Below are 55,988 nucleotides of genomic sequence, written 5' to 3'. Positions count from 1 at the left end.
TCGATGTGGCCGTACATGGAATGGTAGAGCACGAGAATCTTTGCCATCGGTGTGGTTCCTCTGTCGGGATAAGTCAGCTTGCGGATGCCGGGTTTTGAAAACCGCCCGGCGTCGGTCGTTCCCCTCGCGCGAGCGGCTCAGCCGGCGTCGACCAGCACGATCTCGCTATCTTCCAGCGCCTCGACCAGCAGCTGCGCCTCGTCACGTATCGCCAGCCCGTCACCGGCCGCCGCAGTGACGCCGTTGACCCGGACGCGCCCGCTGGCCGGCACCAGGTACACCTTGCGGCCGCTCTCTATGGAATAGCTGGCGCTCTGCCCGGCCGCCAGCGTGGCGGCCGCCAGCCGCGCATCGGCGCGAATCGGCAAGGCGTCATCATCGCCCGGCAGACCGCTGGCAAGGGTGACGAAGGCACCGGCACGCTCACCAGCCGGAAAGGGCCGTGTTCCCCACGACGGCGGCAGGCCCGAACGCTCCGGAAAGATCCAGATCTGGAACAGACGAGTTTCTTCGTCCTCCAGATTGAACTCGCTGTGCACGATGCCCGTGCCGGCGCTCATGACCTGCACGTCCCCGGCGACGGTGCGGCCGCGGTTGCCGAGGCTGTCTTCGTGCGTGATCGCGCCCTGGCGAACATAGGTGATGATCTCCATGTCGCGATGCGGGTGCGGCGGGAAGCCTGCCTGCGGCGCGATGCTGTCATCGTTCCAGACGCGCAGCTTGCCCCAGCGCTGGCGCGCCGGGTCGTGGTAGTCCGCGAAGGAGAAGTGATGGCGGGTATCCAGCCAACCGTGGTTGGCGGCGCCGAGGTCGGCGCGGGGACGGTGTTCGATCATGCTGCCCTCCAGTGGCGGACCGTACGGGTCGATCCGCGATGGAGGCATGATCTATCAGTCAGACAAAGCTTTGTTCGCGATTATCAGCACAAACACATCAAATCGATCGATAGGTATTCCGCTCAGCGCTTGGCGGGAATCTGCTTCACGGCCGCCAGCCAGCTATCGTCCAAGGCGCTCTGCTCGACATCCAGCCCCAGCGCCTGCATGGCCTCACGGTGTGCGTCGATCTCGCGGACCATGTCGCTGAGCGCGGTCAGGTTGCCGTCGAGCTGATGCATCTGCGTCACGCCCAGATGATAGAAACGCAGCAGCTTCATCGCCTGCTCGTCATTCGCCGCCACCCCTGCCTTGACGTGGTGCATGACGTTGGTGACGCTCATCAAGCTGCGCTTGAGGCGCCAGCCATAGACCGCAGCCGCCATCCACGCCTGTGCCCAGAACACCCGGCGCACCAGCAGCACGGTCAGCACCAAACCCAGGGCCACGCCGATGACGTTCCAGCGCAGGTTGTCGCCACCCGGTTCACCGAACAACAGCACGGCCAGCGCCGCCAGCAGCATCGCCAGCGCGGCAAAGGTGGCGGTGACGATCAGCGTGCTGCGCCTCGTCTGCTGCCGATAACGCTCGGCACTCATCGGCTGGATTTCGAAGACGACCATCGGCTGGATTCCTTGCGCGGGTTCTGGCGGCGCGCATTATGCGCCACAAGCGCCGCCCCGGGGGATGCCGGCGGAGCGGCGAGTGGCCGCGGTCAGATTTCGATGCTGCCCTGCAGATACAACACCGCAGCGCCAGCAACGTGCACCCGCGCGTCATCCACGCGGCAGTAGAGCTGCCCGCTGCGGGCCGAGGCCTGCAGCGCGATCAGCGAGCGCTTGCCCAGGCGTTCGGCCCAGTACGGCGCCAGGCCGGCATGAATGGAGCCGGTCACCGGATCTTCATCCCCGCCATTGGCCGGCCAGAAATAGCGTGAGGCGAAGTCGTGCCGGTCCCCGGGGGCGGTCACCACCAGATCGAGCGGCGCGAAAGCCTTGAGCGCCTGCAGGTCCGGTTTAAGGCTGCGCACCTGACTTTCATTGGCGTAGACGGCGAACCACGCCTGGGCATTGCGCAGGATCCGCTCGGGCACGACGTCGAGCGCCTCGAGCAACGCCTGCGGCGGCTGTGCGATCGCTTCGGGCGCGCGGTTCGGAAAGCTCATTTCCAAGAGGCCGTCGCTGCGACGAGTGACCTGGATATCGCCCACCGCGGCGGCGCGGAAGGTCAGTGGCGCCACGGCCAGCGCCTGCTCGAGGATGACGAACGCGCTTGCCAGCGTCGCGTGGCCACAGAAGTCGATCTCGGTCAGCGGCGAGAACCAGCGGATATGAAACGCGCCATCCGCCTCGCGCACGAAGAATGCGGTTTCGGACAGGTTGTTCTCCGCAGCGATCGCCTGCATGCACTCGTCGGCCAGCCAGCGCTCCAGCGGTACCACGGCGGCCGGATTGCCTTTGAAGCGTTCAGTGGTAAAGGCATCGACCTGAAAAATCGGCAGTCTCATCTCGTCCTCACATGCCACGGCGGGCCGGGATGTCCGCCTGCATGACGCACCATAGGGCGCGCGATCGTCGCCGGCAAACCCTCATTCGACCCATCGCGGGTAGAGGCCGGCGGCGGCCTGCAGGCGAAGCCCGGAGCGGCCGCCCGCCTCATCCGCTGGCGTGTCCCGGCCGAGCGTGTCGCCGGAAAAGAAAAAGCGGCGGCCATCCGCGACGGTGAGGAACAACCCGAGTGCGCCGTGCTCAGCCAGCGGCACCAGCACCACCGAGCCGTCGCCAAACAGGTCGGCGCTCATGGCGTAGCCATCGAAGGGGCCGTCGTCGAATGCCAGCACTGTCCAGTTCACCGCGTGGCGAAACTGACTGGGCAACACTGCGGGCGGCGTCGCGCGGCCCAGATAGTCGAGGCTGGCTCGGCTGGCCAGCACGGGAAGCTCCGGGAAGTCCGCCAGCCCGGAGGCCTGATCCCAGCGCGGGGATGACAACAGGATGCGCTCCACGGCGATACCGGCACGTTCGAGCTGGTCGCGAACCGGCCACACCCTTGCGTAGCGCCTGGGCCTCCAGGGCAACTCTGCCGCCATTTGCGCATCGACCTGCCGCCCGAGGCCGGTACCGAACAAGAGCCGCGCATCCGCGTGCTCGATCAATACGACCACATGGCTGACCGTCTCGGGCTCGGCCCAGCCACTGCGGTTCAAGCGGAACTCACCCGTTCCCGTGCTACGGGCGGTCTCGATCAGGCTGAAGCGCAACGGATCGGCACTGGCCTGCCCCAGCACCGCCATCAGCAGAACGAGCCAGAGCAGTTGGCCTGGCATCTGTCCGCACCCTCTTCGCCCGGCGGCCCGCGGCCCGGCCTGTTGGTCATCGCGCCCGGCGCCGGGCCAGGTGCTGTGTTGGCGGTTCATCGCGCTGCCCTCGAAGAAACTGTGAACCGATAATAGACAGACCTGTCTGTATATCGCAATATCCAGTTTCGCATGCTGCGTCCGTTGGAGCGGATCCGGGCGCCGCGCATAATGGCGCGCATAAGGAGACATCCATGGCCACGAACAAACGCGAACAACTGCTGGGGACGGCCGAGCAGCTGTTCTACCGCGAGGGTTATCACGCCACGGGCATCGACCGGATCCTGAGCGAGTCCGGGGTGGCGAAGATGACGCTGTACAAGCACTTCAAGTCCAAGGACGAACTCATTCTTGCCGTCCTGCAGGAACGGCACCGCGTCATACTCGAGCGCCTGCACCAGCGTGCCGCGGCGTTGCCGCCACGCGAAGCGCTGCTGGCGCTGTTCGACGGCCTGCACGCCATGATCGAACGCGAGTCGTTCTGCGGCTGCCTGTTTCTCAATGCCGCCTCGGAGTACCACGAGCACGACCACCCGATCCATCGCTGCGCAGCGGCCTACAAGGCGGAGCTGCAGAGCTACCTGCACGACCTGTTGGAACGGATGCACGCCGCACAGCCGCGCTCGCTGGCGCGCCAACTGCAATACCTGCTCGAGGGCGCACTGACCATGGCGCACATGGAGGGCCCCGGCGATCAGGCGCGCGAGGCCAAGGTTGCCGCCGAGCAGCTATTGGCTGCAGCCGGCCTCTGACCCGCCGCGCGGCGGCGGGGTCTAGCGCCCGGCCGGGCTAGCGCTCCCCTTCGCGAACCCTGAACCAGGCCGCATAGAGCGCCGGCAGGAACAGCAGCGTGAGCGCCGTGGCCACCACCAGCCCGCCCATGATCGCCACCGCCATGGGGCCGAAGAAGATGCTGCGCGACAGCGGGATCATCGCCAGCACCGAGGCCAGCGCTGTCAGCACGATGGGCCGGAAGCGCCGCACGGTGGCATCGATGATGGCGTTGAAGCGGTCATGCCCGGCGCCGATGTCCTGCTCGATCTGATCGACCAGAATCACCGAGTTGCGCATGATCATGCCCGACAGCGCGATAGTGCCGAGCATGGCGACAAAACCGAATGGCTGGCGGAACACCAGCAGGAACAGCGTCACGCCGATCAGCCCGAGCGGGGCGGTGAGAAACACCATGGTCGAGCGCGAGAAGCTTCTGAGCTGCACCATCAGCAAGGTCATCACCACGATGGCGAACAGCGGCAGGCCGGCGTTTACCGATTTCTGTCCGCGCTGCGAGTCCTCGACGGTGCCTCCGATCTCCAGCAGGTAGCCACTGGGCAGCTCGGCACGGATGTCGTCGAGCGTCGGTGAAATCTGCGCGACCAGCGTCGCCGGCTGCTGCTCGTCGTAGATATCGGCGCGCACGGTGACCGTCGGCAACCGGCTGCGGTGCCAGATCACGCCCTCCTCGAATCCGTACTCTAATGTCGCCACCTGCGACAGCGCCACGCTGCGGCCGCTTTGCGTGGGAATCGCCAGGCTCGGCAGCAGCGACAGATCGCTGCGCTCCTGGTCGGTCCCGCGCAAGAGGATCTCGATCAGCTCGTTGTCCTCGCGGAACTGGCTGACGCTGCTGCCGACAAAGGTGCGCCGCAGGAAAGCCGAGAGCTCGGCCGTGCTCACGCCCAGGGCGCGGGCGCGGTCCTGATCGACGTTCAGCCAGACCACCTTGCTCGGCTCCTGCCAGTCCAGATGCACGTTGACCACGTGCGGGTTCTGCCGGACCCGCGCGGCCACCTTGCGCGCCAGCGCACGGACCACATCGATGTGCTCACCGGTGACCCGAAACTGCACCGGATAGCCCACTGGCGGGCCATTCTCCAGCCGCGTGACGCGACCGCGCAGGTTGCTGAAATCCTCGCGCAAGCGTTCGATCAGCCAGCTGCGCAGCGCTTCGCGCGACTCGACGCTGTCGGTGAGCACGACGAACTGGGCGAAACTCGTTGCTGGCAACTGCTGGTCCAGCGGCAGGTAGAAGCGCGGCGAGCCGGTACCGACGTAGGCCACGTAGTTGTCGATGCCGACGCGGTCCTTCAGCAACGCTTCGAGACGCTGCACCTCGGCCTCGGTGGCCTTGAGCGAGGCGCCCTCGGTTAGCTTCAGGTCGACCATCAGCTCCAGGCGCCCCGAGGCCGGGAAGAACTGCTGCGGCACCAGCCGGAACAGACCGATCGAAGCGACGAAGGCCACCAGCGTCAGCGCAATCACTGTCTTGCGGCGGCGCACGCAAGCGGCCACGATGCCTCGCACGCGGCGGTAGAAGGGCGTGGCGTAAGGGTCGTGCAGATCCTCGCCCTCTCCGTGCTTGCGCGCTGCCTTGGCCGCCATGTCCGGCAGCAGGCGTTCACCGAGCAACGGAACGAACATCACCGCGGCGACCCAGGACGCGACGAGTGCGATGGTCACCACCTGGAAGATCGAACGGGTGTACTCGCCGGTGCTGGAATTGGCCGTGGCGATCGGCAGGAAGCCAGCCGCCGTGATCAGCGTACCGGTCAGCATCGGAAAAGCCGTACTGGTCCAGGCGTAGCTGGCCGCCTTCAGCCGATCGAAGCCCTGCTCCATCTTTATCGCCATCATTTCCACCGCGATGATGGCGTCGTCGACCAGCAGGCCGAGCGCGAGCACCAGTGCACCGAGCGAAATCTTGTGCAGGCCGATGCCGAAGTAGTGCATCGCCGTGAAGGTCATCGCCAGTACCAGCGGAATCGACAGGGCAACCACCAGGCCGGTGCGCAGGCCGAGGGAGAAGAAGCTCACCAGCAGCACGATGGCGAGCGCCTCGACCAGCACCTTGACGAACTCGCCGACACTGGTCTTCACCGCCGCCGGCTGGTCCGACACCTTGTCCAGCTGCATGCCGGCGGGCAGCTCCTGCTGCAACCGGGCGAACTCCGCCTGCAGCGCCTCGCCGAGCATGAGGATGTCACCACCGCTCTTCATCGAAACCGCGATACCGAGCGCTGGCTCGCCCATGAAGCGCATGCGCGGCGCCGGCGGATCGTTGAACCCGCGATGTACCTCGGCCACGTCGCCGATGCGGAACGTGCGCCCGCCGACACGGATCGGAAAATCGCGGATCTGCTCGACCGTCTCGAAACTGCCGGTCACGCGCAGCTGCACGCGGTCGCTGATGGTTTCGACGAAGCCCGTGGCGCTCACCGCGTTCTGCGCTTCCAGCGCCTGGCGCACTGCATCCAGCGGCACGCCCAAGGTGGCGAGCTTGACGTTGGAAAGCTCGATCCAGATTTTCTCGTCCTGCAGGCCGATCAGCTCGACCTTGCCGACGTTGGCGACCCGCTGCAGCTGCAACTGGATGCGGTCGGCGTAATCCTTGAGCACCGCGTAATCGAAGCCCGGCCCGGTCAGCGCATAGATATTGCCGAATGTGGTGCCGAACTCGTCATTGAAGAACGGACCGATGACGCCCGGCGGCAAGGTATGCCGGATGTCACCGATCTTCTTGCGAATCTGGTACCACAGCTCCGGAATGTCCTTCGAGCGCATCGAGTCGCGCGCCATGAAGGTCACGTTCGACTCGCCAGGCCGCGAGAACGAGACGATGCGCTCGTACTCGCCGGTCTCCATCAGCTTCTTCTCGATCCGTTCGGTGACCTGCCGCGAGACTTCCTCGGCGGTGGCCCCTGGCCATTGCGTCTGGATCACCATGGCCTTGAAGGTGAACGGCGGGTCCTCGCTCTGGCCGAGCCGGCTGTAGGACAGCGCACCGACGACCGCAACCAGCAGCATCAGATAGACGACCAGTTGGCGGTGCTGCAGCGCCCAGGCGGAAAGGTTGAAGCGCATCGCGACTTACTCCTGGCGGCCTGGCTCGACGGGGCGGTTGTTACGGTCGACCGGGCGAACCTCCTGCCCTTCCTCGAGCAGCTGTACGCCAGCCAGCACGACCCAGTCATCCGCGCCGAGACCTTCGAGGACCGGCACCAGGCGCTCGCCGAACGGCCCGGTGCGTACCGGCGCCCGAGCCACGCGGTTGTCGGCGGTCAAACGCCAGACGAACGCCTGCCCCCTTTCCGCACTCACGGCCGAAAGCGGCACCGCCAGCGGCACCGCTTCGTCGCGCACGATAGTCACCCGGGCGCTCTGACCCAGCTCGGCCGGCACATCGGCCTGATCGAAGGCCACGCGGGCCGAATAGGTACGCGAACCGGGATCGGCGGCCGGCGACAACTCGCGGATATGGCCGGCAAAGCGCTGCCCCGGTAAAGACCAGAGTTCGACTTCGACGGCCTGGCCGATGCGGTAGCGCTCGAGTGTCTGCTCCGGCACGCTGATCGCCACTTCCCGTTCGCCATCTGCCGCCAGCACGAACGCGGCCTGCCCGGCCGCCACGACCTGCCCGACTTCGATGCTGCGGCGGGCGATGACGCCGTCATTGCTGGCACGCAACACCGCGTAGTCGACCTGATTGCTGGCCACGTCGTACTCGGCGCGGGCCTGTTTGAGCCGCGCCGTGGCGGCGCGATAGGCATTGTCGGCACTGTCGAACTGCGACTGGCTGACCAGTTGGCGCGCCTGCAGCGCCTTGTAGCGATCGTATTCGGCCTTGGCCACCCGCAGGTTCGCTTCGGCGGCCGATAGCTGGGCGCGCACCCCCTCGAGTTGCAGGCGCACGTCCTGCGGATCCAGGCGTGCCAACGGCTGGTCCTTGCGGACCCGATCGCCGGCCTCGACCAGACGCTCGACCACCTTGCCGCCGATGCGGAACGCCAGCTCCGGTTCGTAGCGCGCGTGTACCTCGCCGGGATAGTGCTCACTGGCCTCCGCGGCCGGCTGCGGCTGGACGACCATCACCGGGCGCGGCGGCTGTTCGACCGGCTCGCCATTGCCGCAAGCGGAAAGACCAAGAGATAAGGCAACAGCGGAAGCTAAGGTGAGGAAGGAATGGCGCACGGTGGGTTCTCGCTCTGTCGCACGGGCGGCGGGAATACTTATACTGGCCGGTATAGTAAAAATGCCGTACCAGCCAGTCCAGTATTAATAGCAACCATGATCGAGCGCCATTCCCCCGCTACCGGCCCCGGCCGGCCGAAGGACCTCGCCAAGCGCGAGGCCATTCTCAACGCTGCACGCCTGCTTTTTCTCGGCAATGGCTACGAGGGCAGCAGCATGGAGGCGATTGCCAGCGAGGCCGGCGTTTCCAAGCTGACGCTGTACAGCCATTTCAAGGACAAGGAGGCGCTGTTCTGCGCCGCAGTTAAATCGACCTGCGAAACCCGGCTGCCACGGCGGCTGTTCGGTTTCGACGCGCAGCGCCCGATCGCCGAACAGTTACTGGAGATCGGCCTGGCCTTTCAGGCGCTGGTGAACAGCCCCGAATCGATCGGCCTGCATCGCGTGATGGTCGCCCTGGCCACGCAGAACCCGGCGCTGGTCCGGCTGTTTTATGAGGCGGGCCCACAGCAGCTGATCGACGATCTCGAGCAGCTGTTTGGCCAGGCGCATGCCCGCGGCCTGCTGCATGCGCCCGACGCGCTGCGCACCGCCGAGCATTTCTGCTCACTGATCAAGGGCGGCCTGCACTTCCGCCTGTTGATCGGTCAGGACGTCGAGCCGGACGCGACCGAGGCACAGGCTCAGGTTGCCGACGCCGTGGCGTTCTTCCTGCGTGCGACGCGGCCGGCTGCCGGCGCCTGAGCGGCCATCAGCTACCCAGCTTCTTTTTCGGGTAGATGTCGTAGCGGCTGGACTTGCCTTCGAGGCTGTAGCCTGGCTTCGCCCCCTCGATGATCGGCGCCTTGCGCGGGCGCTTGACCACCACGCGATGGCTGGCGAGCGCCAGGGCCGCCGCGAGCAGCGCGGGTGCGTCCAGGTCATCGCCGACGAAGGGGCGGAACAGGCGCATCTCCTTTTTCACCAGAGCGCTCTTGTCGCGATGGGGAAACATCGGATCGAGGTAGACCACCTGGGGTGGTTCGCTCTGCCAGTCAGCCATCCGCTCGATGGCGTTGCCTTCGAGCAACTCCATGCGCGCGACGATCGCCCCCACCTCGGCATCGACAGCGGCACGCCGAAGGCCATCGGCCAGCAGCGCCGCGATGATCGGCTGACGCTCGATCAGCGTCACCGAGCAGCCCAGAGTCGCAAGCACAAAAGCATCACGACCAAGACCGGCGGTGGCATCGAGCACGCTTGGCCGTATGCCCTGCTGGATGCCCACGGCCTTGGCGATCATCTGCCCGCTGCCGCCGCCGAACTGGCGCCGATGCGCAGCCGCGCCCTCGAGGAAATCCACACGCACCGGCCCGGGCGCCTGCTCACCGAGCAGCTGCAGCTGCAGCCCGTCCGCTCCGACCTGCAGGGCAAACTCGGCGTCCTCCTCGGCCGCACTGCACCCGAGCCGCTGCGCCCAGGCGGCGGCTTCTTCACGAAACGGAGGCGCAAGCGGTTCGATACGGATCTTCGGCAGTGTCATGACATCGCGGCCTGGGCGGGAAAGCCGCTCATTGTGCCAGAGCGACCCGCCGCCATGCGCTAGCGACACACGCCAAACCCACCCATGTCGACGTGAAAGTGGTCGTGATGCGCCGCGTTGTAGCCCGGCCCCAGAGTGACATTGAAGGTGCGACACGCCGCTGCGTGAACCTCGCGCAGGAATCGCGCCTTGGCATCGTCGCCCTGCCAGTCGCGCGCCACGGTGATACGCGTGCCATCGGCCAGGCGGAAGCCGGCCAGATCCAGAGCATTGGCGCTGGCATGCTGACTGCGACGATTGCTGCGCGCGATGTTGCGGCAGGCAAAGCTGCCGAAATGATCGACCTGCGTCACGGGCTGGCCGAACACCGCCTGGGCGGCGGGCTGCAGGCCATGACGTTCGAATAGCGCGTAGGCGGCCGCCAGCGGACAGGTCGCCAGAAAGGCACCGTTGAAGCGCACATCGCCGGCCTGCACGCGCACGGCATTCTCGATCGGGCAGCGCGGCTCCGGTGTCCGGTCGGGTACGGCTGCGTAGCGCAGCTCGGCGGTGGCGAGCGCCTGCTCGCAGAGCTCGCGATCCTCGCGCAGACGGCGCAGCTTCAGCGACGTCAGCCAGTTTGGCGGCTCGCGAAGATCCAGCGGCGCCCAGGGGTTCCAGCGCGGCGGAATATCCACGTGCCCTGCCCGCACGGCGTAGACCAGGCCTGCCACCAGCAGAACGAAGAACAAGAAAACGACGCGACCGATGCTCATGTTCTGTTGGCAACGGCGGGCGCCGCGAGTTTGCCGGCAGTGGTTACAAGACGTGATCAGCCGTCGATCAGGGAAAGCTGCGCGCCTTCGCCGAGCGAAGGCAGCGGCGGCAAGCCGGGCAGACGCTCGGCCAGCCCCGCATGGAACCGCAAGGCCAGCTCCGGCGCCAGCCGGTTGTCCGGCGTATGCAGGTAGACGTGGGGCGTACGCCCTTCGTCGATCCACGCCGCCACCTTGTCGAGCCAGGGCGCGAGAAACGGATCATTGGCCGGCAGGTCCGGATGCCCGACGAAGCGCACCTGCGGCGCCGCCGTGAATGCCGCCGGTCGTGGAGGCAAGCGCGGTTTCTTGCGCTGCGCATGCTGCACCGCGGGCGTCGGCGACGCACAGCTGAACAGGGCCCGCGTATCCAGGCAGATACGCTCCACGCCGCGCTCATGAAGCAGGCGATTGAGGGCCCGCTCCTCCTCCCCGCGAGCGAAGAACGCCGGGTGACGCACCTCGACGGCCAGCGGCACGGCCAGCGCATCCGCCAGAACAGCCAGCTCGGCGATGCGCCGCGGGCCGAAACTGGCCGGCAGTTGCAGCCAGAGCGGCGTGACCCGCCGCCCCAGCGGCGCGAGCAACCGGAGGAAATCACCGGCCAAGTGCAGCACGTCACGCAGGTCGGCCGCCTGGCTGATCTCGCGGGGCAGCTTGGCGCAGAAGCGAAACCCTTCCGGCATCTGGCTCGCCCAACGGCTGACCTTGTCCGCTGAGGGCCAGGCATAAAGCGTGGTATTTCCCTCCACGCAATTGAAGACTTCGCAGTAGCGGGCGAGAAAACCGGCCGCCGCGAGCGTTGGCGTGTAGAGCGTGCCGCGCCAGGCGGGCTCATTCCACGAGGGACAGCCAAGGAAGTAAGGCAGCGTCACCGGTCAGGCGTAGAGATCGAGGCCGAGCACCTCGGCCGCATCCGGATCGATGGGGAAACTCGCGGTGACGGCATAGCTGGCCAGTGCCGTGGCGGCACGGCTGGACAACGGTCGCTCGGGCTGCGCTTCGAAGCGGATCGGGCGATAGACCTCGAGGGAAAAGGCGTCGGCCTCGCTACGCCTGGGCTCCGGCGCGGGCCGCGGCGTGTCATTGCGAGTTGCGCCAGACTCGGCCTCGCGCCAGCGTTCGGTCTGCGCCTGGGTATCCCGATAGACCGCCGGCGCGCTGCCCGGCCGGGCAGAACGATCAAGAGGGTAGGCGGGAACGGGAAGGCCAGCGACGCGCATCATGCAACCTGTTGAGAGAGCCCGGCGACTCTAGCGGGCGGCACCGGCTTTGACAATGGCTGCGCTCAAGGGTGCGCCTTGGGCGTCGCGACGTTGTCGCGCAGGTAGATCGGCTGAGCCTGCTCGGCGTCCACCGCCTCGCCCCGCTGCCAGGCAAACGAGGCCAGCTGCAAAAGGTCTTGGGCATGGGGCAGCAACGTGGCATCGTGCCCCTCGGCCTGCACCGGCAGGCGCCCGGCATAGCCCCAGCCGGTGCCAGCCCCGAACCAGTGGCCGGTGGCCTCACGCGGCAATGCGACCTGCTCGGGCGGTAGTACCGCCTCGAGGCCAGCCAGCTGCATTTCGCCGCCCTGCTCGCGATAGCAGGCCCAGTAGACCTCGTCCATGCGCGCATCGATGGCCACGGCAACCTGCCGCGCACCCTGCTCGCGCCAGGCTCGCTGAGCGATGCAGGCCAGGTCGGACACCGGCAGCACCGGACGCTGCAAGGCAAACGCCAGCCCCTGTACAACGCCGATGGCGATGCGTACCCCGGTGAAAGCGCCCGGGCCACGTCCGAAGGCAATGGCGTCCAGCGCGCTGAGCGCCAGCCCCGCCTCGTCCATGACCTCGCGCACCATCGGCAACAGGCGTTGCGCATGCAGCCGCGGAATCACCTCGTAGCGACTCAGCGTACGGCCCTCGTGCAACAAGGCAACGGAACAGGCTTCGGTGGCGGTATCCAGGGCCAGCAGCGTGGGCATCGGCGAATATCCGGGTGGGAGAGAGGGGCGGCGATTGTACCCCAGCCCTGCACGGCGAGCAGACTGCAGACGGGGCCTGCAACGAAAAACGGCCCGCAAGCGGGCCGTTTCGAACGCTGACCGATGGATCAGCTCAGGGCGGCGAGCACCTTGGCGGTGATCTCTTCGACCGAGCCGACGCCTTCGATGCGGCTGTACTTGGGCGTACCCTCTACCGCCGCGAGCTGCTGGTAGAAGTCCACCAGCGGCTTGGTCTGCGAGTGGTACACGCCAAGGCGGTGGCGAACGGTCTCTTCGGCATCGTCCTTGCGCTGGATCAGCTCCTCGCCGGTCACGTCATCCTTGCCTGCCACCTTCGGCGGATTGTGCTCGGTGTGGTAGACGCGCCCCGAAGCCGGATGCACCCGGCGACCGGACATGCGGCTGACGATCTCCTCGTCATCCACGGAAATTTCCACCACGTGGTCGAGCTTGATGCCGGCGGCTTTCAGCGCCTCGGCCTGGGGGATGGTGCGCGGGAAACCGTCGAACAGAAAACCGTTGGCGCAGTCGGGCTCGGCCAGGCGCTCCTTGATCAGCGCGATGATGATCTCGTCGGACACCAGACCGCCGCTGTCCATCACGTCCTTGACCTGCAGACCGAGCGGAGTACCCGCCTTGACCGCTGCCCGCAGCATGTCGCCAGTGGAAATTTGCGGGATACCGAACTTTTCGGTGATGAAGCGTGCCTGGGTGCCTTTTCCGGCACCGGGCGCTCCCAGCAGAATCACACGCATGGATGAGTCCTCGAAGATTTACAAAGGCATGTCGCCAGCAACGTCGGCTGACGAATCAAAGAATCCGGTGTGCCGCTATGCGACAAAAGGTTGACCACGATACACAGCGCACCGAAAGGGCACAAGCGGTCACAAAATAGCCGCGATCGGTGCCTAACGGCCTGCCCGACGGGCTGCAGCGCGAGGTTCACAGCCCAGCAAAATGCCCTCCTCGCGCCGTCTTGAACCGCGGCTACCCCGTGTTGCGCAGGCCCGCGGCGATGCCGGCGACGCTCACCAGCAGAGCCTGTTCCAGAGGGCTTTCCGGCGGATTCTGCTGCTGCCGGGAACGCGCCAGCAGCTCGATCTGCATCAGGTGCAAGGGGTCCAGGTAGGTGTTGCGCAGGCTGAACGCCTCCTGCGTCTGCGGGCTGTGATCAAGCAGCTCGGACTGCTCGGTCAGCTCGAGCACCACCTCGACGGCCTGCGACAATCGGTCACGTAAATGCTCGCCCAGCGGCTGCAGCGAAGCTTCCACCAGATGCTCGTCGTAGCGCCGCGCCACCTCGGCGTCGGCCTTGGCCAGCACCATCTCCAGCATGTCGATGCGGGTAGAGAAGAATGGCCACTCGCGGCGCATGGTACGCAGACGCTCGCCCTCCTCGCTCGCCAGCGCCGCGCTCAATGCCTGCTCCCAACCGAGCCACGCCGGCAGCATCAGTCGCGTCTGCGTCCAGGCGAAGATCCAGGGAATGGCCCGCAGGCTTTCGATACCGCCCTCCCGGCGCTTGGCCGGCCGACTGCCCAGCGGCAAGCGGCCGAGCTCCTGCTCCGGTGTGGCCTGGCGGAAATACGCCAGGAACTGAGGATGGTCGCGGACCACGTCGCGGTAGGCGTGCACGCCCTGGTCGGCGAGGCGGTCCATCAGCGCGCGCCAGTCCGGCCGCGGCATCGGTGGCGGCAGCAGGGTCGCCTCAAGCACCGCAGCCAGATAGAGGTTGAGGTTCTGTTCGGCAATGTCCGGCAAGCCGAACTTGAAGCGAATCATCTCGCCCTGCTCGGTCGTGCGGAAGCGCCCGGCCACCGAGCCCGGCGGCTGCGAGAGAATCGCCGCGTGCGCCGGCCCGCCGCCGCGCCCCACGGTGCCGCCGCGGCCGTGGAACAACAGCAGCTCGACGCCATGCTGGCGGCAGACTTCGACCAGCTCCTCCTGCGCCCGGTACTGTGCCCAGGCTGCGGCCGTGGTCCCGGCATCCTTGGCCGAGTCGGAATAACCGATCATGACCTCCTGCGGGCCGTGCAGCCGGCGCCGATAGCCATGCAACCCGAGCAGGCGATCGATCACCGGCGCCGCGTGGTTGAGGTCGTCCAGCGTCTCGAACAACGGCACCACGCGCATCGGCCGTTCCAGGCCGGTTTCCTTGAGCAGCAACTGCACGGCGAGCACATCCGAGGCCGCACGTGCCATCGAGATCACGTAGGAGCCCAGGGAAGTGGCTGGCGCCTCGGCCACCACCCGGCAGGTCGCCAACACCTCTGCCGTCTCGCCCGAGGGGCGGAAATTGCAAGGCAAGAGCGGGCGGCGGCTGTCGAGTTCCTGCTGGAGGAATGCCAGACGACGCGCCTCGTCCCACTGGTCGTAACGCCCGAGGCCAAGGTATTCGGTGATTTCACCCAGCGCGGCGGCATGCCGCGCGGCATCCTGGCGTACGTCCAGACGCACCAGCGACAGACCGAAGCTGCTTGTGCGGCGCAGGCAGTCGAGCAGCGCACCGTCGGCGATCATGCCCATGCCACAGGCATGCAGTGAGCGATAGCAGAGCTCGAGCGGTTTGCGTAGCTCGTCGGTGTCGTTCAACACGGCAGGCGAAGGTCGCTGCCCCGTACTTGCAGCGGTCGCCGCCCAGTCGCGCGTTGCCATCAGGCGTTCACGCAACGGTTTGAGCAGGGCGCGATACGGCTCGGCACTCTCGCCGCTCTGCGCCAGCAGCTCGTCGCTGGCCGCCTGCATCGACAGAGCCGTGATGAGATTCTCGACGTCGCGCAGATAGAGCTCGGCGGCCACCGAGCGCGCCAACAGCAGCACCTCACGGGTAACGACCGCGGTGACGTTCGGGTTGCCATCGCGGTCGCCGCCCATCCACGAGGCGAAGCGGATCGGTGCAGCCTCCAGTGGCAAGTGCAGGCCGGTCGCGGCGAACAGCACGCCGTCGACCTGACGCAGCACGTTCGGCACCGCCTGCCACAGCGAATTCTCGATCGCAGCGAAGCCCCACTTGGCCTCTTCGATGGGCGTCGGCCGGTTGCGCCGGATTTCCTCGGTGTGCCAGATCTCGGCAATCAGGCGTTGCAGGCGCAGCTCGATCTGAGCCAGCTCCCGGTCGGTCAGGTCGGTGTGGTCGCGGGCAGCCAGCTCGGCGGCAATGGCGTCGTATTTCTGGATCAGGGTGCGGCGAGACACTTCGGTCGGGTGCGCGGTGAGCACCAGCTCGACCTCGAGCCGCCCGACCTGACGGGCAATGAAATCGGCGCCATGCCCGGCAGCCTTCAGCCGCTGCAGCAGATCCGGCAGCACCGTCGCCTCGAAGGGCTCGGATTCATCGGCCTGCCGGCGCCGCACGCGGTGGTACTGCTCGGCGATGTTGGCCAGGTTGAGAAACTGGTTGAACGCCCGGGTCATGGGCAACAGTTCGCTCTCATCAAGGCTGTCGAGGGTTTCGCCCAGCTGGGTAGCGCCCTCGCGCGACCCCTGCCGGGCGGCTTTGGCGCCCTTGCGAATCCGCTCGATCTTGTCGAGAAAGCTGTCGCCGTGCTGCTCGCGAATGGTACGCCCGAGCAGCTCGCCGAGCAGGTGAACGGTCTCGCGCAGACGTGCATCGATCGTCGCCATCGTCGCCTCCTGGCCCGCCCTGCAAGGCGGGCCGCGCTGTGAAAAAACCGGGGCCGGACTACGCTGAACATAGACGGTCATCAGAGTGCCCAGCATGCGCTGTCTCTGGCAAGCCTGCCTGGGCGCGTCCCTTGTTCGCCAGCCCGTGGAGCCCACATGAAGATTTCCGAACTTGTCAGTACCTGGGAACGCGAAGCGCGCGGCCCCCTGGCCGCCACGCGCTACAGCGTGGCGCTGGACCTGGAAAGCGCGGCGCGGCTGGCCGCGCTGTCACAGATGTACCCCAAGCGCGGCCTCGAGACCTTGCTCGGCGAACTCGTCGGTGCAGCGCTTGAAGCTGTCGAAAGCAGCCTGCCCTACGTGCCGGGCCCACAGGTCATCGCCACCGATGAACAGGGCGATCCGATCTACGAGGACATCGGGCCTACGCCGCGTTTCCTCGAGCTCTCACGCCAGCACCTGCACCGCCTGCAACAGGAGCAGTCGCAGCCCTCCTCGTGAACCGGCACAGCCCGGCAAACGCTCTAGGCCGGCCCTCCCTGACTGATCGGCGAAGGGCCGGAACGTGCCATCAAACTGAACGATCGGCGTCCGTTGCTTTCACAAATTATGTCCGGCCTTGGCAAACGGTTGACACAACCGCACCGCGAAGCCGTGCAGCACTTTTTTGTCAGGCAATTCCAGTAGGAGACTGACCATGAAGACAAACAGCGTCGAGAATTCCGTTTCACGTTTTCAGCTACCCAAGCTGACCGCAATCGCCCTCGGCGGTCTGCTGCTGACCGCCTGCGCCGGCAATCCCCCCAAGGAGCAGTTCGCCGTAACCGAATCGGCCGTGCGCGAAGCGGTCAGTGCCGGCGGCACCCAGTACGCCCCGGTGGAGATGCGCGCCGCCCAGGAGAAATGGCGACAGGCTGAACTGGCGATGCAGAAGGAAGAATACGAGCAGGCCCGCAAACTGGCGGAACAGGCCGAGTGGGATGCCCGCGTGGCTGAGCGCAAGGCGCGTGCCGCCAAGGCGCAGAAAGCCGTCGAGGACGCCCGCGAGGGGATCGAAGTACTGCGTGAAGAAAGCATGCGCGGCATGCAGTGATCGCTGACCGTTCAACCTTTCAGCCAGAGGATTCCATCATGCACAAGCTAGTTACCGTCCCTACCTTGCTGGCGCTGAGCATCGGTCTGGTGGCCTGCGCTTCGCAACCCAACGAGAACCTGGAACAAGCCCGCGCGAGTTTCTCCTCGCTGCAGAGCGATGCCCGCTCGGCCGAGCTGGCGGCACTCGAGACCCAGGACGCCAGCAAGGCCCTGGACAAGGCCAACGAGGCCTATCTGGAGGACGCCGACGAAGACAAGGTCGACCAGCTGGCCTACTTGGCGAAGCGGCGGATCGAGTTCGCCGAACAGACCATTGCGCTGCGCGATGCCGAGCGCAATCTGGAAAAGGCCTCGACCCAGCGCGCCGAAGCGCGCCTGCAGGCACGCGATGCGCAGATCCGCAAGCTGCAGGAGGATCTGCAGGCCAAGCAGACCGAGCGCGGCACCCTGGTGACCTTTGGCGACGTACTGTTCGACCTCGACCGCGCCGAGCTGAAACCCGGCGGGTTGCGCAGCGTGCAGAAGCTGGCCGACTTCCTCAACCAGAACAAGGAACGGCATGTAATCGTCGAGGGTTACACCGACAGCACCGGTTCGGACAGCTATAACCAGCGCTTGTCCGAGCGCCGCGCCGACGCGGTGCGCATGGCGCTCATTCGCATGGGTGTCGATCCGCAGCGGATCGTCTCGCAGGGCTACGGCGAGGCCTATCCGGTGGCGAGCAACGACAGCCCATCGGGCCGCGCCATGAATCGTCGTGTCGAGGTAACCATCTCCAACGACAATCAGCCGGTCGAGCCGCGCTCGTCGATGCGCTGATCTCGTCCTGACCAAGGCCCGGCACGCTCAGCGCTCCGGGCCTTTTTCATGCGCGATTGATGGCGGGTCGGCACCCCAGATTGCTCAACCGAGCAGGGCCCGGTAGAGCTCTTCCATCTCGCGGTCGAATGCCACTAGCACCGCCCGCTGAACCAGCCCGCCACGCAAGCCGGTGCAGACTTCGCGCACGGCAATGGCAGCCGCCTGCTCGGCTGGATAGCCGTAGATGCCGCAACTGATCGCCGGAAACGCGATGCTTGCCACCCCGTGCGCCTTGGCCAGCGCCAGGCTGTTGCGGTAACAGTCGCTCAGCTGCTCGGCCTCGTGGGCCGTACCGCCGCGCCAGACCGGGCCCACCGTATGAATGATGCACCGCGGGGCCAGTGCGAAACCCGGCGTCAGCTTCGCCTCGCCTACTGCACACCCACCAAGCCCACGGCAGAACTGCGCCAGTTCCGGCCCGGCCGCGCGATGGATGGCGCCGTCCACGCCGCCACCGCCGAGCAGGCTGGAGTTGGCGGCATTGACGATGGCGTCCACCTCCAGCCGGGTGATGTCGCCACGCCAGATTTCAGGCTTCATTGCGCCGGTTGCGCCGGTTGCGCCGAAGACAGCGACTGCTCGGTACAACGCACCGCGCGCTTCTTGTTGTCCACCAGCACGCCGGTCAAGCCCTTCTGCTGGGTATCGAACAGCACGAGCACGCCATCGATGCACTGCGCGACCTGATCGGCCGGCTGCAGCGACACCTTGTAATCCTCGCCCGGAATGGTCTTGAGCATCGTGAAGTCGGAGAGCAGCAGCGCATCCTGCGGTTTGGCGAAGTGCAGGTAGCCGTAGTACCAGAGCACGCCGACGGTCAGGGCGACCGTGCCGACAGCGGTGAGAATCAGTGGAATGGGGTTGCGTTCGGACATGGATATCTCGAAGGAAAAAACAGAAGCGCTAGCGTAACAGGCACAAAGCCGGGCATCAGCTACCGCCAGCGCGGGTTTCGCCGCGTGCCTGCACCGTAGCCTCGTAGACCCGTTCGGCCAGGCGCGAGAACGGCAGGCTCTGGATCCAGACGCTGCCGGTACCGCGCAACGTGGTCAGCAGCAGCCCCTCACCGCCGAACAGCATGCTCTTGAGGCCGCCGGCGAGCTGGATGTCGTAGTCGATCCCCTCGCTGAACGCGACCAGGCACCCGGTATCCAGGCGCAGCGTTTCGTTGTTCAACTCCTTGCGAATGACCGTGCCGCCGGCGTGCAGGAACGCCAGGCCGTCACCTTCCAGACGCTGCAGCACGAAGCCCTCGCCGCCAAAGAATCCGGCGCCGATACGCTTGCTCAGCGCGATGCCGACGCGGGTGCCATAGGCGGCGCAAAGAAAGCTGTCCTTCTGGCAGGTCAGGCGCCCGCCATGCCCGCGGAGATCGACCGGCACCACGGTACCGGGGTACGGCGCGGCAAAAGCGACCCGCGCCTGGCCGGTGCCTTCATTGCTGAAATGGGTGAGAAACAGCGACTCGCCTGTGAGCATGCGCTTGCCCATGCCCCACAGCTTGCCGAGCACACCGCTGGCCGAGCCATCACCCAGGCGCGCCTCGAAGCGCACACCCTCGGTCATGTAGTTCATGGCGCCGGCCTCGGCGATTACCGTCTCGCCGGGGTCGAGAAGGATTTCCACGCTCTGCGCGGATTGCCCGAGGATTTCGTATTCGAGTTCATGGCTGGCCACGGCTAGCTCCTGATCCTGTGGTTTGCGGCGCAGCGGGAGCGGCCCGGCCAGCCCTCGCCTACTTGCGCCCGAGAATGCGCAGGATACGCAGGAACAGGTTGATGATGTCCATGTAGAGCGCGGCGGCGCTGTCGATGGCGTTGTCCAGGGTCTTGGGAATCCGGTTCGCCCGCCCCCAGTCGACGCCGACATAGCCGCAGAAGATCAGCACCACGATCCAGTCGATCACGCCGTGATGAACGCCGAAGACGAACAGTTCGACCAGCTCGACGAGGATCACCAGCAGCAGCGCCACCGTCAGTGCACCGGCGATGCTGGCGAAAAAGCGCGGAAACAGCGCGCCGAGCGCCATCATGCCGAGTGTCACCAGCGCGGTGATGCGGATCGCCTCATGCACCAATGCGCCGTCATAGCGGCTGACCACCAGATTGACGATCAAGCCGAACGGCACCACCACCAGGTTGTAGCCGAGGAAGCTGACCCAGGGCTGGTTGGAACGATGAAACAGCCAGGCGCCGCTCAGACAGCTGGCGAAGTAGGCGCCAAAGAACAGCCAGGGATGGATGCTGCGAATGGACTCGACGGGAATGTTGCCGACCATCCACCAGTTGACCCAGAAACCCCAGCAGAGGGTCAGGCCGATGACGAGGTTGTAGGCGCCAGCCGAAAGGGTGCGGTCCAGCGGGCTGGAGCGGCGGGCGAAGACGGGGTTTTCCATGTCGTTACGCTTCCTTGCGTGATGATTGATTCGTGCGCTGCGCCGGGCCGGCTCAGAGGATGTTGGCGTAGTCGGCTTCGATGCGGTCGAGGCTCAGGTGGTTGAGGAAGTTGGAGAAGCACATCCAGGCCGACAACGCATTGAGGTCCTGGAATTGTGGTGGCAGGTATTTGGGTGGCACCACCATGCCCTCGTCCACCAGCTGGCGCAGGGTGCGCATGTCCTCCAGCGTGGTCTTGCCGCAGAACAGCAGCGGGATCTGCTCCAGCCGGCCTTTGCGCACCGCGAGCTGGATGTAGTTGTAGATCATGATGAAGCCCTTCAGGTAGGACAGGTCCTTGGTGAAGGGCAGGCCGGCCGGCGTCGAGCCACGGAACACCCGGCTGGCATTGCTGTAGCACTCGTCCTCGGCGTAGCCCTGGTCGCGGAAAAAGGCGAACACCTCGAGGAAGTCAGCGCCCTCCTCGGCCATGTGGATCGCCCGGGTGCGGTTGGTCAGCTTGCGCAGGCGCGTCGGGTAGGAGGCGAAGGCGATCACCTCCATGAGGATTGCCAGGCCTTCCTGAGTCACCGTCGAGGACGGCGGGCCCTTGGCCAGGAAGGTGCAGATCGGCTGGTTCTGGCCGTTGAGCGTGGTGCCGACGTGCACCAGCCCCTCGTGCACTTCCAGCGCGCGGATGTCGCGCTCGTTGAACAGCGCGTCGCTGCGGATCTTGATGTAGTCGGCGCCCGCCGCGGCATCGGCGAGGATGCCGTCGGACTCGAACACGCGGATCACCCCCTCGCCTTCGCCGAACACCGCATCCAGGCGCCGTTGCAGCAGCTCGACGGCCTGCTGGGCATTGAGCGTCTTCGGCTCGTCCTTGAGGTCGCCGCGGTCGGCGATGTTGTTCAGGTAGTCCGAGAGCATCAGGCCGAGGTCGGCGAGCGTCGGGTCGCCGGCGTGAAAGGCGTCGGAGGCCGCGCCGTAGAGCTCCTGGGAGATCATGCCGAAGTCCGCGGTGCCGCGCGCCTCGAGCATGCGGATGACCATGCGGTATTCCTTGCACATGCGCCGCATGATCTGCCCGACCGGGTTGAACTGACCGAGCTGGCGGGTGATGTCGCGCTCGATGTCCTGGAATTCCTGCTTTTTCGCGCTGGAGTCGTAGGCCAGCGGCCGCGCCTCGTAATAGGCACGGTCAACCGGTGGCAGCTCGCGCCCCTTGGCCTGGAAGAAGCGCTGGCGGATGTCGTCTTCCCACTTGACCGCGTCGAGCACCCGCACCGGCGTCTGCGCCACGACAATGCGCTCGGACAGGTCGCGCACGATGCGTTGATAGTCGTCCAGGTTGTCACGCGTGTTCATCGTGGTTCCTCATGCGCATCATCGAGGCTGTATACGAGCCGACGCCGCCGCCGGCAACTCCGGCCGCGCCGCGACGGGACAGGGGTCGCATCCAGCGCCCCGCCCCGTACCCGGCTTCAGACCTCTGGGCGCATATGCGGGAAGAGAATCACGTCGCGGATCGACGGCGAGTTGGTCAGCAGCATCACCAGGCGGTCGATGCCGATGCCCTCACCTGCGGTCGGCGGCATGCCGTATTCCAGCGCACGGACGAAGTCGGCATCGAAGTGCATGGCTTCGTCGTCACCCGCATCCTTCTCGGCGACCTGGGCGTGGAAGCGCTCGGCCTGGTCCTCGGCGTCATTGAGCTCGGAATAGGCATTGGCGATTTCACGGCCGCCGATGAACAGCTCGAAGCGATCGGTAACACTCGGATCCTCGTCGTTGCGGCGCGCCAGCGGCGAAACCTCGAACGGGTAACGGGTAATGAAGGTCGGTTGCTCGAGCTTGTGCTCGACGGTTTCCTCGAAAATCATCACCAGCAGCTTGCCCAGCCCTTCGTGGCCGAGGACCTTGGCACCGGCCTTCTTCGCCAGCGCGCGGCAGGTCTCCAGGTTCTCGAGATCGGCCTCGCTGATGTCCGGGTTGTACTGCAGGACCGCATCGCGCACCGACAGCCGCGCGAAGGGCTCGCCGAAGTGAAACACCTTGTCGCCGTAGGGCACGTCGGTGCTGCCGAGCACGGCCTGCGCCAGCTCGCGGAACAACGCCTCGGTCAGGTCCATGTTGTCTTCGTAGTCGGCGTAGGCCTGGTAGAACTCGAGCATGGTGAACTCGGGGTTGTGCCGGGTCGAGACGCCTTCGTTACGGAAGTTGCGGTTGATCTCGAAGACCTTCTCGAAGCCGCCGACCACCAGGCGCTTGAGGTACAGCTCCGGCGCGATGCGCAGGAACATGGCCATGTCCAGTGCGTTGTGGTGCGTCTCGAACGGCTTGGCCGCGGCGCCACCGGGAATGGTCTGCAGCATCGGGGTTTCCACTTCGAGGAAACCGCGCTCGTTGAGGAAGCGGCGGATGTGCGCGATCACCTGCGAACGCACGCGGAAGGTCTGGCGCACATCCTCGTTGACGATCAGGTCGACGTAGCGCTGGCGGTAGCGCTGCTCGGTGTCGGTCAGGCCGTGGAACTTGTCCGGCAGCGGACGCAGCGACTTGGTCAACAGGCGAGCGTTCTGCATGTCGACGTACAGATCACCCTTGCCGGAGCGCGCCAGCGTGCCCTCGGCCGCGACGATGTCGCCCATGTCCCAGTGCTTGATCGCTTCGAGCGTCTCTTCCGGCAAGGTCTTGCGATTGACGTAGAGCTGGATCCGCCCGCTGCTGTCCTGGATGACGATGAACGCACCGCGGTTGAGCATGATGCGGCCGGCGACGCTGACCTTGATCTGCTGGCCTTCGAGCGCCTCCTTGCCGGCCTCGGCGTACTGCTTCTGCAGATCACCCGCCAGGGCATCGCGGCGGAAATCGTTGGGGAAGACGATCGGCTGCTTCTCGCGCAGCGCGGCGAGCTTTTCCTTGCGCTGGGCAATCAGCTTGTTCTCTTCCTCGTGGATGGCATGCTCGTTCAGCGGTTGTTCGCTCATGGTCGGTGTTTTCCGGTCGCTCGGGTCCGCGGACCCTCAGGTAGGCTGATCAATACGTTGTCATGGGATGGGCGCTGTCGGCGCCCCACCCCGGCTTACAGACCCTGCTTCAGGCTGGCCTCGAGGTACTCGTCCAGGTCGCCGTCGAGCACGCGGTCGCAGTCGCTGCGCTCAACGCCGGTCCGCAGGTCCTTGATGCGCGACTGGTCGAGCACGTAGGAGCGGATCTGGTGGCCCCAGCCGATATCCGACTTGGAGTCTTCCAGCGCCTGCGACGCCGCATTGCGCTTCTGCATTTCCAGCTCGTACAACTTGGCCCGCAGCATCTTCATCGCGGTGTCCTTGTTGGCGTGCTGCGAGCGCTCGTTCTGGCAGGCCACCACGGTGTTGGTCGGCACGTGGGTGATACGCACGGCCGAATCGGTGGTGTTGACGTGCTGGCCACCGGCACCGGAGGAACGATAGGTATCGATGCGCAGGTCCGCAGGGTTGATCTCGATCTCGATGTTGTCGTCGATCTCCGGCGAGACGAACACCGCGGTAAACGAGGTGTGACGGCGATTGCCGGAGTCGAACGGGCTCTTGCGCACCAGGCGGTGCACGCCGATCTCGGTACGCAGCCAGCCAAAGGCGTACTCGCCCTTGATATGCAGGGTCGCGCCCTTGATGCCGGCAACCTCGCCTTCGGACAGTTCGACGATCTCGGCGTCGAAACCATGCTTGTCGGCCCAGCGCAGGTACATGCGCAGCAGCATGTTCGCCCAGTCCTGCGCCTCGGTACCGCCGGAACCGGCCTGGATGTCGAGGTAGCAGTTGCTGGGATCCATCTCGCCGCTGAACATGCGGCGGAATTCGAGCTTCTCGAGAATCTCGCGCAGGCGCTGGATTTCGCTCTCGATATCGGCCACGGCGCTTTCGTCGTTCTCCTCGACCGCCATGTCGAGCAGGTCGCGGGAATCGGCGAGGCTGCCGGTGAGATCGTCGATGGTCTCGACGATCTGCGCCAGCATGGCGCGCTCGCGGCCGAGGTTTTGTGCGTATTCGGGGTTGTTCCAGACGTTCGGGTCTTCCAGCTCGCGGTTGACCTCGGTCAGACGATCAGCTTTGTGATCGTAGTCAAAGATACCCCCGAATGGACTGAGTGCGTTCGGACAGGTCCTTGATGCTGTTGAGGATCGGGTTGATTTCCATGGCGTTCGGCTCTCCAGCGGACGGATTCGAAAAGCCCGCGAGTATAACGCCAGCCGCCCGACGCCGACAGCCCGCCGAGAGCCTCGGCGGCCCAGCGGCAGGCCGACCTGCGATCACGCCGAGGCGGCACGCACCTGGCTTTCCAGCTCCGCTTTCAGCCCTGCGTCGAGGCCGAGCTGTCGCGCCAGCTCGTCGAGGTAGGCGCGCTCCATGAATGCTTCCTCGTCCACCGCCAGCAGGCTGGCCAGATACATCTCGGCGGCCATCTCCGGCGTCCCGGCCGCGGCGGCCACGTCCGCAGGGTCCAGCGGCTTGCGCAGCTCGATGTCCAGCCATTGTTGCAGCTCGTGATCGCCGGACAGCCTGGCCATTTCGGCCTCGATCAAACCGCGCTCGCGGTCGTCGACATGTCCGTCCGCCTTGGCCGCAGCCACCAGCGCCTTGAGAATCGCCTGGCTATGCGCCTCCACCTGTTCGCTCGCGGGCAGCCGGTCGATGGTTTGCGGCTCGCCCTGGGGTACGCCGGCCTGCTGCGCCTGCCAGCGGCTGTAGGCCTGGTAGGCGAGCACGCCAAGGGCCGCCAGCCCTCCGTAAGTGGCCACCTTGCCGCCCAACCTGCGCGCCTTCTTGTTGCCAAGCAGCGCGCCCATCGCCCCGGCAGCCAGTGCCCCGCCCCCGGCGCCCGAGAGCAGACCGCCCAGCGAGCCGCCGCCCAGGCCGCCGAGCAGTCGTTCGAGCCCGCCATTGCCGGCTTTTCCCGCGGGGGCCGGCGCCCCCTGCCCCGACTTCTGATCGAGCAGCGCCTTGCCGGATTTGAGCAGCTGATCGAGCAAACCTGTGGTGTTCATGCAGCGACTCCTGAAATAAACGGATCAACCCTGTGCGTCGGGCACCTGGCGAATCGGCGTGTCGCGGTGTGCCGCGCGAACATACTGGGCCGGCCAGGGTACCGAGTTGTCCCGCAGGTGCTCGGCGGCATGCAACGGCCAGTAGGGATCGCGCAGCAGCTCGCGCGCCAGCAGGATGAGGTCGGCCTGGCCGGTACGCAGGATATGCTCGGCCTGCACCGCCTCGGTGATCAGCCCCACGGTGCCAGTGGCGATATCCGCCTCGCGGCGCACCCGCTCGGCGAACTGCGTCTGGTAGCCCGGGCCGACCGGAATCTCGGCGTTGGCGGCGGTGCCGCCGGACGACACGTCGATCAGATCGACCCCCAGCGCCTTCAACCGCCGCGCCAGCTCGACGGTTTCGTCCGGGTTCCAGCCGTCGGCGACCCAGTCGGTGGCCGACAGCCGGACGAACAAAGGCAGCTCGTCCGGCCAGGTGGCCCGCACCGCTTCGGTCACCTCGAGGAGCAGACGGATACGGTTGTCGAACGATCCGCCATACTCGTCCTGCCGCTGGTTCGACAGTGGCGACAGGAACTGATGCAGCAGATAGCCATGCGCCGCGTGGATTTCGGCAACCTTGAAGCCCGCCGCCAGCGCGCGCTCGGCCGCCTGCACGAATGCCTGCACCACCGCTGCGATGCCCTGCGCATCGAGCGCCTCGGGCACGGCATGCTGCGGATCGAAGGCAATGCTCGACGGCCCGACCGGCACCCAGCCGCCCTCGGCGATCGGCACGCTGCCGCGCTTGCCGAGCCAGGGCTGCCAGCTGCTCGCCTTGCGCCCGGCATGCGCGAGCTGGATACCGGCGAACGAACCCTGCGCCTCGACGAAGCGAGTGATCCGCCGCAGCGGCTCGATGTGCTCGTCGCTCCAGATGCCCAGGTCCTGCGGCGAGATGCGCCCTTCCGGCCGTACCGCGGTGGCCTCGATGAGGACCAGCCCTGCGCCGCCGACGGCACGGCTGCCCAGGTGCACCAGGTGCCAGTCGTTGGCCATGCCGCCCTCGGCCGAGTACTGGCACATCGGCGAGACGGCAATTCGATTGGCAAGCGTGAGTTGGCGAAGCGTCAACGGCTGGAAGAGCTGGGTCATGGAAACCTCGACTACAGGGGGCGTTCGTATGGACACCCCTGAGTACAGACCGTTTCGCCGAGAAAACCCAGCCCGACTTTCAGCGGGTGCTAGACCGCCGCGACCTCCACCGGCACGCCATTGAGCGCCGCGTTGCCGGACAGCGCATCGTACAGCCGCTCATCGGTGAGGTCGTTTGCACTGGCACCTGGCAGCTCACCGGCGATCTGCAGGCGCACGCCTCCGCGGTCATGCCCCCAGCCATGCGGCAGGCTGACCACGCCGGGCATCAGCTCGTCGCTGGCCGCGACCTCGACATCGATGGAGCCGACCCGCGAGCGAACCCGTACCCGCTGGCCGTCGCTCAGACCGCGACCGGCCAGGTCGGCCGGGTGCATCAGCAGTTGATGCCGCGGCTTGCCCTTCACCAGGCGCCGGTAGTTGTGCATCCAGGAATTGTTGCTGCGCACGTGGCGCCGTCCGATCAGCAGCAAGCCAGTCGACTGGCTGCCGGCACTGTCGGCGGCGAATCGCTCCAGATCGGCCAGCAGCAGCGCCGGGGCCGCCTGGACGCGACGAGATTCGGTTTTCAGCCGGCGCGCGAGATTCGGCTCGAGCGCACCGAGATCGATACCGTGTGGCGCCTCGCGCAGGGCGGCCAGGTTCAGCCGGCGCTCGGAACCTTCGCCATGCGGCCCGGCCCGTAGCCCGAGGTCGATCATCTGCTCCGGCGCCAGCGTCGGCTTGAGCTCGAGCCCGGTGCGCGCAGCGAAGGCGCGCGCCAGGCCGACGAAGATTTCCCAGTCGTGCAATGCACCATCGGGGCGCGGCAGCACCGCCTGGTTGAAGCGGGTGACGTTGCGCACGGCCAGCAGGTTGAAGGTGCTGTCGTAGTGATCGTGCTCCAGAGGGGCGGTCGGCGGCAGGATGATGTCGGCGTAACGGGTGGTTTCGTTGACGTAGAAATCGACGCTAAGCATGAACTCGAGGCCTTCCAGCCCCTCTTCGAGCTGGCGCCCGTTGGGCGTCGACAGCACCGGGTTGCCGGCCACGGTAATCAACGCGCGGACCTGGCCCTCGCCCGGCGCGAGCATCTCCTCGGCCAGCGCCGCCACCGGCAGCTCGCCACCGTACTCGGGCAGGCCCGAGACGCGGCTGCGCCAAGCCCCGAAATGCCCGGGCGAGGCGGTTTCCACCAGGTCAACGGCAGGTGTGGTACAGAGTGCCCCGCCCACGCGGTCGAGGTTGCCGGTCAGCAGATTGATCAGTTGCACCAGCCACTGGCAGAGCGTGCCGTAGACCTGGGTCGAGACGCCCATGCGGCCATAGCACACGGCCCGCTCGGCGGCGGCAAAGTCCCGCGCGAGCTGGCGGATGTCCTCGGCGGCGATACCACAGCGCGCGGCCATCGCCTCGGCCGGGAACGGCGCGATGGCGGCGCGCACCGCGTCGAGCCCGTCGACCGGCAGGTGGCTGCCGCGGGCAAGACCTTCCTCGAACAGGGTATGCAGGATGCCCAGCAGCAACCCCGCGTCCTGCCCGGGCCGGATGAACAGGTGCTGGTCGGCGATGGCCGCCGTCTCGCTGCGTCGCGGATCGACCACCACCAACTTGCCGCCGCGTGCGCGTAGCGCCTTCAGGCGCTTTTCCACGTCCGGCACGGTCATGATGCTGCCATTGGAGGCCAGCGGGTTGCCGCCAAGGATCAGCATGAAATCGGTGTGGTCGATATCCGGCACCGGCAGCAAGAGGCCGTGGCCATACATCAGGTAGCTGGTCAGGTGGTGCGGCAGCTGGTCGACGGAGGTCGCCGAGAAGCGGTTGCGAGTCTTGAGCAGGCCGAGGAAATAGTTGCTATGGGTCATCAACCCGTAGTTGTGCACGCTCGGATTGCCCTGATAGATGGCGACGGCGTTGTTGCCGTGGCGTTCGCGAATGCCCGCCAGCCGCTCGGCCACCAGGGCGAAGGCCTCGTCCCATTCCAGCGGCACCCACTGGTTCTCCACCCGCATCACCGGCTGGCGCAGGCGGTCGGGATCGTTCTGGATATCCTGCAGCGCCACCGCCTTGGGGCAGACATGGCCGCGGCTGAACGGGTCCTGCGCGTCGCCCTTGATCGAGACGATCGCGCCATCGCGCGTTTCGATGGCCAGGCCGCAGATGGCCTCGCACAGGTGACAGGCACGGTAGTGCACGCTGGTATCGCTCATTTCGCTATCCGCCGTCGTTCTTGTTGTGCCTGCACTCTAGGCGCGCGCCGCGGGTGGGACAATCGAACGGAGTGGGCGAAATATCGGCGGATTCAGCCGGGCAATGGCCTCAACGTGGGGCGATATGCGCCACCATCAGCTGCACGCTTTCCTGCCCGCGATACTCGTTGACGTCCAGCTTGTAGGCCAGTTCCGCCCAGCGCACCGAAGGGTTCGGCCAGATGTCGCGGTCGATGTTGAAGGCGATGCCGTCCAGCGTCAGCGAGCCGCATTCGCTCCTGAGTACGAGCTTGAGGTGCCGCTCGCCGACGATGCGCTGCTGCACCAGCTGAAATACGCCATGGAACATCGGCTCCGGGAAATGCTGTCCCCAGGGCCCGGCATTGCGCAACGCGCGGGCCAGCTCCAGGTGAAACTCCTCGATACCGAGCTGGCCGTCGGTGAGCAGCCGGCCGGTCAGGTCGTCCTCGCAGAGCTGGCGCCGCACCTCGGCGTCGAAGGCCGCGGCGAAGGCGCCGAAGTTTTCCTGCGGCAAGGACAGCCCGGCGGCCATAGCGTGCCCGCCGAACTTGCTGATCAAACCGGGATGACGAGCCGCCACCGCGTCGAGCGCATCGCGGATATGAAATCCGGGCACCGAACGCGCCGAGCCCTTGAGCTGGCCGTCGCCAGCATCGGCAAAGGCGATGGTCGGGCGGTGATAGCGCTCCTTCAGCCGCGAGGCGAGGATACCGATCACGCCCTGGTGCCAGTCCGGCTCGAACAGGCACAGGCCGAACGGCAGCTCCTCGAGCGGCAGGTCCTTGAGCTGGGCGAGCGCCTCGCGCTGCATGCCCTGCTCGATGGCCTTGCGATCCTTGTTCAGCTCGTCGAGCTGTACGGCCATGTCGCGCGCCAGCGCCTCGTCTTCGCAGAGCAGGCACTCGATGCCCAGGCTCATGTCGTCCAGACGCCCGGCGGCATTGAGGCGCGGCCCGAGAATGAAGCCAAGATCGGTGGAGGTGATGCGCCGATGGTCACGTCCGGCGACGTCGAGGATCGCCCGTAGCCCCGGCCGGGCCCGACCGGCGCGAATGCGCGCCAAGCCCTGATGGACGAGGATGCGGTTGTTGGCGTCCAGCGGCACCACGTCGGCGACGCTGCCGAGGGCCACCAGATCGAGCAGCTCGGCCAGATTCGGCTCGGCCCAGCCGTGACGAACGAACCAGTCCCGCTCGCGCAGCCGGGCGCGCAATGCCAGCAGCACATAGAAGATCACGCCGACGCCAGCGATGCACTTGCTCGGGAACCGGCATTCGGGCTGGTTCGGGTTGACGATGGCATCGGCATCGGGCAGCACGGGCCCCGGCAGATGGTGGTCGGTGACCAGCACCTTCAAGCCGGCCGCTTTCGCCGCCGCCACGCCGTCGACGCTGGAGATGCCGTTGTCGACCGTTACCAGCAGGTCGGGCCCGCGCTCGAGGGCCACGGCAACGATCTCGGGCGTCAGCCCGTAACCGTATTCGAAGCGATTCGGAACGAGGTAATCGACGTGCGCCGCGCCCAGCTGCCGCAGACCGAGCACGCCGACCGTGCTGGCGGTGGCTCCGTCGGCGTCGAAATCACCGACGAACAGGATTCGCTGACGCTTCTCCAGTGCCTCGACCAGCAGTTCGACGGCCTGCTCGATGCCCTTGAGCTGCGCATAAGGAATGAGCCGCGCCAGGCCCTTGTCCAGCTCGCTGGCCGAGGTCACGCCGCGTGCCGCGTAGAGCCGGGTCAGCAATGGCGGGAGATCGCCCAGGTCGGGCAGCGTGTCGGGAAGCGGGCGGGGTTCGATGCGCATCGTGTGGTTCCGGAGCAGCGAGCCGGCACGAGCGCACCGGCAAGAAAAGCCGCAGAGGATACCCGAATCGGTCAGCCCTGACCGGGTCGTTTGGCGCCGGCCGACAGATCGTTCAGCCGCGCTCGCCGAGCAGCCACTGCATGGGCACTTCGTGCTGGCCGCGCTCGTCGGTGACGAACAGTGCGCCGTCACTGATCATCACGCTCCACTGGATGGAGCGCGGCAGATCGCGGGTCAGCGTTTCCAGCGCCTCGGAAGCCAGCGCAGCGATGCTGACATTCTTCGGCCCTTTGACCGCATCGACCACCTTGGTCTGCCATACCCGCAGATTGCCGTAAGCCAGCACGCTAACCCGCTCGGCACGCCGCGAGCACCAGGTGATGCGCTCGGCATCCGGCTGTCCGACCTCGATCCAGTGCAGGATCCGTTCATCCAGGCTCTTCTGCCACAGCGCCGGCTCATCGACATCCGACAGGCCGCGACCGAAGCCCAGCTGCTCGTCGTACCACAGCGCATAGGCGATCAAGCGAACGCCGAGGCGCTCTTCGGTTTCCGACGGATGACGCGCGACCGTGAAGCGCAGGGTCTCGTAGACGCCGCGATCGAGATCGGTCAGGTTGAGTTCGACTTTATAGGGGGTCGCTTGCAGAGCCATGAAGGGGTCGCCGCCGAAAAAAGGTGCCGCAGTCTAGCAAACCGCAGGGGCACCGGCTCGCCAGGCTACGCGGCAACCCGGATGCAGTTGCGCCCGCCGGCCTTGGCCTGGTAGAGCGCGCGATCCGCTTCGGACAGCAGCCGATCGAGGTCGTAGCCGAACCGCCCGGTATCGCTGATGCCGATGCTCACGCTGAGCATGCCGGCGCGACTGAAAGGCAGCGCCGCGAACTCGCCGCGGATACGCTCGGCGACGCCATGAGCGACATCGGTCCCGGCATCGGCAAGCAGGCAGGCGAACTCTTCGCCACCAATGCGCCCGAACACGTCATGCCGACGCAGCCGCAACTTGGCGACGTGGCAGAAGCCGATCAACGCATCGTCGCCGGCCTTATGGCCCAGCGTGTCGTTGAGGCGCTTGAACTGGTCGAGGTCGCACAACAGCAAGGTCACCATCTGGCCTGCTTCCCGGCAACGATGCAGTAGCCGCTCGCCATGCTCGATGAAGGCGCGCCGGTTGCCGATGCCGGTCAACGGGTCGCTCAGCGACGCCTGCCGGTACTCGAGTTCGGCACGCTCACGAACCATGGCCAGCGTGACGAACGCGATGCCGACGGCGTACATCATGGTCTCGAAGATCACCACGGCGAAGAAGTTGAAATGCTGCGTCCCCTCGAACGGCTGGCCGTTATCGAGGGGGATGCGCAATGCGTACAGCACGACATGCACGGCCATGAGCGCCATCGCCGGGCGCAGCGAAACCTGGATGGCCCGGCGGCTTCGCCACAGCTCGACCATCGCCAGACCGATATAGATGATGGTGAACACCGAAAGCAGCGCAATGCGCAACCGTAGCGTGCCGTAGAACGCCGGCAACAGACACATCGCGGCCCACACCGCGGGGCCGACGAGTATCCCCCGCCATTGCGGACGGCGGCCAGCGAACACACGCATGGCCGTCCAGTTGAAGGCCATCGCCAGCACGAGCAGGACATTGCCAAGGACGATCGGCACGTAGTCGATCCCGAGGTTGCGTAGCGCCCCGAGCGCCGTCGATGCGACACCAAGGAAAAGCGTGAGGCACAGGTAGCCCAGCGTGGATTCGCGCCGCCCACTGCGCCAGGCGAACAACATCAGCAGCGCAACCAGCAACAGTACGTAGAGATCGACGACGATGAGGGTGGGAACGCTCAACTGCATGACGGCACCGCACGCCTCCAGACCGGGGAATCGGCCGGAAAGAAGCAATCAGGGAAGGGCTGCCGATTCTAACGTTTCGACGCGGTGGCCACTATAACGACAGCACTGCTGCCTCCGGCAAACCGACCGACGGAGCGGCCCGAACGATGAAGACCTTTGACAATCATTCTCATTCTATTTAGCATCCGCTTCATCAATCGACCCACGGGTAGTTCGCATGTACGTCTGTCTTTGCCAGGGCATCACCGACGGCCAGATTCGCGAGGCCATCTATGAAGGCTGTTGCAGCTACCGCGAGGTGCGTGAGAGCACTGGCGTGGGCACCCAATGCGGCAAGTGCGCCTGCCTGGCCAAACAGGTGGTGCGCGAAACCCTGGCGGACGTCCAGAACGCACAGCCGGCGCTGTCCGCACCGATGTTCTACCCCGCCTGACCAGCGGATCACCGAAGAGCCGGGCGATTGCCCGGCTTTTTTCTGCCTGCAATCAACGCATTAGCGCTCAATCGCAGAACGCAAGCGTTCTCGTTTCCCTTATTAGCCTTTGCTTTCAAGGAGTTAGGTTTGACAGGCCTGTGCTTCGTGGCCAGACTGCGGCAAACCTCTCATTGACTTCGACGGGATTGCGACCATGAAAGGCGACAAGCTGGTCATTCAGCACCTCAACAAGATCCTTGGCAACGAACTGGTCGCCATCAACCAGTATTTCCTGCATGCGCGCATGTATGAGGACTGGGGGCTCGGCCGCCTGGGCAAGCACGAGTACGATGAATCCATCGACGAGATGAAGCATGCCGACAAGCTGATCAAACGCATCCTCTTCCTCGAGGGGCTGCCCAATCTCCAGGATCTGGGCAAGCTGCTGATCGGCGAGAACACCCGCGAGATGCTCGAATGCGACCTCAAGCTCGAGCAGAGCGGCATCGCCGACCTCAAGGTTGCCATCGCCTACTGTGAGAGTGTCGGCGACTACGGCAGCCGCGAGCTGCTCGAAGACATTCTCGAATCCGAGGAAGAGCACATCGACTGGCTGGAAACCCAGCTCGGGCTCATCGACAAGGTTGGGCTGGAGAATTATCTGCAATCGCAGATGGACGACTGAGACCGCCAGCCACCGCAATAAAAAAACGCCATGTCCGCAAGGGCATGGCGTTTTTTATTGGCCGGGGCACCAGATGGATGGTGCCTCGGGCCGGTCGAGGCTCAGGCGTCGGCCTTGCCGGCGGCGGACTTGATCAGCGTCTGCAGCTCACCCTTCTCGAACATCTCGAGGATGATGTCGCTACCACCGACCAGCTCACCGTTCACCCACAGCTGCGGGAAGGTCGGCCAGTTGGCGTACTTGGGCAGGTTCGCGCGGATTTCCGGGTTCTGCAGGATATCCACGTAGGCAAACTTCTCGCCGCAGCCCATCACCGCCTGGCTGGCACGCGCAGAGAAACCGCACTGCGGCGCATTCGGCGAGCCCTTCATGTAGAGCAGGATGGAGTTGTTGGCGATCTGTTCTTTGATGGTTTCGATGATGTCCATGAGGTACCTCGGCTAACACGGTTGCCGCGCATTGTAGAGCATAAGCCGGGTCAAAGCCGAGTGGCGAAGTCGGTTTTGTCGATCGAACGAGGCGCAGCGTTGCGCCTGTCAGACGCGCGCAGGCGCCGTAAACCGGCGTTTGCGCCCCTGCAGCTTTTGTGGATAAGATCTCGCCTTTCCCGTTTCGCCAGGTCATCACGACCCCCAGTGGTCGGTCCCTCTGTTTTCCCCGGAAAAGCCTTCGGACCGCAAACTGCGGCAATGAAAGGTAGTTGATATGAGCGCAAGGCATTTTCTCTCTTTGATGGACTGCACGCCCCAGGAACTGCATAGCCTGGTCCGTCGCGGCATCGAACTGAAGGATCTGCGTGAGCGCGGCATTCTCTTCGAGCCACTGAAGAATCGGGTGCTGGGCATGATCTTCGAGAAGGCCTCGACCCGCACGCGGCTGTCATTCGAGGCCGGCATGATCCAGCTCGGCGGCCAGGCGATCTTTCTCTCGCCGCGCGACACCCAGCTCGGTCGCGGCGAGCCGATCGGCGATTCGGCGATCGTCATGTCGCGCATGCTCGATGCCGTGATGATCCGTACGTTCTCCCACTCTACGCTGACCGAGTTCGCCGCCAATTCGCGGGTCCCGGTGATCAACGGCCTGTCGGACGATCTGCATCCCTGCCAGCTGCTGGCCGACATGCAGACCTTCCAGGAACAGCGTGGCAGCATCGCCGGCAAGACCGTCGCCTGGGTCGGCGATGGCAACAACATGTGCAACACCTATATAGAAGCGGCGATCCAGTTCGACTTCCAGCTTCGCGTGGCCTGCCCCGAAGGCTATGAGCCCAAGGCCGAGCTGCTTGCGCTGGCCGGCGACCGGGTCAGCGTCACGCGCGACCCGCGCGAGGCGGTTGCCGGCGCTCACCTGGTCAGCACCGATGTGTGGGCCTCGATGGGCCAGGAAGACGAGGCAGAAGCGCGCCTGGCGACCTTCCGCCCCTACCAGGTCGACCGCGCCTTGCTGGATGCCGCCGCACCGGACGTGATCTTCCTGCACTGCCTACCAGCCCACCGTGGCGAGGAGATCAGCGAAGACCTGCTCGACGATTGCCGCTCGCTCGCCTGGGACCAGGCCGAGAATCGCCTGCACGTGCAAAAGGCACTATTGGAATTCCTCGTCGAACCCGCCTACCACGCATGAGCCACGCCCCCCTGCTGTTGCTGCGCGACCTGGCCTGTGGCTACGGCGGGCAGCAGCGCGTCGTCAGCGACCTCAACCTGCACCTGAACCGCGGCGACATCGGCTGCCTGCTCGGCCCATCCGGCTGCGGCAAGACCACCACCTTGCGAGCCATCGCCGGCTTTGAGGCTGTCCAGCAGGGCGAGATCGAGCTGGCCGGGCAAGTCATCTCGCGCCCTGGCCACACCCTCGCCCCGGAGAAGCGCCGCATCGGCATGGTCTTTCAGGACTATGCGCTGTTCCCGCATCTGACCGTCTTCGACAACGTCGCCTTTGGCATTCGCAAGCATGCGGACTGCCAACGTATCGTCAGCGAACTGCTGGAACTGGTGCATCTCGCCCCACTGGCGCGACGCTACCCACACGAACTCTCCGGCGGCCAGCAACAGCGAGTCGCACTGGCGCGCGCACTAGCCCCCGAACCCGAGCTGCTGCTGCTCGACGAGCCGTTCTCCAATCTGGACGTCGAACTGCGCCGCCGGCTGAGCCTGGAGGTCCGGGAGATTCTCAAGGCGCGCGGCACCAGCGCGATTCTGGTGACCCATGATCAGGAGGAAGCCTTCGCCGTCAGCGATCAGGTCGGCGTGTTCAAGGACGGCCGCCTCGAGCAATGGGACACGCCGTTCAACCTCTATCACGAACCGCTGACCCCCTTCGTCGCGAGCTTCATCGGCCAGGGCTACTTCATCCGCGGCCAGCTGCTCGACCCGGAAACAGTGCAGACCGAGCTTGGCGTGATCCGCGGCAACCGCGCCTACAACTGGCCGGCCGGGAGTTCGGTAGATGTACTGCTGCGTCCGGACGATATCGTCTACCGGCCGGACAGCCCGCTGCGTGCGCTGATCGTCGGCAAGACGTTCCTCGGCGCATCGACCCTGTATCGCCTGCAACTGCCAACCGGCAACCAGCTCGAAGGCATCTTCGCCAGCCATACCGACTATCTGCCAGGCCAGGAAGTCGGCATCGCCATTGCGGCCGACCACCTGGTGGTGTTCCCGGCCCAGGGCAGTGTTGCTGCCCACCAGACCTTGCCCGAGGCCGGCGTTCGCCGTTACAGCAGCCGCTGACGCTCAGGCGTCCCGGCCGTTCTGCCTGCGCTGGCGAAAGAACTGGCTGAGCATTTCGCTGCACTGTTCGGCCAGCAGCCCGCCTTCGACCAGTACCCGATGATTGAGAAACGCCTGGTCGAAGAACTGCCCGCGACTGACTGCCACGCCGGCCTTTGGCTCGGTCGTGCCGTAGACCACACGCTGGATGCGCGAATGCACGATCAGCCCGGCGCACATGCTGCACGGCTCCAGGGTGACGTACAGCGTGCTGCCGGGCAGGCGATAGTTTTGCAGACGCAGCGCAGCATCGCGGATGGCGACCATCTCGGCATGCGCGCTCGGATCGTGTCGCGAGATCGGGCAGTTGAAACCGCGCCCGACGACCTGGCCGTCCAGCACCAGCACGGCGCCCACCGGCACCTCGCCCAGCGCGGCGCCCTGCTCGGCCAGCGCAAGGGCCTCGCGCATGAAGCCCTCGTCGCCGCTGCGGTCGATGATCTGCACTCGTTTCATCCGCCGGTCCCGCCGTGCTAGGCCACTTCGATGGCGGCCATCAGGCCGGTTTCCATGTGATCGACCACATGGCAATGGAACATCCACACGCCGGGGTTATCCGCCACCAATGCGATCCGCGCGGTCTCGTTCTTGCCCAGCAGATAGGTGTCGGTGTACCAGGGCTCGATACGTCGGCGGTTGGAGGAAATCACCTTGAAGGTCATGCCATGCAGATGGATCGGATGCTGGTACTGGCTGAGATTGCGCAGCTCGAAGATATAGTGCCCGCCGTGGCGCAGCGTCGCGATCGGTCGCTCGGCACAGCTCTTGTCGTTGATGTCCCAGGCCTGGCCGTTGATCTGCCAGAACTTGAACGCCCCACCCTGCTGCAGGTCGGTGGAAAGCGCACCGGCCCATTCGAAGTTGAAACGCAGCGTCTCGGCGCGATCCAGGTCCGGTTCGGCGATCGGGTTTGCCGGCAGTGCAGCCGGCCAGCCTCCGGGCGACTGCTCGCTGGCCACGGCACGCAATGCGGCAAGGCGCAAAGGCCCGTTGCGCAGCGACAGCTCGGTGCCCGCCTCGGGCACCTTCAGCCCCAGCTCGAGACGCATGCCCGGCCCCAGCCAGTATTCCTTGCCGAGTGGACGAGGAGCCACCGGGTTGCCGTCGAGCGCGTAGATCCGCGCCTCGCCAGCGGAGAGGTTGAGCCGATAGGTCAGCGTATTGTCGAGGTTGAGGATGCGTAGCCGCACGATCTGTCCGGCTGGCAGATCCAGCGTCGGCAGGTGCTCGCCATTGACCGTCGAGAGCACGCCCGGGGTGCCGCCCCGCGCCGCCTCGCGCGGCACGCTGAAATCGGTGAAGGCCCCCTGCTGGTCGACGTGCCAGCTCTTCAGGCTCAGGGTCCGCTCATGGGCGAAGCCGCTGGGTTCGCGCTCCTCGACGATCAGCGGGCCGACCAGGCCGCGGCCCAGCTGCTCGCCGCTGGACGTGTGCGGGTGGTACCAGAAGCTACCGGCGTCGTGAAGCTGAAAACGATACTCGAACGACTCTCCCGGCAGCACCGGCAGCTGCGAGACGTAGGGTACGCCGTCCATCTCCAGCGGCAGGCGGATACCGTGCCAGTGAATGGTGGTCGGCTCCGGCAAGAGATTGGTGAAGCGCACCCGCAGCCAGTCACCCTGGCGTCCACGCAGCTCGAGACCAGGCGCCTGCCCACCATAGCCCCACGCCGGCGTGACGCGCCCGGGCACCAGCTCGACGTCGACCGGCGCGGCGATCAGCTCGTAGTCATGCGTGGCACCAGCCGCAGGGCGGCCCAGCCAATAGCGTGCACCGCCAACGCCGAGACCAAGCACGCCGAGACCGGCCAGGCCGCCGAGGACCTGCCTGCGTGTGAAAGCCATTGAACCTCCCCCTTGGTACTACGACCCCGATAGCATCAGGGCAGCCTTGGCTGCCCTGATGCGTCAGATCACTCCCACTCGATGGTCGCCGGCGGCTTGCTCGAGACGTCGTAGGTGACGCGCGAGATGCCTTCGATTTCGTTGATGATGCGGTTGGAGACCTTTTCCAGCAGCTCGTAGGGCAGGTGCGCCCAGCGTGCCGTCATGAAGTCGATGGTTTCCACTGCGCGCAGGGCCACGACCCAGGCGTAACGGCGACCATCACCGACCACCCCTACCGACTTGACCGGCTGGAACACCACGAAGGCCTGGCTGACCTTGTGGTACCAGTCAGCCTTGCGCAGCTCGCTGATGAAGATGTCGTCGGCGCGACGCAGCAGGTCGGCGTATTCCTTCTTCACCTCGCCGAGGATGCGCACACCCAGGCCCGGGCCCGGGAAGGGATGGCGGTAGACCATGTCGTAGGGCAGGCCGAGTTCGAGGCCGATCTTGCGTACCTCGTCCTTGAACAATTCGCGCAGCGGCTCGACCAGCTTGAGGTTCATTTCCTCGGGCAGGCCGCCGACATTGTGGTGCGACTTGATCACGTGAGCCTTGCCGCTCTTGGCACCGGCCGACTCGATCACGTCCGGGTAGATGGTGCCCTGGGCGAGGAACTGAATGTTCGGCAGCTTGCTGGCCTCGGCATCGAACACGTCGATGAAGGTGCGACCGATGATCTTGCGCTTCTTCTCCGGGTCCGCCTCGCCTTCGAGGTTGGCCAGGAACTGCGCCTCGGCGTCAGCCCGGATGACCTTGACGCCCATGTTCTCGGCGAACATGGCCATCACCTGGTCGCCTTCGTGCAGGCGCAGCAGACCGTTGTCGACGAATACGCAGGTCAGCTGGTCGCCGATGGCGCGGTGCAGCAGCGCCGCGACCACCGAGGAATCCACGCCGCCGGACAGGCCGAGCAGTACGTTGGCGTCGCCCACCTGGGCACGCACCTGAGCAATAGCGTCCTCGACGATGTTGGACGGCGTCCACAGCGCTTCACAACCGCAGATCTCGAGAATGAAGCGCGACAGGATGCGCCCGCCCTGCTTGGTGTGGGTCACTTCGGGGTGGAACTGCACGCCGTAGTAGCCGCGGGTGTCGTCGCCCATCGCGGCGATCGGGCAGCTCGGCGTGCTGGCCAGGATGTGGAAACCCTGCGGGATGTCGGTGACCTTGTCGCCGTGGCTCATCCAGACGTCGAGGCCGAACACGCCGTCGTCGTCCATGTGATCCTCGATGCCATCGAACAGCCGCGACTTGCCGACCAGATCGACGCGCGCATAGCCGAACTCGCGAACATCCGAGCCCTGTACCTTGCCGCCGAGCTGCTCGGACATCGTCTGCATGCCGTAGCAGATGCCGAACAGCGGCACGCCGAGGTCGAACACCGCCTGCGGTGCGCGCGGGCTGCCCTGCTCATGCACGGACTCGGGCCCACCGGCGAGGATGATGCCGCGCGGGGCGAAGGCACGGATGTCCTCGTCGCTCATGTCCCAGGGATGAAGTTCGCAATACACGCCGATCTCGCGCACGCGACGGGCGATCAGCTGGGTGTACTGGGAACCGAAGTCGAGGATCAGGATGCGGTGGGCGTGGATGTCAGGATGAGCCATGGGGGCATCTCTCGTGGTGTTCGCAAATGACACGGGGCTGATCGAACAGCCCCGTTGTTCACATTCCAGAAACCGATCTGCCGCGTCGCGCGACGGGCATACCGTTTTTTCAACCGACGCGGTAGTTCGGCGCTTCCTTGGTGATCTGCACGTCATGCACGTGCGACTCGGCCATGCCGGCACCGGTGATGCGCACGAACTGCGGCCGCGTACGCATCTCATCGATGGTCGCCGAGCCGGTGTAGCCCATCGAAGCACGCAGACCGCCCATCAACTGGTGGATGATCGCCGACAGCGCGCCCTTGTACGGCACACGGCCCTCGATGCCTTCGGGAACCAGCTTCTCGGCACCGGCCGAGGAATCCTGGAAGTAGCGGTCCGAGGAGCCCTGCGCCTGGGCCATGGCACCGAGCGAGCCCATGCCGCGGTAGGCCTTGTAGGAGCGTCCCTGGAACAGCTCGACCTCGCCCGGCGCCTCTTCGGTACCGGCGAACATCGAGCCCATCATCACCGCATTGGCGCCAGCGACGATGGCCTTGGACAGGTCGCCGGAGAAGCGGATGCCGCCATCGGCGATCATCGGCACACCGGTGCCTTCCAGCGCGGCGGAGACGTTGGCGATGGCGGAAATCTGCGGAACGCCGACGCCGGCGACGATGCGGGTGGTGCAGATCGAACCCGGGCCGATGCCGACCTTGACCGCATCGGCGCCGGCCTTGACCAGGTCAAGCGCGGCTTCGGCGGTGGCGATGTTGCCGCCGATCACCTGTACCTGCGGGAAGTTTTCCTTGACCCAGCGAACGCGATCGATCACGCCGCGGGAATGGCCATGGGCGGTATCCACAACGACCACGTCGACGCCAGCGGCGGCCAGCGCCGCGACGCGCTCTTCGGTATCGGCGCCGGTACCGACTGCGGCGCCCACGCGCAGGCGGCCCTGCTCGTCCTTCGAGGCCAGCGGGTAGCTCTTGGCCTTCTCGATATCACGGAAGGTGACCAGGCCGCGCAGGTGGAAGTTGGCGTTGACCACCAGCATCTTCTCGATGCGATGCTCGTACAGCTTAGCCTTGATCTCTTCGAGCGAAGTGCCTTCCTGGACCGTGACCAGTCGATCCTTCGGGGTCATGATTGCCGCCACGGTGTCGCCGGTGTTGGGCATGAAGCGCAGGTCACGGCCGGTGACGATCCCCACCAGTTCCTTGCCGGACACTACCGGAAAGCCGGAGAAACCCAGCTCGCGGGCCTTGCGCAGCAGGTCGCTGATCTTGGTATCGGGCGAGACGGTGACCGGGTCGTGAACGATGGCCGTCTCGTGGCGCTTGACCTTGCGCACCTCGGCCGCCTGCTGCTCGACGCTCATGTTCTTGTGGACGATGCCGATGCCGCCCTCCTGCGCCATGGCGATGGCCAGGCGGGCTTCGGTCACGGTGTCCATGGCCGCCGAGACCAGCGGAATGTTCAGCTCGATACCGCGGGTCAGGCGGGTCTTGAGGCTGACATCCTTGGGCAGGACCTCGGAATATCCCGGGATCAGGAGAACGTCATCGAAAGTCAGGGCTTCTTGGCTGATACGCAGCATGGCGGGGGCTCCCAGGCGGGAAAAAGGAAGCGCGGCATTATACCCATCGACCCCGCCGCGCTCAACGCGCAGTCCGGTTGTGACTCGGCGGACTCAGCCGTCGACTCGCACCTGTGCGCACGGGAAGCCCAGCCGCTCGGCGAACGCCTCGACAAATGCCGGTACGAAGCCAACGTCGGCCCAGCCGTTGAAGACGAACGCCAGATCGGAAAAGGCGCAGGCCGGAATGAACAGGAAGCCGTTGATATCGTCCTCGAAGCCGCATTCCGGGCAAGTGAAGTTGTCTGTTTCGCCGGGCATCCACACTTCCAGGCTGTCAAACAACACTGTGCCAATCTCCCGCCGGCACTGGGGGCAACCGGCCTCTTCGGCAAAATCGCAGGTCGGCGTATAGATGCAACGCTCGGTGACGATCTCCAGGCCATTGATCGCCAGGCCGAACGGCAGCCGCTCGGGATGCTCGACGACCTGCCGAGCGCCATCGCCGATTGCATAGGCCATCGTCCGCGCTCCAGGCCCGCAGGTGGTCGGCAAGGCCTCGACGATACGCCGCTCGACCAGCCAGCGCAGCAGCCTGCGCGCCCGCGCCTCGCGCCCCGGCACGCTGGAAATTCTTGGCACCACGATGATCTGGTTCGGCTGCACGGTCATCCCCTGGCCAGCCACGCGGCGGGCGGCGTCGAAAAAAGGCGCGCATCTTAGCGCCGCCCGACATGGCTCCGGTAGGCGCCGGCGCCGGACGGGCTTATCATCGCCGCCATGCTCAACGATCCCTTCCAGCGCCTGAACCTCGACCGCGAAGTTCTCACCGTCAGCCAGCTCAACAACCGTGCACGGCTGCTACTCGAGGACGTCTTTGCGCAGATCTGGGTCGAGGGCGAGATTTCCAACCTGGCGCGCCCGGCGTCCGGCCACGTCTATTTCACGCTCAAGGACAAAAACGCCCAGGTGCGCTGTGCGCTGTTCCGGCAGAACGCCTTGCGGGTGCGTCAGGCCCTGCGCGACGGGCTTGCAGTCAAGGTGCGCGGCAAGGTCTCGCTGTTCGAGGGCCGCGGTGACTATCAGTTGATTCTCGACAGTGTCGAGCCGGCCGGCGATGGCGCGTTGCGTCTGGCTTTCGAGGCGCTGAAGGACAAGCTCGCGGCCGAGGGGCTGTTCGCTGCCGAGCGCAAGCGCAGATTGCCGGCCCACCCCTGCCGCGTCGGCATCGTATCGTCGCCGACCGGCGCAGTGATCCGCGACATCGTCTCGGTTTTCCGCCGCCGCGCGCCGCAGGTGGAGCTGACCCTGATTCCCACCGCCGTGCAGGGCCGCGAAGCCACCGCGCAGATCGTCCGCGCCCTGGCGCTGGCCGATGCGCAGGGCTTCGACGCACTGATTCTCGCGCGCGGCGGCGGCTCGCTCGAAGACCTCTGGTGCTTCAACGAGGAAGCGGTGGCACGCGCGGTGGCGGCATGCCGGACACCGATTGTCAGCGCCGTGGGTCACGAGACCGACATTTCCATCGCCGATTTCGTCGCCGACGTGCGTGCGCCGACACCGTCGGCCGCCGCCGAGCTACTGGCGCCCAGCAGTGCCGACCTGCAGCAGCGCCTGAGCGCTCTGCAACAACGTCTCTTGTTGCGCATGCGCGAGCGCCTGCGTCACGAGACGCTGCGCCTGGACGGCCTGAGCCGCCGGCTGCGCCATCCCGGCGAGCGCCTGCAACAACAGGCCCAACGCATCGACGACCTTGAACAACGGCTACTGCGCGCCATCGATCGCCGGCTGTGTGCGGGGCAAGAGCGCCTGGCCCGGCTGGAAACGCGCCTGGCAGCGCAGCACCCGGGGCGCAGCCTGCACCTGCTGCGCCAACGCCTCGAACATCTCGCCCAGCGCCTGCCCCGCGCCATGCGCGCAGCGCTCGGCACGCGCCAGCAGCACCTGCAAGGCCTCGCCCAGACCCTTCATATCGTCAGCCCGCTGGCCACGCTCGGCCGCGGCTACAGCATCCTGCTCGACGAGCGCGGCCGGGCAATCCGCCGCGCCGAGCAGACCCAGCCGGGCCAGCGCCTTAAGGCACGCCTGGGCGAAGGCGAACTGGACGTGCGCGTCGAGGACAACCATCTGCAACCGACCACGTTGCCGCTACTCTGAAGCGCGACGGGCTTTCGCCAGCCGGCGCAAGTGCGCGAGGATGGACGCCCCGCCTGCCCCGGAGTACCCATGCTGCGTCGCCTGTTCCTTCTGCTCGCCCTGCTGTTTCCGGCCCTCGCCTGTGCCGAGGGGTTCATCACCCGCCTGCTCGACAAGCCAGTGCCCGGCGGGGTCGCCGTGGTCGGCCTCGGCAACGACGCGCAGGCACCACAGGCACGCTATGACGGCAAACCCGTCCTGACGATCCGCGAGGACGGCCAGCGCTGGATCGCCATCGTCGGCATCCCGCTCGGCACGACAGCCGGCACCCAGCAGCTGCTGGTCGACGGCAGGCCGGTCACCTTTGAAGTGGGCCCACGCGAGTATCGGGCCCAGCACATCACGCTGAAGAATCAGCGCCAGGTCGATCCGAACCCGGACGACCTCAAGCGCATCGAGCGCGAGCTGGCCGAGCAGACCCGCGCCTACCGTGGGTTCAGCGCCGCGCAGCCAAGCAACCTGCTGTTCGATCGCCCGGTCGACGGACCGCTGTCCTCGCCCTTCGGCCTGCGTCGCTTCTTCAATGGCCAGGAGCGCAACCCTCATTCGGGGTTGGACTTCGCGGTTCCCGCCGGCACGCCGATCAAGGCGCCGGCTGCCGGCACGGTAACGCTGGTCGGCGACTATTTCTTCAATGGCAAGACCGTGTTCGTCGATCACGGGCAGGGTCTGATCAGCATGTTCTGCCACCTGTCGAGCACCTCGGTGAAGGTAGGCGACCACCTGGCGCGCGGCCAGGTACTGGGCAAGGTCGGCGCCACCGGCCGCGCCACCGGCCCGCACCTGCACTGGAATGTCAGCCTCAATGACGCTCGCGTCGACCCATCCATTTTCATTGGCGCCTTCAAGCGCTGAAGCAAAGGAGACCCCCATGCGCATCCGAGCCAAGGAATCCGTCCTGCTGATCATCGACATCCAGGAGCGTCTGCTGCCGGCGATCCTGGACGGCCAGGCGATGGTCGAACACAGCGCCTGGCTGCAGCAGATCGCTGCCCGCGTGGGCGTGCCGGTGCTGCTGACCGAGCAGTACAGCAAGGGCCTCGGGCCGACCGTGGCAACCCTGCGTGACGGCGTACCGGCCGAGGCCATCGTCGAGAAGCTGCACTTCTCGGCCACCGGCGACGGCGAGCTGTTCAAGCGTCCCGGCGGCGAGCGCCGCCAGTTCATCGTCTGCGGCTGCGAAACACATGTCTGCGTGATGCAGTCGGTGCTCGACCTGCTCGAGCGTGGCCATCGCGTGTTCGTCGTTGAGGAAGCGGTCAGTTCGCGCCGCGCCAGCGACAAGACGCTGGCCCTGGCGCGCATGCGCCAGGCCGGCGCTGAAATCGTCTCGCGCGAGATGGTCGCCTTCGAATGGTTGGAGCAGGCCGGCACCGAGCTGTTCAAGTCCATCAGCCGCGAGTTCATTCGCTGAGCTAGTGCATGCCCTGCGGTTTCGTCCGCAGGCCGGTTTTGCTAGGGTCGCGCCGCGTCCGGGCCGGTTGCCCGCCACCTGAGAGAAGCTGAATGCCGACAGAAGAACTGACCGGTTGGCTCGACTGGCTCGATGCCCACCCGTACTTGCAGACGCTCCTGGCAAGCGCCGCACTGGTGCTTGCCGCCTGGGTCTCGAACTGGATCGTCAAACGCATCCTGGTGCGCGGGCTGTACAAGCTACTGCGTCATGCGCGCACCAGCGATATCGAGGATTTCGGCGTCATCAAGCGGCTGTCGAACATCGTGCCGGCGCTGGTGCTCTCCACCGGCGTGCATGCGGTGCCCGGCCTGCCCGAAGCCGCGGTCACGGTGGTGCGCAACGTGTGTGGCGGCTTCATCGTACTGACCGTCGCGCTGGCGCTCGGCGGCGTGCTGGACATCGTCAACATGCTTTACCAGCGGCGCTCGGATGCGCGCATCCACCCGATCAAGGGCTACCTGCAGGTGGTCAAGATCGGGCTGTACGCGATCGCCACCATTCTCATCATCGCCACGTTGATCGACCGCTCGCCGCTGATCCTGCTCTCCGGCCTGGGCGCCATGGCCGCCGTGCTGATGCTGATCTTCCAGGACACCCTGCTGTCGCTGGTCGCCAGTGTGCAGATCACCTCCAATGACCTGATTCGCGTCGGCGACTGGGTGGAAATGCCGCAGCTCAATGCCGACGGAGATGTCATCGACATCGCCCTGCATACCGTCAAGGTGCAGAACTGGGACAAGACCATCACCAGCATTCCGACCAAGCGTTTCATTTCCGACTCGTTCAAGAACTGGCGCGGCATGCAGGAAAGTGGCGGCCGCCGGATCAAGCGCAGCCTTTACCTGGATCAGCAGAGCGTGCATTTCCTCGACGCCGAGGAACGCAAGCGGCTCTACCGCTTCAACCTGCTGGAAGAGTACCTGGTCAACAAGCGCAAAGAGATCGATGAGTGGAACGCCAAGCTCGCCGAACGGGGACAGGAGCCCGTCAACACGCGCCGCGTAACCAACATCGGCACCTTTCGCGCCTATGTCGAACGCTATCTACGCAGCCATCCCGGGGTGCATCAGCGCATGACGCTGCTGGTGCGGCAGCTGAGCCCGACCGCCGACGGCCTCCCGCTGGAGATCTATTGCTTCACCAACACCGTCGCCTGGGCGGAGTACGAGGCGATCCAGTCGGACATCTTCGATCACCTGCTGGCGATCCTGCCGGAGTTCGGTCTGCGGGTGTTCCAGCATCCATCCGGCGGCGACATACGCGACTGGTGCGATGCCGTAAACCGGCCGCAGCCTCGCATACAAGAGGTTGCGCCTGACCGAAGCCAGGCGCAGGGATCGTAGGCTGGCGCTGGGGCACGGGTTCACGCACACCCCGGCGCTGCCCATTGCCTCGTCCATGAGACCAGCGCCAGTGAACCCGGTCGCCCGTGCCCCAGCGCCAGCCTACGAGAGCAACGCGGGCCGAAGCCCGCGCTGCCTGCCGGCTCAGAAGCTCAGGTCGACACGCGCCCAGAGGGTGCGCCCAGGCTCGTTGATCCGACTCGTGGCATCCAGGCCATAGTCGGCGAAGCCTGCGCTGCCAGCGAGGTTGAGGTGCTCGCTGTAGGTCTTGTCGAGCAGGTTGTCGACGCCAGCGCTGAGCTTGACCGTCTCGTTCAGCCGATAGGCGCCGTTGAGTGACAGCACCCCGAAACCGGCGCTCTCGCCGAAGTCCTTGCCGACCACGGTTCCCTGGTTCTCGGCTACCCGGCCTTGCGAAGCGACCACACGCCAGAGACCGGTGGTGCTCCAGTTGTCGCGCTCGTAGGTCAGGCCCAGACGCCCTTCCAGAGGCGGAATCTGCGGCAGCGCCCGACCGTCGCTACGGTTCTCGCCCCAGGCATAGGCCAGGCTGGCGTCGCCCTTCCAGTTCGAGGTGAAGCGATAGGCCAGACCGGCTTCGGCGCCAGCGATGGTGGCTTCGATGTTGCTGACCTCGGCGCGGATCATGTTCGGCATCACGCCTGGCACGTAACTGAACAGGATGTAGTCCTCGACCAGCCCGGCGTAGGCCGATACCCAGGCCTCCAGCGGCCCCTGGCTGTATTGCAGGCCGACGTCCAGCTGCGTGGTCTTCTCCGGGCGCACCGAATCGAACGGCTGCACCGTGCCGACCGGGCCGGGGTTGGAAACGAACAGCTCCCAGTAGTCGGGGAAGCGCTCGGCGTGGCCGAGGCCGGCGTACCAGGTCGCCGGCAGCTCCGCGAGCCGCTCTTCGTAGCGCAGGAAGCCGCTGTAGAGGGTGTCACGACGGGTCTCGCCGGCGGTGGGGTTGTCCCAGTCGCGCGAGACGATCGGCATGCTCGAGGTGTCGTGGCTACGGAAGAACTCGCGCTCGTCGGTCGCCTCGTGCAGGTCCAGGCGCAGGCCACCGATGACTTTCCTGCGCTCGTTGAGCTGCCAGGTCAGCTCGCCAAAGGCGCCGTAGCTATGCAGCATGGCATCCGGCACCCAAGGCAGCGCATCGCTGCCGGCCGCCTGGACCATCTGGTTGGCGGCACCGGCTGGATTCATCACCTTGCGGTGCTCGCTGCGCTGCGCATCGACGCCCGCCTTCAGCTCGACGTCGCTCCACTGCCAGGTGCCGACCAGCCGGCCACCCAGCGTGCGGCGGTCGACGCGCGACAGCGTCGGGTTGGGCATCATCATCGACGGCACGAAATCGCGCAGGCTGTAGTTGTCCATGATGTGGTCGGCGTAGTTGTAGTAGACCTGCGCCTCCAGCCCGTAGAACGTCTCGCCGATGTTGGTCTTCTCGAAGCGCAGGCCCAGGCTTTCGCGCTTGAACTGGCTGCCGTCCATGCCGCGACCGGCATAGCGCGCCTCGCCGTCACCGCGGCCGGCGGTGAGTTCGAGCAGCGTGTCTGCATCGGGCGTCCAGCCGAGCGCCACATCGGTGTTCCACTTGTCGAAGCGCGACGGCACGGTGTCGCCGCTACCATCCTCGTAGTCGTCGGCCTGCGAGCTGTTGGCCATCAGCCTTGCGTAGCCTTGCTCCGCCCCAGCGGCGGCATCGAGGATGCGGTCGAAGCGACCGTTGGAGCCGGTCAGGAAACTGGTGTTCAGCCGCCAGTCCGGCTCGCTGAACTGTTCGGGCTCGCGCTCGAACAGCACGGTGGCCGCAGAAGCGCCAGGCCCCCAGAGCACTGTCTGCGGCCCCTTGATCACGGTCAGCCGGTCGAAGTTCTCGGGGCTGATATAGGACGACGGCGAATCCATCCGGTTGGGGCATGCACCGAGCATCTCGCCGCCATTGGACAGCAGTTTCAGGCGCGAGCCGAACATCCCGCGGAACACCGGGTCGCCGTTGACCCCGCCGTTACGCACCGCGGAGAAACCCGGGATGGTCTTCAGATAGTCGGCACCGTCGCTGGCCGGCACCGGCTGGCGCGGCAGTTTGGGATCGGTGACCACCTTCAGCGGCGTAGTCTGCGCCACGCCGGTCACGACCAGCGGCGCCAGCTCGACAGCCTGCTCGTGCGCCGCATGCATGGCGTGCTCGTCGGCCTCGGCCGCGAAGGCGCCGCCGGCTGCCAGGCCGAGAAAGGTCAGATGGGCCAGGCGCCAGTGCAGGCGGCTCGGGCGAACGGAAAATCCGGTGGACAGGCGCGCACCTGCGCGACTGTCGCAAAGCTTCTTGGACATAGCTGATTCCACTACTGATTGTTGGACGGCCGCAGGCTACGGCCCGGCAGATCAGGCGTGGAAAACCGGAGGGGCTCGCGGATGGCCGCGACTATGGCGCGGCGCCTCGACCAACGGCGCAACGGGCAGCGGCTCGAAATGGGCGGGGCGATGCTCAGGCAGCGCCAGATCGACGGCCAGAGTCAGCGGTGGGTTGAGGGTCAGCAGCTCGCAGTAGCCACACAACTCGAGGGCGGCGAGCCATTGTGGCTCGCCGTAGCGTGCCTGACGGTGATGGAAGGAGGCGTTGGGGTCATGGCCAGCCTGCGCGTGCATCGAGTGCCCGCCATGGCCGGCGTGCTCGGCCGCCATGCTGGGCTCGGCGTGCCGCCCGGCGATCTGCAAGGCCGAGTACAGCGGGCCGACATGGATCATCAGCATGGCGAACAGGCCAAGCCAGATGCTCGTTGTCGAATAGGCCCGTCGTTTCACCACTGCACCTTGCGTTGCCAAAAAACGCTCCTTCGCGAAGCGGGCCGATGATCGCATGCCCGGCACGCCCCTGGCTGCGGCATGTGGCCGCAACATACCCAGCCAACGAAATTGCGTAAAAAGGCAAATAAGTTATTTTTTATGTCGAGCCAGAACGATAAACAGCAGAATTCACCATTTTTTTCATAGCTATTGCAAACAAACTCACCCAACGCCTAACTTCGCACCATCCGCAACCGAACAATTGGCCCGCCGCCTGCAGGCGACGCCCGTGACTTCAGGAAAACGCCATGACCATGCTCAAGGATCCCTCTCGCAAATACCGCGCGTTCACCCCGATCAACCTTCCCGATCGCACCTGGCCAAGCCGGGTGATCGATCAGGCACCGATCTGGCTGAGCTCCGACCTGCGGGACGGCAACCAGTCGCTGATCGAGCCCATGGACGCGGCGAAGAAGATGCGCTTCTTCAAGACGCTCGTAGCCATCGGTCTGAAGGAAATCGAGGTAGGCTTCCCGTCCGCCTCGCAGACCGACTTCGACTTCGTCCGCGAGCTGATCGAAGGCGGCCACATTCCGGACGACGTGACCATTCAGGTGCTGACCCAGGCCCGTGAAGACCTGATCACCCGCACCTTCGAGTCGCTCAAGGGCGCCAAGCAGGCCATCGTCCATTACTACAACGCCACTGCGCCGAGCTTCCGCCGCATCGTCTTCAATCAGGACAAGGCCGGCGTGGTGCAGATCGCCGTCAACGCCGGCAAGGTGATCAAGCGCCTGGCCGCAGAAAATCCGGGCACCGCCTGGCGTTTCGAGTACTCGCCGGAAATCTTCAGCTCCACCGAGCCGGAGTTCGCCGTGGAGGTGTGCAATGCGGTGATCGAGGTCTTCCAGCCGACCCCCGCGCAGAAACTGATCCTCAACCTGCCAGCCACCGTGGAGGCCGCCACGCCGAACATCTACGCCGACCAGATCGAGTATTTCTGCCGGCATATCGACCGGCGAGACAGTGTGCTGGTCAGCCTGCATACCCATAACGACCGTGGCACCGGTGTAGCGGCCACCGAACTGGGCCTGATGGCCGGCGCCGACCGCGTCGAGGGCTGCCTGTTCGGCAACGGCGAGCGCACCGGCAACGTCGACCTGGTGACGGTGGCGCTGAACCTCTACACCCAGGGCGTCGACCCGCAGCTCGACTTCTCCGACATCGATGCGGTGCGCAAGGTGGTCGAGGAATGCAACCAGCTGCCGGTGCACCCGCGCCATCCCTATGTCGGCGACTTGGTACACACCGCCTTTTCCGGCTCGCACCAGGACGCGATCCGCAAGGGTTTCACCCAGCAGAAGCCGGACGCCGTCTGGGAAGTCCCCTATCTGCCGATCGATCCGGCCGATATCGGCCGCAGCTACGAGGCGGTGATCCGCGTCAACAGCCAGTCCGGCAAGGGCGGCATCACCTTCCTGCTCGAGCAGGAGTACGGCATCAGCCTGCCGCGGCGTATGCAGATCGAGTTCAGCCAGGTGGTGCAGAAGGAAACCGACCGCCTCGGCCTGGAGATGACCGCCCAGCAGATCTTCGCGCTGCTCGAAAGCGAATACCTGCAGGCCACCGCGCCCTATGCATTGAAGAGCCATCGCCTGCAGGAAGAGAACGGCACCAGCGCTCTCGATGTGGAGGTGCTCGCCGACGGCCAGGCTCAGCACTGGCGCGGTATCGGCAAGGGCCCGCTGGAAGCCTTGGTCGCTTCGCTGCCGGTGAAACTGGAGATCATGGATTATCACGAGCACGCCATCGGTGCCGGCAGCAACGCCAAGGCTGCGGCCTACATCGAAGTACGCCTGGATGGCCAGCGTCCGCTGCATGGCATCGGTGTCGATGAGAACATCACCACGGCGAGCATCCGTGCCTTGTTCAGTGCACTGAACCGCGCCCTGCGGGATTCGGCCAGCCAGGCGGCCTGAAGCGGGCGTTGAACAAAGGGGACGCCAGGCGTCCCCTTTTTCGTACCTGCGCGACGGCCCGCCACGCTTCGCTTCGGCGTTTGTGAAGGAACCGCGGTCGCTGCTAGACTGCCCTCCCTTTCCACGCATGCAGGAGACGCATCATGCTCGAGGCCAAAGGCTACGCTGCCCAGAACGCTACCAGTCCGCTCGCGCCGTACCGCTTCCAGCGCCGCGCACCGGGCGCCAACGATGTACAGATCGAGATCCTCTACTGCGGCGTCTGCCATTCGGACCTTCACACCGCACGCAACGAATGGAACAACACGCTCTACCCGTCGGTCCCCGGTCACGAGATCGTCGGCCGAGTGGTAGCGGTCGGCAGTTCGGTCAGCCAGTTCAAGCCGGGCGACACCGTGGGCGTCGGCTGCATGGTCGACAGCTGCCAGCATTGCGCGTCCTGCAACGAAGGGCTGGAGCAGTATTGCGAGAAGGGCTTCGTCGGCACCTACAACGGCCCAGCCTTCGGTGGCGGCGAGAATACCTACGGTGGCTACTCGGACAACATCGTGGTGGACGAGAAGTTCGTCCTGCGCATCAGCCATACCGAGAACCTCGCCGCGGTCGCACCCCTGCTCTGCGCCGGCATTACCACCTATTCGCCGCTGCGCCAGTGGAAGGTCGGCCCCGGACAGAAGGTCGGCGTGGTCGGGCTCGGCGGGCTCGGCCACATGGCGGTGAAGATCGCCGCCGCCATGGGCGCGCACGTCGTGCTGTTCACCACCAGCCCGGACAAGCGCGAGGACGCCCTGCGCCTGGGGGCCAAGGAAGTGGTGGTGTCGAAGAACGCCGACGAGATGGCGGCACACGTGAACAGCTTCGACTTCATCCTCAACACCGTCGCTGCACCGCATAACCTCGATGCCTTCATCAACCTGCTCAAGCGCGACGCGACCATGACCCTGGTCGGTGCGCCGGCAACGCCGCATCCGTCGCCCAGCGTCTTTGGCCTGATCTTCAAGCGCCGCCGCATCGCGGGCTCGCTGATTGGCGGCATTGCCGAGACGCAGGAGATGCTCGACTTCTGCGCCGAACACAATATCGTCTCGGACATCGAGATGATCGGCATGCAGCAGATCAACGAAGCCTACGAGCGCATGCTCAAGAGCGACGTGAAGTATCGCTTCGTCATCGACATGGCGACGCTCGACGCCTGATCGCTGCGGTTCCGGCACAGGGCTTCCCCCGTCCGGCCGGAACGGCTAAGGTCGCGGCCCTTCGCAACGGAGGGCCTATGGGCTACCTGATCTTCGTCACGCTGCTCTGGGCAGTGTCGTTCAACCTCATCGGTGCACACCTGGCCGGGCAGGTGGACAGCTATTTCGCCGTGCTGACCCGCGTATTGCTCGCCGCTGCCGTGTTTCTGCCGCTGACTCGCTGGCGCGGGGTCGAGCCGCGCTTCATGGCCGGCGTGACGCTGGTAGGTGCCCTGCAATTCGGCGTCACCTACATTTGCCTGTACCTGAGCTTCAACCTGCTCAGTGTTGCCGAAATCCTCCTGTTCACCGTGCTGACTCCACTGCACGTGACGTTGATCGACGACGCGCTCGAGCGCCGCTTCAATCCCTGGGCGCTGCTGGCAGCCACGGTGGCTGTGGTCGGTGCCGGGCTGATTCGCTACGACCAGCTTTCGAGCGGCTTTCTGGGCGGCTTCCTGCTGATGCAGCTGGCCAACTTCACCTTTGCCGCAGGCCAGGTCGGCTACCGGCACCTGGCCAGGCGGTTCCCGTCCGCGGTGCCGCTGCACCGACGCTTCGGCTATTTCTTCCTCGGCGCTCTGGCCGTGGTGCTGCCGGCCTGGCTGGCGTTCGGCGATCCGACGCGCCTGCCGACAACCGACCTGCAATGGGCCGTGCTGCTGTGGATGGGCGTGCTGGCCACAGCGGTCGGTCAGTTCTGCTGGAACAAGGGCGCGACGCAGGTCGATGCCGGGACCCTGGCTGTGATGAACAACCTCTCGGTACCCGTCGGGCTGGTGCTGAATCTGCTGTTCTGGGACAGCAAAGCCGATCTGATCCTCCTCACCATCGGCGGCGGGTTGATCCTGGCCTCTCTGCGGATCAACGCCATCGGCCGCACAGAAATCCCAACCGTCTGATTAAAAAGGATTTTCTTACGAAACAGGATAAGATGCCGGCCCCACGCAAGGATGCGTTTCTCAGTCTGTCGTCGAGAACTGCATGCCACGCATCACCCTCTTCCTGCTTGCCTGCCTCACCCTGCTCCAGGCCCATGCCGACGCTCCACGCACTTTTCGTGAAGCCAAGAAACTGGCGTGGGATATCTACGCCGAACGCCCGGTGGATTTCTATTGCGGCTGTAGCTTTCGCGGCAAGCGCATCGACCTGCAGAGCTGCGGCTACCGTCCGCGCAAACAGCCGCAGCGCGCGGCGCGGGTCGAATGGGAGCACATCGTGCCGGCCTGGGTCATCGGCCATCAGCGCCAATGTTGGCAAGATGGCGGACGCAAGCACTGCACCCGCCACGATCCGCTATTCAGCCGCGCCGAAGCCGACCTGCACAACCTCGTACCGGTAGTCGGCGAGGTGAATGGCGACCGCAGCAACTTCGGCTTCGGCATGCTCGCGCAAAAGCCGACACAGTATGGCGCCTGCCCCTTCGTGGTGAACTTCAAGCAAGGCACGGCGATGCCCGCCGACTACAGCCGCGGGGCCATTGCGCGTACCTACCTGTACATGAGCGAGCGCTACGGGTTGCGCCTGTCGCGACAGGATCGCCGGCTGTTCGACATCTGGAATCGGCAATATCCGGTCAACGAATGGGAACGCTGGCGCAATCGTCGGATCGCCTGCATCCAGGGCAATGCGAACCCGCATGTCGGCCAGGTGGACCTGCGCCAATGCACGCCGCAGGAGCGCCTGGCCGTGCGCTGAACGGGCCGCTTGCCGGGCGCCGGGGACGGCGGCATGCTGTGCGCACTTCATCTGCGGCAGGGAACGCATGGCACAACACAGACTGCTGGCGGTACTGGGCCTGATTGTCGCGTCAGCCTTGGGGCTGTCGGCCATCGCGCCCTATGACCGTGCAACCTGGCTGCTCGAGGTAGCGCCTGTGCTCATCGCCGCCCCCGTGCTGGCACTGAGTTATCGGCGCTTCCCACTCACGCGCCTGCTCTATCTGCTGATCGCCTTTCATGCCTTGGTCCTGATTCTCGGCGGTGCCTACACCTATGCCCGCGTGCCCCTGGGCTTCTGGGTCCAGGATGCGCTGCAGCTGGCACGCAACCCCTACGACAAGCTCGGCCACTTCATGCAGGGCCTGGTGCCGATGCTGGTCGCCCGCGAGATCCTCCTGCGCAACGGCTACCTGCGCCCGGGGCCGATGCTGGGGTTTCTCGCCATCTGCGTGGCGCTGGCGATCAGTGCCTTCTACGAGCTGATCGAATGGTGGGTAGCGTTGCTGGCCGGCGGTGGCGCCGTGGATTTCCTCGGCACCCAGGGCGACCCCTGGGACACCCAGTCGGACATGTTCCTGGCGCTGATCGGCGCGTGTTTCGGGCTCCTTGCCCTGGCTGGACTGCAGAACCGGCAGATCACCGAAATCGAGCGCGCCGGCGGCACGCGGCAGGCGCGCTGACGTGCTCTACCGACTCGCCGCCGACAGCCTGCTCGTCCTGCATCTCGGCTTCGTGCTCTTCGCCCTGCTCGGCGGCCTGCTGGCCGCGTGGAAACCTCGTTTGCTGGCCGTGCAGCTACCCGCCGCCGCCTGGGCAATCTTTGTCGAGATAACCGATCACGGCTGCCCACTGACGCACTGGGAGCAGCGACTGAGAAGCATCTCCGGCGATACCGGCTACAGCGAGGGCTTCATCGAACACTACCTGCTGCCGGCCCTCTACCCCAGCTGGCTCAGCCTGCCCGTGCAGTATGTGCTCGCCGGCGTGGTGCTGCTGGCGAATCTACTGATCTATGCCTGGCTGTGGCGCCGACGCGTGGCACAGTCGCGCCACTTGCGTCGATGAAGCAGACTGCGCAACGACTGGCCTGGTTGCTCTATCGCATCGACGACAACGGCAACGAAATCGAAATGGCCCGGTTCGCCGAACTCAGCAGCGCCGAACGGGCGATGCACGACTACGAACGGCGGGGCCACAAGCAGGCCTATCTGGTCCGCAGCGTCCACCTGGATGAACAGGGCAGATCGCCTCCGCCTCAGAGCTGAAGCTCGAAAGCGTCGCTATCGTGGTAGGCCGGAAAGCGCTCGCGGAAGGCTGCCAGATCGCGCGCGCGCAGCGTACAACGGAACACGCCGTCGCCGTCGCCTGTGGCCAGCAGCGTATCGCCCTTGAAATCCAGCACCTGCGTGTCGCCGCTATATGGATAGCCTTTGCCATCCTCGCCGACGCGGTTGACGGCAGCGACAAAGCACAGGTTCTCGATGGCGCGCGCCGGCAGCAGGCGGGTCCAAGCGTCGCGCCGCGCCGCCGGCCAGTTGGCGGTGTAGAGCAGCAGGTCGGTGCCATGCGGATCGCGGCTCCAGACCGGGAAGCGCAGGTCGTAGCAGATCAGCGGACGTACCCGCCAGCCGTTCAACTCGAACAGCGCCTGTTGCATGCCCGGGGTGTAATGCTTGTGCTCGCCGGCCATGCGGAACAGATGACGCTTGTCGTAGTGCAGGACCTCACCGTCCGGGCGGGCCCAGAGCAGCCTGTTGCGATGGCTGCCATCAGCCGCTTCGATGATCACCGAGCCCGTCACCACCGCGTCCAGGCGCGCGGCCTGCTCGCGCAGCCAGTGATAGGTCGGGCCCTC

At 65.8% G+C, this 55,988-nt stretch carries 56 protein-coding genes (2 of these 56 cut by a window edge); 20 read left to right on the top strand and 36 right to left on the bottom strand.

The features are described from left to right. From wrbA to CL52_RS06250, 5 genes are all read right to left on the bottom strand, one after another. On the bottom strand, positions 1-47 hold the 5' end (the start) of the coding sequence (gene wrbA / locus CL52_RS06270; RefSeq protein ID WP_041107057.1) for an NAD(P)H:quinone oxidoreductase. It extends 553 nt beyond the left edge of the window; the window shows 47 of its 600 coding nt (coding positions 1-47); it begins with the start codon at positions 45-47; the stop codon falls past the left edge of the window. A 90-nt stretch (positions 48-137) separates the two neighbouring features. After that, the gene (locus tag CL52_RS06265; protein ID WP_041107058.1) at positions 138-836 is read right to left on the bottom strand and encodes a pirin family protein; all 699 of its coding nucleotides are present in this window, start codon (positions 834-836) and stop codon (positions 138-140) included. Positions 837-958: 122 nt separating this feature from the next. Beyond that, complete coding sequence (locus CL52_RS06260; RefSeq protein WP_041107060.1) at positions 959-1,498, bottom strand: DUF3087 family protein; 540 nt, start codon at positions 1,496-1,498, stop codon at positions 959-961. Positions 1,499-1,590: 92 nt separating this feature from the next. Next, complete coding sequence (locus CL52_RS06255) at positions 1,591-2,370, bottom strand: PhzF family phenazine biosynthesis protein (protein ID WP_199861601.1); 780 nt, start codon at positions 2,368-2,370, stop codon at positions 1,591-1,593. A gap of 93 nt (positions 2,371-2,463) precedes the next feature. After that, on the bottom strand, positions 2,464-3,201 hold the full coding sequence (locus CL52_RS06250; protein WP_043219147.1) for an MBL fold metallo-hydrolase: 738 nt from the start codon (positions 3,199-3,201) through the stop codon (positions 2,464-2,466). Between the two features lie 224 nt (positions 3,202-3,425). On the opposite strand from CL52_RS06250, the gene CL52_RS06245 reads away from it, so the two are divergent. After that, entirely contained in the window at positions 3,426-3,983 is a 558-nt protein-coding gene (locus tag CL52_RS06245; protein WP_043219145.1) for a TetR/AcrR family transcriptional regulator, read from the top strand. Between the two features lie 37 nt (positions 3,984-4,020). Here the strand turns inward: CL52_RS06245 and CL52_RS06240 are convergent, their stop codons facing one another. Both CL52_RS06240 and CL52_RS06235 read right to left on the bottom strand, forming a co-directional pair. Continuing rightward, positions 4,021-7,092, bottom strand: a complete 3,072-nt coding sequence (locus CL52_RS06240) for an efflux RND transporter permease subunit (protein WP_043219143.1) — start codon at positions 7,090-7,092, stop codon at positions 4,021-4,023. 6 nt (positions 7,093-7,098) lie between these two features. After that, positions 7,099-8,199 (bottom strand): efflux RND transporter periplasmic adaptor subunit, encoded by a 1,101-nt coding sequence (locus CL52_RS06235; RefSeq protein WP_043219142.1) that lies wholly within the window; start codon positions 8,197-8,199, stop codon positions 7,099-7,101. A 96-nt stretch (positions 8,200-8,295) separates the two neighbouring features. On the opposite strand from CL52_RS06235, the gene CL52_RS06230 reads away from it, so the two are divergent. Continuing rightward, positions 8,296-8,943: a TetR/AcrR family transcriptional regulator gene (locus tag CL52_RS06230; protein ID WP_043219141.1), complete on the top strand. Its 648-nt coding sequence runs from the start codon at positions 8,296-8,298 to the stop codon at positions 8,941-8,943. A 7-nt stretch (positions 8,944-8,950) separates the two neighbouring features. Here the strand turns inward: CL52_RS06230 and CL52_RS06225 are convergent, their stop codons facing one another. The 7 genes from CL52_RS06225 to ppc form a co-directional block, all read right to left on the bottom strand. Further along, positions 8,951-9,721, bottom strand: a complete 771-nt coding sequence (locus CL52_RS06225) for a class I SAM-dependent methyltransferase (RefSeq protein ID WP_043219139.1) — start codon at positions 9,719-9,721, stop codon at positions 8,951-8,953. A 59-nt stretch (positions 9,722-9,780) separates the two neighbouring features. Continuing rightward, a complete protein-coding gene (locus CL52_RS06220; protein WP_041107074.1) occupies positions 9,781-10,476 on the bottom strand; it encodes an extensin-like domain-containing protein in 696 nt (231 codons plus the stop codon). Positions 10,477-10,532: 56 nt separating this feature from the next. Continuing rightward, a complete protein-coding gene (locus CL52_RS06215; protein ID WP_041107076.1) occupies positions 10,533-11,390 on the bottom strand; it encodes a DUF72 domain-containing protein in 858 nt (285 codons plus the stop codon). Between the two features lie 3 nt (positions 11,391-11,393). Continuing rightward, positions 11,394-11,738, bottom strand: coding sequence for a hypothetical protein (locus CL52_RS06210; RefSeq protein WP_041107559.1), 345 nt, complete (start codon positions 11,736-11,738; stop codon positions 11,394-11,396). A gap of 65 nt (positions 11,739-11,803) precedes the next feature. After that, positions 11,804-12,481 carry a tRNA (adenosine(37)-N6)-threonylcarbamoyltransferase complex dimerization subunit type 1 TsaB gene (tsaB, locus tag CL52_RS06205; RefSeq protein WP_043219138.1) on the bottom strand — a complete coding sequence of 226 codons (678 nt, stop codon included), beginning with the start codon at positions 12,479-12,481 and terminating at the stop codon, positions 11,804-11,806. 128 nt (positions 12,482-12,609) lie between these two features. Then, positions 12,610-13,257 carry an adenylate kinase gene (gene adk, locus CL52_RS06200; RefSeq protein WP_041107080.1) on the bottom strand — a complete coding sequence of 216 codons (648 nt, stop codon included), beginning with the start codon at positions 13,255-13,257 and terminating at the stop codon, positions 12,610-12,612. A 232-nt stretch (positions 13,258-13,489) separates the two neighbouring features. After that, positions 13,490-16,126, bottom strand: a complete 2,637-nt coding sequence (gene ppc / locus CL52_RS06195; protein ID WP_043219137.1) for a phosphoenolpyruvate carboxylase — start codon at positions 16,124-16,126, stop codon at positions 13,490-13,492. Between the two features lie 156 nt (positions 16,127-16,282). On the opposite strand from ppc, the gene CL52_RS06190 reads away from it, so the two are divergent. From CL52_RS06190 to lptF, 3 genes are all read left to right on the top strand, one after another. After that, complete coding sequence (locus CL52_RS06190) at positions 16,283-16,627, top strand: pilin assembly protein (protein WP_041107084.1); 345 nt, start codon at positions 16,283-16,285, stop codon at positions 16,625-16,627. 196 nt (positions 16,628-16,823) lie between these two features. Next, positions 16,824-17,219 carry a DUF4398 domain-containing protein gene (locus CL52_RS06185; RefSeq protein ID WP_041107086.1) on the top strand — a complete coding sequence of 132 codons (396 nt, stop codon included), beginning with the start codon at positions 16,824-16,826 and terminating at the stop codon, positions 17,217-17,219. 38 nt (positions 17,220-17,257) lie between these two features. Beyond that, positions 17,258-18,040 carry a lipotoxin F family OmpA-related lipoprotein LptF gene (gene lptF / locus CL52_RS06180; protein WP_041107088.1) on the top strand — a complete coding sequence of 261 codons (783 nt, stop codon included), beginning with the start codon at positions 17,258-17,260 and terminating at the stop codon, positions 18,038-18,040. 84 nt (positions 18,041-18,124) lie between these two features. On the opposite strand, the gene CL52_RS06175 is transcribed toward lptF, so the two are convergent. The 13 genes from CL52_RS06175 to CL52_RS06115 all read right to left on the bottom strand — a co-directional run bounded on the left by CL52_RS06175 (position 18,125) and on the right by CL52_RS06115 (position 32,488). Further along, on the bottom strand, positions 18,125-18,622 hold the full coding sequence (locus CL52_RS06175; protein WP_043219134.1) for an O-acetyl-ADP-ribose deacetylase: 498 nt from the start codon (positions 18,620-18,622) through the stop codon (positions 18,125-18,127). After that, complete coding sequence (locus CL52_RS06170; RefSeq protein WP_043219133.1) at positions 18,619-18,957, bottom strand: PA3694 family proteiin; 339 nt, start codon at positions 18,955-18,957, stop codon at positions 18,619-18,621. The genes CL52_RS06175 and CL52_RS06170 overlap by 4 nt, the downstream gene beginning before the upstream one ends. A 55-nt stretch (positions 18,958-19,012) precedes the next feature. Further along, entirely contained in the window at positions 19,013-19,759 is a 747-nt protein-coding gene (locus CL52_RS06165; RefSeq protein WP_043219131.1) for a TIGR00266 family protein, read from the bottom strand. Between the two features lie 58 nt (positions 19,760-19,817). After that, positions 19,818-20,477 carry a Bax inhibitor-1 family protein gene (locus CL52_RS06160; protein WP_043219130.1) on the bottom strand — a complete coding sequence of 220 codons (660 nt, stop codon included), beginning with the start codon at positions 20,475-20,477 and terminating at the stop codon, positions 19,818-19,820. Between the two features lie 52 nt (positions 20,478-20,529). Then, on the bottom strand, positions 20,530-21,825 hold the full coding sequence (locus CL52_RS06155; RefSeq protein ID WP_041107095.1) for a flavohemoglobin expression-modulating QEGLA motif protein: 1,296 nt from the start codon (positions 21,823-21,825) through the stop codon (positions 20,530-20,532). Between the two features lie 116 nt (positions 21,826-21,941). Beyond that, entirely contained in the window at positions 21,942-23,447 is a 1,506-nt protein-coding gene (gene lysS / locus CL52_RS06150; RefSeq protein ID WP_041107098.1) for a lysine--tRNA ligase, read from the bottom strand. A gap of 95 nt (positions 23,448-23,542) precedes the next feature. Continuing rightward, a protein-coding gene (gene prfB, locus CL52_RS21040) for a peptide chain release factor 2 (protein ID WP_102847940.1) occupies positions 23,543-24,638 on the bottom strand; the annotation gives its coding sequence in 2 pieces (ribosomal slippage) (positions 23,543-24,565 and positions 24,567-24,638; 1,095 coding nt in all). A 113-nt stretch (positions 24,639-24,751) separates the two neighbouring features. Beyond that, entirely contained in the window at positions 24,752-25,486 is a 735-nt protein-coding gene (locus CL52_RS06140) for a tellurite resistance TerB family protein (protein WP_043219128.1), read from the bottom strand. 24 nt (positions 25,487-25,510) lie between these two features. Further along, positions 25,511-26,620, bottom strand: coding sequence for an NADH:flavin oxidoreductase/NADH oxidase (locus tag CL52_RS06135; protein ID WP_043219127.1), 1,110 nt, complete (start codon positions 26,618-26,620; stop codon positions 25,511-25,513). An 89-nt stretch (positions 26,621-26,709) separates the two neighbouring features. Then, positions 26,710-28,809 (bottom strand): molybdopterin oxidoreductase family protein, encoded by a 2,100-nt coding sequence (locus tag CL52_RS06130; protein ID WP_043219125.1) that lies wholly within the window; start codon positions 28,807-28,809, stop codon positions 26,710-26,712. 109 nt (positions 28,810-28,918) lie between these two features. Further along, on the bottom strand, positions 28,919-30,634 hold the full coding sequence (gene recJ, locus CL52_RS06125) for a single-stranded-DNA-specific exonuclease RecJ (RefSeq protein ID WP_043219124.1): 1,716 nt from the start codon (positions 30,632-30,634) through the stop codon (positions 28,919-28,921). A 112-nt stretch (positions 30,635-30,746) separates the two neighbouring features. Then, the gene (locus CL52_RS06120; protein ID WP_043219123.1) at positions 30,747-31,289 is read right to left on the bottom strand and encodes a YaeQ family protein; all 543 of its coding nucleotides are present in this window, start codon (positions 31,287-31,289) and stop codon (positions 30,747-30,749) included. A gap of 65 nt (positions 31,290-31,354) precedes the next feature. Next, entirely contained in the window at positions 31,355-32,488 is a 1,134-nt protein-coding gene (locus CL52_RS06115) for a GGDEF domain-containing protein (protein ID WP_043219121.1), read from the bottom strand. Positions 32,489-32,705: 217 nt separating this feature from the next. Between CL52_RS06115 and CL52_RS06110 the strand changes: the two genes are divergently transcribed. Continuing rightward, positions 32,706-32,921 (top strand): bacterioferritin-associated ferredoxin, encoded by a 216-nt coding sequence (locus CL52_RS06110; RefSeq protein WP_041107113.1) that lies wholly within the window; start codon positions 32,706-32,708, stop codon positions 32,919-32,921. 196 nt (positions 32,922-33,117) lie between these two features. Beyond that, entirely contained in the window at positions 33,118-33,588 is a 471-nt protein-coding gene (gene bfr / locus CL52_RS06105; RefSeq protein ID WP_041107115.1) for a bacterioferritin, read from the top strand. Positions 33,589-33,689: 101 nt separating this feature from the next. Here the strand turns inward: bfr and grxD are convergent, their stop codons facing one another. Beyond that, positions 33,690-34,016, bottom strand: a complete 327-nt coding sequence (gene grxD, locus CL52_RS06100) for a Grx4 family monothiol glutaredoxin (protein WP_041107117.1) — start codon at positions 34,014-34,016, stop codon at positions 33,690-33,692. A gap of 277 nt (positions 34,017-34,293) precedes the next feature. Here grxD and argF point away from each other — a divergent pair, with 277 nt between their 5' ends. Further along, positions 34,294-35,211 (top strand): ornithine carbamoyltransferase, encoded by a 918-nt coding sequence (gene argF / locus CL52_RS06095; RefSeq protein WP_041107119.1) that lies wholly within the window; start codon positions 34,294-34,296, stop codon positions 35,209-35,211. Beyond that, positions 35,208-36,317: an ABC transporter ATP-binding protein gene (locus CL52_RS06090; RefSeq protein WP_043219119.1), complete on the top strand. Its 1,110-nt coding sequence runs from the start codon at positions 35,208-35,210 to the stop codon at positions 36,315-36,317. The genes argF and CL52_RS06090 overlap by 4 nt, the downstream gene beginning before the upstream one ends. A gap of 3 nt (positions 36,318-36,320) precedes the next feature. Here the strand turns inward: CL52_RS06090 and tadA are convergent, their stop codons facing one another. The 5 genes from tadA to CL52_RS06065 form a co-directional block, all read right to left on the bottom strand. Then, positions 36,321-36,812 carry a tRNA adenosine(34) deaminase TadA gene (gene tadA / locus CL52_RS06085; protein ID WP_043219117.1) on the bottom strand — a complete coding sequence of 164 codons (492 nt, stop codon included), beginning with the start codon at positions 36,810-36,812 and terminating at the stop codon, positions 36,321-36,323. 17 nt (positions 36,813-36,829) lie between these two features. Next, positions 36,830-38,200, bottom strand: coding sequence for a multicopper oxidase family protein (locus CL52_RS06080; RefSeq protein ID WP_043219116.1), 1,371 nt, complete (start codon positions 38,198-38,200; stop codon positions 36,830-36,832). Positions 38,201-38,268: 68 nt separating this feature from the next. Then, positions 38,269-39,849 carry a glutamine-hydrolyzing GMP synthase gene (guaA, locus tag CL52_RS06075; protein WP_041107126.1) on the bottom strand — a complete coding sequence of 527 codons (1,581 nt, stop codon included), beginning with the start codon at positions 39,847-39,849 and terminating at the stop codon, positions 38,269-38,271. A 109-nt stretch (positions 39,850-39,958) separates the two neighbouring features. Beyond that, a complete protein-coding gene (guaB, locus tag CL52_RS06070; RefSeq protein ID WP_041107128.1) occupies positions 39,959-41,428 on the bottom strand; it encodes an IMP dehydrogenase in 1,470 nt (489 codons plus the stop codon). A 93-nt stretch (positions 41,429-41,521) separates the two neighbouring features. Beyond that, complete coding sequence (locus CL52_RS06065; RefSeq protein WP_143008634.1) at positions 41,522-42,073, bottom strand: sugar ABC transporter ATPase; 552 nt, start codon at positions 42,071-42,073, stop codon at positions 41,522-41,524. Between the two features lie 114 nt (positions 42,074-42,187). Between CL52_RS06065 and xseA the strand changes: the two genes are divergently transcribed. The 4 genes from xseA (at position 42,188) to CL52_RS06045 (ending at position 46,402) form a co-directional block, all read left to right on the top strand. Beyond that, positions 42,188-43,564 carry an exodeoxyribonuclease VII large subunit gene (gene xseA / locus CL52_RS06060; RefSeq protein ID WP_043219112.1) on the top strand — a complete coding sequence of 459 codons (1,377 nt, stop codon included), beginning with the start codon at positions 42,188-42,190 and terminating at the stop codon, positions 43,562-43,564. 69 nt (positions 43,565-43,633) lie between these two features. Then, entirely contained in the window at positions 43,634-44,458 is an 825-nt protein-coding gene (locus tag CL52_RS06055) for a M23 family metallopeptidase (RefSeq protein WP_041107134.1), read from the top strand. A 16-nt stretch (positions 44,459-44,474) separates the two neighbouring features. Continuing rightward, positions 44,475-45,017 (top strand): hydrolase, encoded by a 543-nt coding sequence (locus tag CL52_RS06050; protein ID WP_043219110.1) that lies wholly within the window; start codon positions 44,475-44,477, stop codon positions 45,015-45,017. Positions 45,018-45,109: 92 nt separating this feature from the next. Then, positions 45,110-46,402 (top strand): mechanosensitive ion channel family protein, encoded by a 1,293-nt coding sequence (locus tag CL52_RS06045; protein ID WP_043219109.1) that lies wholly within the window; start codon positions 45,110-45,112, stop codon positions 46,400-46,402. Between the two features lie 144 nt (positions 46,403-46,546). On the opposite strand, the gene CL52_RS06040 is transcribed toward CL52_RS06045, so the two are convergent. Together CL52_RS06040 and CL52_RS06035 are read right to left on the bottom strand one after the other, a co-directional pair. Beyond that, positions 46,547-48,745: a TonB-dependent copper receptor gene (locus CL52_RS06040; RefSeq protein ID WP_043219108.1), complete on the bottom strand. Its 2,199-nt coding sequence runs from the start codon at positions 48,743-48,745 to the stop codon at positions 46,547-46,549. 51 nt (positions 48,746-48,796) lie between these two features. Next, positions 48,797-49,165 (bottom strand): DUF2946 family protein, encoded by a 369-nt coding sequence (locus CL52_RS06035; RefSeq protein WP_235366410.1) that lies wholly within the window; start codon positions 49,163-49,165, stop codon positions 48,797-48,799. Between the two features lie 341 nt (positions 49,166-49,506). Here CL52_RS06035 and leuA point away from each other — a divergent pair, with 341 nt between their 5' ends. The 7 genes from leuA to CL52_RS06000 all read left to right on the top strand — a co-directional run bounded on the left by leuA (position 49,507) and on the right by CL52_RS06000 (position 55,398). After that, entirely contained in the window at positions 49,507-51,177 is a 1,671-nt protein-coding gene (gene leuA / locus CL52_RS06030; RefSeq protein ID WP_043219106.1) for a 2-isopropylmalate synthase, read from the top strand. Between the two features lie 143 nt (positions 51,178-51,320). Continuing rightward, positions 51,321-52,373: an NAD(P)-dependent alcohol dehydrogenase gene (locus CL52_RS06025; protein ID WP_043219105.1), complete on the top strand. Its 1,053-nt coding sequence runs from the start codon at positions 51,321-51,323 to the stop codon at positions 52,371-52,373. Positions 52,374-52,450: 77 nt separating this feature from the next. After that, positions 52,451-53,314 (top strand): carboxylate/amino acid/amine transporter, encoded by an 864-nt coding sequence (locus CL52_RS06020; RefSeq protein WP_043219103.1) that lies wholly within the window; start codon positions 52,451-52,453, stop codon positions 53,312-53,314. A gap of 82 nt (positions 53,315-53,396) precedes the next feature. Beyond that, positions 53,397-54,110 (top strand): endonuclease, encoded by a 714-nt coding sequence (locus CL52_RS06015; protein ID WP_043219101.1) that lies wholly within the window; start codon positions 53,397-53,399, stop codon positions 54,108-54,110. A 67-nt stretch (positions 54,111-54,177) separates the two neighbouring features. After that, entirely contained in the window at positions 54,178-54,813 is a 636-nt protein-coding gene (locus CL52_RS06010; RefSeq protein WP_043219100.1) for a DUF2238 domain-containing protein, read from the top strand. 1 nt (position 54,814) lies between these two features. Next, positions 54,815-55,198: a DUF2784 domain-containing protein gene (locus CL52_RS06005; RefSeq protein ID WP_041107152.1), complete on the top strand. Its 384-nt coding sequence runs from the start codon at positions 54,815-54,817 to the stop codon at positions 55,196-55,198. After that, positions 55,195-55,398, top strand: coding sequence for a hypothetical protein (locus tag CL52_RS06000; protein ID WP_043219098.1), 204 nt, complete (start codon positions 55,195-55,197; stop codon positions 55,396-55,398). Before CL52_RS06005 ends, CL52_RS06000 begins: the two co-directional genes overlap by 4 nt. Here the strand turns inward: CL52_RS06000 and CL52_RS05995 are convergent. Continuing rightward, positions 55,389-55,988: the 3' portion of an amidohydrolase gene (locus tag CL52_RS05995; protein ID WP_043219097.1), read on the bottom strand. The gene runs 195 nt beyond the window's last position; only the last 600 of its 795 coding nucleotides appear in the window; its start codon lies off the right edge, out of view; it ends in the stop codon at positions 55,389-55,391. The two genes, CL52_RS06000 and CL52_RS05995, sit on opposite strands and share 10 nt — an antisense overlap.

The organism is Stutzerimonas balearica DSM 6083, from assembly GCF_000818015.1.
GTDB classification, from domain to species: domain Bacteria; phylum Pseudomonadota; class Gammaproteobacteria; order Pseudomonadales; family Pseudomonadaceae; genus Stutzerimonas; species Stutzerimonas balearica.
Note: the sequence above shows the minus strand (reverse complement) of the source record. Positions and strands in the feature narration are given on the sequence as shown.

Excerpts from the sequence above, each read along its gene's own strand:
- guaA (WP_041107126.1), bottom strand. The coding sequence starts at position 39,849 with ATGGCTCATCCTGACATCCACGCCCACCGCATCCTGATCCTCGACTTC.
- grxD (WP_041107117.1), bottom strand. The coding sequence starts at position 34,016 with ATGGACATCATCGAAACCATCAAAGAACAGATCGCCAACAACTCCATC.
- CL52_RS06260 (WP_041107060.1), bottom strand. The coding sequence starts at position 1,498 with ATGGTCGTCTTCGAAATCCAGCCGATGAGTGCCGAGCGTTATCGGCAG.
- CL52_RS06040 (WP_043219108.1), bottom strand. The coding sequence starts at position 48,745 with ATGTCCAAGAAGCTTTGCGACAGTCGCGCAGGTGCGCGCCTGTCCACC.
- CL52_RS06220 (WP_041107074.1), bottom strand. The coding sequence starts at position 10,476 with ATGAGCATCGGTCGCGTCGTTTTCTTGTTCTTCGTTCTGCTGGTGGCA.
- CL52_RS06025 (WP_043219105.1), top strand. The coding sequence starts at position 51,321 with ATGCTCGAGGCCAAAGGCTACGCTGCCCAGAACGCTACCAGTCCGCTC.
- xseA (WP_043219112.1), top strand. The coding sequence starts at position 42,188 with ATGCTCAACGATCCCTTCCAGCGCCTGAACCTCGACCGCGAAGTTCTC.
- CL52_RS06265 (WP_041107058.1), bottom strand. The coding sequence starts at position 836 with ATGATCGAACACCGTCCCCGCGCCGACCTCGGCGCCGCCAACCACGGT.
- tadA (WP_043219117.1), bottom strand. The coding sequence starts at position 36,812 with ATGAAACGAGTGCAGATCATCGACCGCAGCGGCGACGAGGGCTTCATG.
- CL52_RS06210 (WP_041107559.1), bottom strand. The coding sequence starts at position 11,738 with ATGCGCGTCGCTGGCCTTCCCGTTCCCGCCTACCCTCTTGATCGTTCT.
- ppc (WP_043219137.1), bottom strand. The coding sequence starts at position 16,126 with ATGGCGACGATCGATGCACGTCTGCGCGAGACCGTTCACCTGCTCGGC.
- adk (WP_041107080.1), bottom strand. The coding sequence starts at position 13,257 with ATGCGTGTGATTCTGCTGGGAGCGCCCGGTGCCGGAAAAGGCACCCAG.
- lysS (WP_041107098.1), bottom strand. The coding sequence starts at position 23,447 with ATGAGCGAACAACCGCTGAACGAGCATGCCATCCACGAGGAAGAGAAC.
- CL52_RS06090 (WP_043219119.1), top strand. The coding sequence starts at position 35,208 with ATGAGCCACGCCCCCCTGCTGTTGCTGCGCGACCTGGCCTGTGGCTAC.
- CL52_RS06135 (WP_043219127.1), bottom strand. The coding sequence starts at position 26,620 with ATGACCCAGCTCTTCCAGCCGTTGACGCTTCGCCAACTCACGCTTGCC.
- lptF (WP_041107088.1), top strand. The coding sequence starts at position 17,258 with ATGCACAAGCTAGTTACCGTCCCTACCTTGCTGGCGCTGAGCATCGGT.
- argF (WP_041107119.1), top strand. The coding sequence starts at position 34,294 with ATGAGCGCAAGGCATTTTCTCTCTTTGATGGACTGCACGCCCCAGGAA.
- leuA (WP_043219106.1), top strand. The coding sequence starts at position 49,507 with ATGACCATGCTCAAGGATCCCTCTCGCAAATACCGCGCGTTCACCCCG.
- CL52_RS06080 (WP_043219116.1), bottom strand. The coding sequence starts at position 38,200 with ATGGCTTTCACACGCAGGCAGGTCCTCGGCGGCCTGGCCGGTCTCGGC.
- CL52_RS06130 (WP_043219125.1), bottom strand. The coding sequence starts at position 28,809 with ATGAGCGATACCAGCGTGCACTACCGTGCCTGTCACCTGTGCGAGGCC.
- CL52_RS06015 (WP_043219101.1), top strand. The coding sequence starts at position 53,397 with ATGCCACGCATCACCCTCTTCCTGCTTGCCTGCCTCACCCTGCTCCAG.
- CL52_RS06250 (WP_043219147.1), bottom strand. The coding sequence starts at position 3,201 with ATGCCAGGCCAACTGCTCTGGCTCGTTCTGCTGATGGCGGTGCTGGGG.
- CL52_RS06225 (WP_043219139.1), bottom strand. The coding sequence starts at position 9,721 with ATGACACTGCCGAAGATCCGTATCGAACCGCTTGCGCCTCCGTTTCGT.
- tsaB (WP_043219138.1), bottom strand. The coding sequence starts at position 12,481 with ATGCCCACGCTGCTGGCCCTGGATACCGCCACCGAAGCCTGTTCCGTT.
- CL52_RS06190 (WP_041107084.1), top strand. The coding sequence starts at position 16,283 with ATGAAGATTTCCGAACTTGTCAGTACCTGGGAACGCGAAGCGCGCGGC.
- CL52_RS06185 (WP_041107086.1), top strand. The coding sequence starts at position 16,824 with ATGAAGACAAACAGCGTCGAGAATTCCGTTTCACGTTTTCAGCTACCC.
- CL52_RS06170 (WP_043219133.1), bottom strand. The coding sequence starts at position 18,957 with ATGTCCGAACGCAACCCCATTCCACTGATTCTCACCGCTGTCGGCACG.
- CL52_RS06035 (WP_235366410.1), bottom strand. The coding sequence starts at position 49,165 with ATGCTGATGATCCATGTCGGCCCGCTGTACTCGGCCTTGCAGATCGCC.
- CL52_RS06010 (WP_043219100.1), top strand. The coding sequence starts at position 54,178 with ATGGCACAACACAGACTGCTGGCGGTACTGGGCCTGATTGTCGCGTCA.
- bfr (WP_041107115.1), top strand. The coding sequence starts at position 33,118 with ATGAAAGGCGACAAGCTGGTCATTCAGCACCTCAACAAGATCCTTGGC.
- CL52_RS06245 (WP_043219145.1), top strand. The coding sequence starts at position 3,426 with ATGGCCACGAACAAACGCGAACAACTGCTGGGGACGGCCGAGCAGCTG.
- CL52_RS06120 (WP_043219123.1), bottom strand. The coding sequence starts at position 31,289 with ATGGCTCTGCAAGCGACCCCCTATAAAGTCGAACTCAACCTGACCGAT.
- CL52_RS06175 (WP_043219134.1), bottom strand. The coding sequence starts at position 18,622 with ATGAAGCCTGAAATCTGGCGTGGCGACATCACCCGGCTGGAGGTGGAC.
- recJ (WP_043219124.1), bottom strand. The coding sequence starts at position 30,634 with ATGCGCATCGAACCCCGCCCGCTTCCCGACACGCTGCCCGACCTGGGC.
- CL52_RS06160 (WP_043219130.1), bottom strand. The coding sequence starts at position 20,477 with ATGGAAAACCCCGTCTTCGCCCGCCGCTCCAGCCCGCTGGACCGCACC.
- CL52_RS06055 (WP_041107134.1), top strand. The coding sequence starts at position 43,634 with ATGCTGCGTCGCCTGTTCCTTCTGCTCGCCCTGCTGTTTCCGGCCCTC.
- CL52_RS06140 (WP_043219128.1), bottom strand. The coding sequence starts at position 25,486 with ATGAACACCACAGGTTTGCTCGATCAGCTGCTCAAATCCGGCAAGGCG.
- CL52_RS06020 (WP_043219103.1), top strand. The coding sequence starts at position 52,451 with ATGGGCTACCTGATCTTCGTCACGCTGCTCTGGGCAGTGTCGTTCAAC.
- CL52_RS06115 (WP_043219121.1), bottom strand. The coding sequence starts at position 32,488 with ATGCAGTTGAGCGTTCCCACCCTCATCGTCGTCGATCTCTACGTACTG.
- CL52_RS06240 (WP_043219143.1), bottom strand. The coding sequence starts at position 7,092 with ATGCGCTTCAACCTTTCCGCCTGGGCGCTGCAGCACCGCCAACTGGTC.
- guaB (WP_041107128.1), bottom strand. The coding sequence starts at position 41,428 with ATGCTGCGTATCAGCCAAGAAGCCCTGACTTTCGATGACGTTCTCCTG.
- CL52_RS06050 (WP_043219110.1), top strand. The coding sequence starts at position 44,475 with ATGCGCATCCGAGCCAAGGAATCCGTCCTGCTGATCATCGACATCCAG.
- CL52_RS06155 (WP_041107095.1), bottom strand. The coding sequence starts at position 21,825 with ATGAACACGCGTGACAACCTGGACGACTATCAACGCATCGTGCGCGAC.
- CL52_RS06000 (WP_043219098.1), top strand. The coding sequence starts at position 55,195 with ATGAAGCAGACTGCGCAACGACTGGCCTGGTTGCTCTATCGCATCGAC.
- CL52_RS06045 (WP_043219109.1), top strand. The coding sequence starts at position 45,110 with ATGCCGACAGAAGAACTGACCGGTTGGCTCGACTGGCTCGATGCCCAC.
- CL52_RS06110 (WP_041107113.1), top strand. The coding sequence starts at position 32,706 with ATGTACGTCTGTCTTTGCCAGGGCATCACCGACGGCCAGATTCGCGAG.
- CL52_RS06230 (WP_043219141.1), top strand. The coding sequence starts at position 8,296 with ATGATCGAGCGCCATTCCCCCGCTACCGGCCCCGGCCGGCCGAAGGAC.